This is a genomic window from Rahnella sp. CG8 (genome assembly GCF_023701875.1).
Taxonomy (GTDB): domain Bacteria; phylum Pseudomonadota; class Gammaproteobacteria; order Enterobacterales; family Enterobacteriaceae; genus Rahnella; species Rahnella aceris.
Genome location: NZ_JABAED010000009.1, coordinates 1 through 57,671 on the forward strand (window position 1 = coordinate 1; position 57,671 = coordinate 57,671).

General features: G+C 53.2%; 50 protein-coding genes (1 of these 50 running past the window's edge). 24 read left to right on the forward strand and 26 right to left on the reverse strand.

The features are described from left to right. From HGO41_RS10435 to HGO41_RS10445, 3 genes are all read left to right on the forward strand, one after another. Window positions 1-983: efflux RND transporter periplasmic adaptor subunit (locus tag HGO41_RS10435; protein ID WP_250981013.1), on the forward strand; the 983-nt coding region annotated here is incomplete at its 5' end. Next, window positions 983-4,048 carry an efflux RND transporter permease subunit gene (locus HGO41_RS10440; protein ID WP_119262075.1) on the forward strand — a complete coding sequence of 1,022 codons (3,066 nt, stop codon included), beginning with the start codon at window positions 983-985 and terminating at the stop codon, window positions 4,046-4,048. The genes HGO41_RS10435 and HGO41_RS10440, both read left to right, overlap by 1 nt. Continuing rightward, window positions 4,045-5,010 carry an acyltransferase gene (locus tag HGO41_RS10445; protein WP_013576891.1) on the forward strand — a complete coding sequence of 322 codons (966 nt, stop codon included), beginning with the start codon at window positions 4,045-4,047 and terminating at the stop codon, window positions 5,008-5,010. Before HGO41_RS10440 ends, HGO41_RS10445 begins: the two co-directional genes overlap by 4 nt. A 64-nt stretch (window positions 5,011-5,074) precedes the next feature. On the opposite strand, the gene HGO41_RS10450 is transcribed toward HGO41_RS10445, so the two are convergent. From HGO41_RS10450 to HGO41_RS10460, 3 genes are all read right to left on the reverse strand, one after another. Continuing rightward, the gene (locus HGO41_RS10450; protein WP_013576892.1) at window positions 5,075-5,329 is read right to left on the reverse strand and encodes a hypothetical protein; all 255 of its coding nucleotides are present in this window, start codon (window positions 5,327-5,329) and stop codon (window positions 5,075-5,077) included. Window positions 5,330-5,678: 349 nt separating this feature from the next. Further along, a complete protein-coding gene (locus HGO41_RS10455) occupies window positions 5,679-6,335 on the reverse strand; it encodes an Ssp6 family T6SS pore-forming effector (RefSeq protein WP_015690380.1) in 657 nt (218 codons plus the stop codon). A gap of 130 nt (window positions 6,336-6,465) precedes the next feature. After that, on the reverse strand, window positions 6,466-7,014 hold the full coding sequence (locus tag HGO41_RS10460; RefSeq protein ID WP_013576895.1) for a helix-turn-helix domain-containing protein: 549 nt from the start codon (window positions 7,012-7,014) through the stop codon (window positions 6,466-6,468). Window positions 7,015-7,112: 98 nt separating this feature from the next. Here HGO41_RS10460 and HGO41_RS10465 point away from each other — a divergent pair, with 98 nt between their 5' ends. Beyond that, on the forward strand, window positions 7,113-7,781 hold the full coding sequence (locus tag HGO41_RS10465; RefSeq protein WP_013576896.1) for an AzlC family ABC transporter permease: 669 nt from the start codon (window positions 7,113-7,115) through the stop codon (window positions 7,779-7,781). Further along, the gene (locus HGO41_RS10470) at window positions 7,778-8,101 is read left to right on the forward strand and encodes an AzlD domain-containing protein (protein ID WP_250981014.1); all 324 of its coding nucleotides are present in this window, start codon (window positions 7,778-7,780) and stop codon (window positions 8,099-8,101) included. The genes HGO41_RS10465 and HGO41_RS10470 overlap by 4 nt, the downstream gene beginning before the upstream one ends. Before the next feature lie 50 nt (window positions 8,102-8,151). On the opposite strand, the gene HGO41_RS10475 is transcribed toward HGO41_RS10470, so the two are convergent. Beyond that, entirely contained in the window at window positions 8,152-9,513 is a 1,362-nt protein-coding gene (locus tag HGO41_RS10475) for an APC family permease (protein WP_013576898.1), read from the reverse strand. Window positions 9,514-10,120: 607 nt separating this feature from the next. Here HGO41_RS10475 and HGO41_RS10480 point away from each other — a divergent pair. Beyond that, window positions 10,121-10,927 carry a helix-turn-helix transcriptional regulator gene (locus HGO41_RS10480; protein WP_013576899.1) on the forward strand — a complete coding sequence of 269 codons (807 nt, stop codon included), beginning with the start codon at window positions 10,121-10,123 and terminating at the stop codon, window positions 10,925-10,927. Here the strand turns inward: HGO41_RS10480 and HGO41_RS10485 are convergent. Continuing rightward, window positions 10,914-11,552 (reverse strand): LysE family translocator, encoded by a 639-nt coding sequence (locus tag HGO41_RS10485; RefSeq protein WP_013576900.1) that lies wholly within the window; start codon window positions 11,550-11,552, stop codon window positions 10,914-10,916. The two genes, HGO41_RS10480 and HGO41_RS10485, sit on opposite strands and share 14 nt — an antisense overlap. Next, entirely contained in the window at window positions 11,549-12,841 is a 1,293-nt protein-coding gene (locus HGO41_RS10490) for a DUF8614 domain-containing protein (protein WP_013576901.1), read from the reverse strand. Before HGO41_RS10490 ends, HGO41_RS10485 begins: the two co-directional genes overlap by 4 nt. Before the next feature lie 155 nt (window positions 12,842-12,996). Here HGO41_RS10490 and HGO41_RS10495 point away from each other — a divergent pair, with 155 nt between their 5' ends. The 4 genes from HGO41_RS10495 to HGO41_RS10510 all read left to right on the forward strand — a co-directional run bounded on the left by HGO41_RS10495 (window position 12,997) and on the right by HGO41_RS10510 (window position 16,640). After that, window positions 12,997-13,656 (forward strand): DUF1345 domain-containing protein, encoded by a 660-nt coding sequence (locus HGO41_RS10495; protein WP_013576902.1) that lies wholly within the window; start codon window positions 12,997-12,999, stop codon window positions 13,654-13,656. A gap of 154 nt (window positions 13,657-13,810) precedes the next feature. Continuing rightward, complete coding sequence (locus HGO41_RS10500) at window positions 13,811-14,629, forward strand: transporter substrate-binding domain-containing protein (protein WP_015690384.1); 819 nt, start codon at window positions 13,811-13,813, stop codon at window positions 14,627-14,629. Next, window positions 14,629-15,453: an amino acid ABC transporter permease gene (locus HGO41_RS10505; protein WP_037033345.1), complete on the forward strand. Its 825-nt coding sequence runs from the start codon at window positions 14,629-14,631 to the stop codon at window positions 15,451-15,453. The genes HGO41_RS10500 and HGO41_RS10505 overlap by 1 nt, the downstream gene beginning before the upstream one ends. A 44-nt stretch (window positions 15,454-15,497) precedes the next feature. Further along, the gene (locus HGO41_RS10510; RefSeq protein ID WP_250981015.1) at window positions 15,498-16,640 is read left to right on the forward strand and encodes an aminotransferase class I/II-fold pyridoxal phosphate-dependent enzyme; all 1,143 of its coding nucleotides are present in this window, start codon (window positions 15,498-15,500) and stop codon (window positions 16,638-16,640) included. 88 nt (window positions 16,641-16,728) lie between these two features. Here HGO41_RS10510 and HGO41_RS10515 read toward each other — a convergent pair whose 3' ends face one another. From HGO41_RS10515 to HGO41_RS10530, 5 genes are all read right to left on the reverse strand, one after another. Continuing rightward, complete coding sequence (locus HGO41_RS10515) at window positions 16,729-18,513, reverse strand: glycoside hydrolase family 19 protein (protein WP_250981016.1); 1,785 nt, start codon at window positions 18,511-18,513, stop codon at window positions 16,729-16,731. Window positions 18,514-18,803: 290 nt separating this feature from the next. Next, on the reverse strand, window positions 18,804-19,070 hold the full coding sequence (locus HGO41_RS25830; protein ID WP_013576907.1) for a phage holin family protein: 267 nt from the start codon (window positions 19,068-19,070) through the stop codon (window positions 18,804-18,806). Between the two features lie 263 nt (window positions 19,071-19,333). Beyond that, entirely contained in the window at window positions 19,334-20,275 is a 942-nt protein-coding gene (locus HGO41_RS10520) for a LysR family transcriptional regulator (RefSeq protein WP_013576908.1), read from the reverse strand. A 142-nt stretch (window positions 20,276-20,417) separates the two neighbouring features. Next, the gene (locus tag HGO41_RS10525; protein WP_015690389.1) at window positions 20,418-20,960 is read right to left on the reverse strand and encodes a glycoside hydrolase family 108 protein; all 543 of its coding nucleotides are present in this window, start codon (window positions 20,958-20,960) and stop codon (window positions 20,418-20,420) included. Between the two features lie 22 nt (window positions 20,961-20,982). Next, a complete protein-coding gene (locus tag HGO41_RS10530) occupies window positions 20,983-21,426 on the reverse strand; it encodes a winged helix-turn-helix domain-containing protein (RefSeq protein ID WP_228388988.1) in 444 nt (147 codons plus the stop codon). Between the two features lie 449 nt (window positions 21,427-21,875). On the opposite strand from HGO41_RS10530, the gene HGO41_RS10535 reads away from it, so the two are divergent. Continuing rightward, entirely contained in the window at window positions 21,876-23,957 is a 2,082-nt protein-coding gene (locus tag HGO41_RS10535; protein ID WP_013576911.1) for a glycoside hydrolase family 18 protein, read from the forward strand. Window positions 23,958-24,018: 61 nt separating this feature from the next. Here HGO41_RS10535 and HGO41_RS10540 read toward each other — a convergent pair whose 3' ends face one another. After that, complete coding sequence (locus HGO41_RS10540; RefSeq protein ID WP_015690392.1) at window positions 24,019-24,915, reverse strand: LysR substrate-binding domain-containing protein; 897 nt, start codon at window positions 24,913-24,915, stop codon at window positions 24,019-24,021. Window positions 24,916-25,032: 117 nt separating this feature from the next. Between HGO41_RS10540 and HGO41_RS10545 the strand changes: the two genes are divergently transcribed. The 7 genes from HGO41_RS10545 (at window position 25,033) to HGO41_RS10575 (ending at window position 32,872) form a co-directional block, all read left to right on the forward strand. After that, window positions 25,033-26,529 (forward strand): MFS transporter, encoded by a 1,497-nt coding sequence (locus HGO41_RS10545; protein WP_153375574.1) that lies wholly within the window; start codon window positions 25,033-25,035, stop codon window positions 26,527-26,529. A 414-nt stretch (window positions 26,530-26,943) separates the two neighbouring features. Continuing rightward, the gene (locus HGO41_RS10550; RefSeq protein ID WP_013576914.1) at window positions 26,944-27,489 is read left to right on the forward strand and encodes a Csu type fimbrial protein; all 546 of its coding nucleotides are present in this window, start codon (window positions 26,944-26,946) and stop codon (window positions 27,487-27,489) included. A 62-nt stretch (window positions 27,490-27,551) separates the two neighbouring features. Then, the gene (locus tag HGO41_RS10555; RefSeq protein ID WP_131638342.1) at window positions 27,552-28,070 is read left to right on the forward strand and encodes a Csu type fimbrial protein; all 519 of its coding nucleotides are present in this window, start codon (window positions 27,552-27,554) and stop codon (window positions 28,068-28,070) included. Between the two features lie 8 nt (window positions 28,071-28,078). Further along, complete coding sequence (locus tag HGO41_RS10560; RefSeq protein ID WP_241916931.1) at window positions 28,079-28,624, forward strand: Csu type fimbrial protein; 546 nt, start codon at window positions 28,079-28,081, stop codon at window positions 28,622-28,624. A gap of 19 nt (window positions 28,625-28,643) precedes the next feature. Next, window positions 28,644-29,441, forward strand: coding sequence for a fimbrial biogenesis chaperone (locus HGO41_RS10565; RefSeq protein WP_112150930.1), 798 nt, complete (start codon window positions 28,644-28,646; stop codon window positions 29,439-29,441). A gap of 18 nt (window positions 29,442-29,459) precedes the next feature. Continuing rightward, complete coding sequence (locus HGO41_RS10570) at window positions 29,460-31,907, forward strand: fimbria/pilus outer membrane usher protein (RefSeq protein WP_250981017.1); 2,448 nt, start codon at window positions 29,460-29,462, stop codon at window positions 31,905-31,907. After that, window positions 31,904-32,872, forward strand: coding sequence for a Csu type fimbrial protein (locus HGO41_RS10575; RefSeq protein ID WP_250981018.1), 969 nt, complete (start codon window positions 31,904-31,906; stop codon window positions 32,870-32,872). The genes HGO41_RS10570 and HGO41_RS10575 overlap by 4 nt, the downstream gene beginning before the upstream one ends. A 55-nt stretch (window positions 32,873-32,927) precedes the next feature. Here HGO41_RS10575 and HGO41_RS10580 read toward each other — a convergent pair whose 3' ends face one another. Continuing rightward, complete coding sequence (locus tag HGO41_RS10580; RefSeq protein WP_013576920.1) at window positions 32,928-33,407, reverse strand: cold-shock protein; 480 nt, start codon at window positions 33,405-33,407, stop codon at window positions 32,928-32,930. Window positions 33,408-33,516: 109 nt separating this feature from the next. After that, window positions 33,517-34,170: a DNA oxidative demethylase AlkB gene (gene alkB / locus HGO41_RS10585; RefSeq protein ID WP_250981019.1), complete on the reverse strand. Its 654-nt coding sequence runs from the start codon at window positions 34,168-34,170 to the stop codon at window positions 33,517-33,519. Window positions 34,171-34,307: 137 nt separating this feature from the next. Here alkB and HGO41_RS10590 point away from each other — a divergent pair, with 137 nt between their 5' ends. After that, entirely contained in the window at window positions 34,308-35,126 is an 819-nt protein-coding gene (locus HGO41_RS10590; protein ID WP_013576922.1) for a shikimate 5-dehydrogenase, read from the forward strand. 61 nt (window positions 35,127-35,187) lie between these two features. Here the strand turns inward: HGO41_RS10590 and gudD are convergent, their stop codons facing one another. The 6 genes from gudD to dgt form a co-directional block, all read right to left on the reverse strand. Further along, a complete protein-coding gene (gene gudD, locus HGO41_RS10595) occupies window positions 35,188-36,525 on the reverse strand; it encodes a glucarate dehydratase (RefSeq protein WP_217244611.1) in 1,338 nt (445 codons plus the stop codon). Window positions 36,526-36,553: 28 nt separating this feature from the next. Further along, window positions 36,554-37,897 (reverse strand): enolase C-terminal domain-like protein, encoded by a 1,344-nt coding sequence (locus HGO41_RS10600; protein ID WP_013576924.1) that lies wholly within the window; start codon window positions 37,895-37,897, stop codon window positions 36,554-36,556. Then, window positions 37,894-39,267: an MFS transporter gene (locus tag HGO41_RS10605; protein WP_013576925.1), complete on the reverse strand. Its 1,374-nt coding sequence runs from the start codon at window positions 39,265-39,267 to the stop codon at window positions 37,894-37,896. Before HGO41_RS10605 ends, HGO41_RS10600 begins: the two co-directional genes overlap by 4 nt. 226 nt (window positions 39,268-39,493) lie before the next feature. Next, the gene (locus HGO41_RS10610; protein WP_013576926.1) at window positions 39,494-40,654 is read right to left on the reverse strand and encodes a CdaR family transcriptional regulator; all 1,161 of its coding nucleotides are present in this window, start codon (window positions 40,652-40,654) and stop codon (window positions 39,494-39,496) included. 237 nt (window positions 40,655-40,891) lie between these two features. Continuing rightward, on the reverse strand, window positions 40,892-42,343 hold the full coding sequence (gene degP, locus HGO41_RS10615; RefSeq protein WP_013576927.1) for a serine endoprotease DegP: 1,452 nt from the start codon (window positions 42,341-42,343) through the stop codon (window positions 40,892-40,894). Between the two features lie 207 nt (window positions 42,344-42,550). Continuing rightward, window positions 42,551-44,065 carry a dGTPase gene (gene dgt, locus HGO41_RS10620; protein ID WP_013576928.1) on the reverse strand — a complete coding sequence of 505 codons (1,515 nt, stop codon included), beginning with the start codon at window positions 44,063-44,065 and terminating at the stop codon, window positions 42,551-42,553. A gap of 183 nt (window positions 44,066-44,248) precedes the next feature. Between dgt and mtnN the strand changes: the two genes are divergently transcribed. The 3 genes from mtnN (at window position 44,249) to HGO41_RS10635 (ending at window position 46,336) form a co-directional block, all read left to right on the forward strand. Further along, complete coding sequence (gene mtnN / locus HGO41_RS10625) at window positions 44,249-44,953, forward strand: 5'-methylthioadenosine/S-adenosylhomocysteine nucleosidase (protein ID WP_013576929.1); 705 nt, start codon at window positions 44,249-44,251, stop codon at window positions 44,951-44,953. After that, window positions 44,953-45,765, forward strand: a complete 813-nt coding sequence (gene btuF / locus HGO41_RS10630) for a vitamin B12 ABC transporter substrate-binding protein BtuF (protein ID WP_131638344.1) — start codon at window positions 44,953-44,955, stop codon at window positions 45,763-45,765. Before mtnN ends, btuF begins: the two co-directional genes overlap by 1 nt. A gap of 325 nt (window positions 45,766-46,090) precedes the next feature. Next, on the forward strand, window positions 46,091-46,336 hold the full coding sequence (locus tag HGO41_RS10635) for a hypothetical protein (protein ID WP_015690401.1): 246 nt from the start codon (window positions 46,091-46,093) through the stop codon (window positions 46,334-46,336). A gap of 107 nt (window positions 46,337-46,443) precedes the next feature. Here the strand turns inward: HGO41_RS10635 and erpA are convergent, their stop codons facing one another. Together erpA and clcA are read right to left on the reverse strand one after the other, a co-directional pair. Continuing rightward, window positions 46,444-46,803, reverse strand: a complete 360-nt coding sequence (gene erpA, locus HGO41_RS10640) for an iron-sulfur cluster insertion protein ErpA (RefSeq protein ID WP_013576932.1) — start codon at window positions 46,801-46,803, stop codon at window positions 46,444-46,446. An 88-nt stretch (window positions 46,804-46,891) separates the two neighbouring features. After that, window positions 46,892-48,355: a H(+)/Cl(-) exchange transporter ClcA gene (clcA, locus tag HGO41_RS10645; RefSeq protein ID WP_013576933.1), complete on the reverse strand. Its 1,464-nt coding sequence runs from the start codon at window positions 48,353-48,355 to the stop codon at window positions 46,892-46,894. A 186-nt stretch (window positions 48,356-48,541) separates the two neighbouring features. On the opposite strand from clcA, the gene hemL reads away from it, so the two are divergent. Both hemL and HGO41_RS10655 read left to right on the forward strand, forming a co-directional pair. Next, window positions 48,542-49,822: a glutamate-1-semialdehyde 2,1-aminomutase gene (hemL, locus tag HGO41_RS10650; RefSeq protein ID WP_112150934.1), complete on the forward strand. Its 1,281-nt coding sequence runs from the start codon at window positions 48,542-48,544 to the stop codon at window positions 49,820-49,822. Window positions 49,823-50,147: 325 nt separating this feature from the next. Then, window positions 50,148-52,763, forward strand: a complete 2,616-nt coding sequence (locus HGO41_RS10655) for an autotransporter family protein (RefSeq protein WP_250981020.1) — start codon at window positions 50,148-50,150, stop codon at window positions 52,761-52,763. A 47-nt stretch (window positions 52,764-52,810) separates the two neighbouring features. Here the strand turns inward: HGO41_RS10655 and fhuB are convergent, their stop codons facing one another. From fhuB to fhuA, 4 genes are all read right to left on the reverse strand, one after another. Next, window positions 52,811-54,799, reverse strand: coding sequence for a Fe(3+)-hydroxamate ABC transporter permease FhuB (gene fhuB / locus HGO41_RS10660; RefSeq protein WP_250981021.1), 1,989 nt, complete (start codon window positions 54,797-54,799; stop codon window positions 52,811-52,813). Then, window positions 54,796-55,698, reverse strand: coding sequence for a Fe(3+)-hydroxamate ABC transporter substrate-binding protein FhuD (gene fhuD, locus HGO41_RS10665; RefSeq protein ID WP_037033375.1), 903 nt, complete (start codon window positions 55,696-55,698; stop codon window positions 54,796-54,798). Before fhuD ends, fhuB begins: the two co-directional genes overlap by 4 nt. A gap of 1 nt (window position 55,699) precedes the next feature. Further along, window positions 55,700-56,512 (reverse strand): Fe3+-hydroxamate ABC transporter ATP-binding protein FhuC, encoded by an 813-nt coding sequence (gene fhuC / locus HGO41_RS10670; RefSeq protein WP_119262085.1) that lies wholly within the window; start codon window positions 56,510-56,512, stop codon window positions 55,700-55,702. Between the two features lie 95 nt (window positions 56,513-56,607). After that, window positions 56,608-57,671, reverse strand: partial view of a ferrichrome porin FhuA gene (gene fhuA, locus HGO41_RS10675; RefSeq protein ID WP_126125134.1) — the 3' end only. The gene runs 1,159 nt beyond the window's last position; only the last 1,064 of its 2,223 coding nucleotides appear in the window; the start codon falls outside the window, past its right edge; its stop codon occupies window positions 56,608-56,610.

Consider the following 57,671-nt stretch of genomic DNA (forward strand, 5'->3'; position numbering starts at 1 on the left):
CGACGGCAGAAGCCGCCAGCCCGCTCAGCACCCGCGTTTTTCCGGCGCGCATTTTAGCCGGTGATAACACCGACATTGCTTTCAAACGTGCAGGCCAGTTGCAAACGCTGGACGTCCGCGAAGGCGAAGCGGTAAAACAAGGACAAATTCTCGCCCGGCTGACCAACAACGATGCCCGTCAGCGCCTTAACGATCGTCAGAGCGCCGCCACGCTGGCGCAGCGCCAGTTTGAACGTTATCAGACGCTGGCACGGCGCAACGTGGTGTCGCAGGCCGAACTCGAGGTGCATAAAGCCAGCCGGGATTCCGCCGCTGCCGCACTGAAAATTGCGCAGGAAGAACTTAACGATCTGAACCTCACAGCACCGTTCAGCGGCGTCATTGCCCGGCTGTCTGTGCGCAATCATCAGGTTGTTGCCGCCGGTCAGCCGGTGGCAACCATAAGCCGTTCCGACGTGCTGGATGTGGTGTTCAGCGTGCCGGAAAATCTGTTTACCAGCCTGGATGTACGCAATGTCGATTACCGCCCGCGGGTGCGTATCAACAACCTTCCCGACCGGGAATTCACCGCAACCTATAAAGAACACACCGCCAGCAGCGAAGCCAATACGCTGACCTGGCAGGTGACGCTGGTCATGCCGCGTCCGGAAAACTTCCCGGCGGTGGCCGGATTAAGCGGCACCGTCACGGTGAATCCGGCCAATCTCGCCACGGCAACGCCGGTCAGTACGCTGGTTATCCCGGTCGAAGCCGTTTTTAATCCGGACAGCAGCCAGCGTAATGACGCGCACGTCTGGGTGGTGGCCGGTGAAGGCGATACCCTGCACGTCGAAGACCGTAAAGTCACTGTCGGTGAGCTGACGTCTCAGGGCATTGAAATCACCGCCGGACTGCAAAAAGGCGACAGAGTGGTGGCGGCGGGCGTCGGGGAATTACACGCTCAGCAGCCGGTTCGCATCTGGACCAGAGAGCGGGGTCTGTGATGGGAATTAACGAAAGCTTCATTAATAATCCGACGCGCATCTGGCTGGTGATCCTGCTGCTCGGCGTGGGCGGGCTGATTGCGTTGTTCAATATCGGGAGGCTGGAAGACCCGGCGTTTACCATTAAAACCGCGGTGGTTGCCGTGCAATATCCCGGCGCGTCATCCCAGCAGGTTGAGGAAGAAGTCACGCTGCCGCTGGAAAATGCCCTGCAACGCCTGCCTTACGTCGATAATATTTCCTCGATTTCTGCCGTCGGCTTATCGCAAATTACCGTCAATATCGATTCCCGTTATCACTCCTCCGAACTGCCGCAAATCTGGGATGAACTGCGCCGCCGCGTCAACGACGCCACGTTGCAGTTTCCGCCCGGTGTCAGCCCGCCGTTTGTGAACGATGATTTCGGTGATGTATACGGCTATTTTTTCTCGATTTATGGCGACAACTTTAGCAACCCGGAACTGCGTAAATATGCCGAACAACTGCGCCGTGAACTGGTGCTGGTGCCCGGCGTGGGTAAAGTCGCGATTGGCGGCATCCTTCCTGAACAGGTCAACATTGAGATTTCACGGGCAAAAATGGCTGCTTATGGCGTCACATTGCCGCGCCTTGCCGACGTGCTGAATCGCCAGAATATGGTGTCAGATGCGGGCAGCATGACGGTCGGCAGCGAGTCGATCCGTTTGCATCCGACCGGTGGCTTTGAAAATATTGACGAGCTGAATAATGTGCTGATCAGCCCCGCCGGTTCGACGCACAGCATTTATCTGCGGGATATCGCCACCATCTCGCAGGGGATCACCGATCATCCGGGCAATATTTATCACGCCAATGGCCGTAATGCGCTGACCATTGGTGTCTCTTATATTCCCGGCGTGAATGTCATGAACATTGGCCGGGCGATAGAAGCCAGAATGCATCAGCTTGAAGCCGATAAACCGGCCGGGATCCAGCTGAAAGTGTTTTACGATCAGGCCGCCGAAGTGAAGAAATCTGTCGATGGTTTCATCATTAACTTCCTGATGGCGCTGGCAATTGTGGTCGGCGTGTTGCTGATTTTCATGGGATTACGCAGCGGGATTATTATTGCCGTGTCGCTGGCGTTGAACGTGCTCGGCACGCTGCTGATCATGTATTTGTCCGGCATCGAACTGCAGCGCATTTCGCTCGGGGCGCTGATTATCGCGCTCAGTATGCTGGTGGATAACGCGATTGTGGTGGTGGAAGGCGTGCTGATTTCGCGCCAGCAGGGTAACCCGCTGATGAACGCCATCTCGCAAATCATTAAGCGTTCCGCGCTGCCACTGCTCGGCGCGACGGTGATTGCCATTCTGGCGTTTGCGCCCATCGGGCTGTCACAAGATTCGACCGGTGAATACTGTAAATCGCTGTTCCAGGTGCTGCTGATTTCGCTGATGCTCAGTTGGGTGACCGCGCTGACGCTGACGCCGGTCCTGGTGAAATGGGCCTTCGCCAATATGAAAGTGGCGGATAAAAAACCGGACGAACAGATTGACCCTTACGGTGGCAGGATATTTCGCGTCTACCGGCGGATGCTTTCCGCACTGCTTGCACACCAGGCCCTCACGCTCAGCGTGCTGGCTGCGCTGCTGGTGGCTTCGGTGTGGGGTTTCGGTTCCGTGCGGCAGAACTTTTTCCCTTCCTCTAATACACCGATTTTCTTCGTCGATTTGTGGCTGCCCTACGGCACGGACATTAATTACACCGCGCGCATCGCCGGTGAAATCGAAAAAGATATTAACAAGCAGGAAGGCGTGGAAAACACTGTCACCACCGTCGGTCAGGGCGGGATGCGTTTTATCCTCACCTACAACGGCCAGCGGCAATATTCCAACTATGCGCAAATTATGGTGCGCATGGATGACCAGCGGAAAATCGCCGCGCTGGCCCACAGCACCGAACAGAACATCCGCAATCATTATCCTGAAGTCAACGCCAGCCTGAAACGCATCATGTTCGGGCCGTCCGGTGACAGTGCGATTGAAGTGCGAATCAAAGGTTCCGATCCCGACCAGTTGCGTAATATCGCCAGTCAGGTGGATAAGATTATCCTCGATGACGGCGCGGCCGACGGGGTGCGTAACGACTGGCAGGATCGCAGCAAAATGGTTCGCCCGGTATTTTCGCCGTATCTGGGACGTGAACTCGGCGTGGACAAAGGCGAAACCGACAGCGCATTACAGATGAATTTCAGCGGCAGCACCGTGGGGATTTTCCGCGATGGCTCGACGCTGATGCCGATTGTTTTACGCCCGCCATCATCGGAACGACTGGATGTCGATCATATGGCCAATATCATGGTCTGGAGCCAGACGCGTCAGCAATTTATTCCGCTGAGTAACGTGGTCAGTGATTTTAAAGTTGAATGGGAAGATCCGCTGATCATGCGGCGCGACCGCTCGCGGGTGCTCACCGTACAGACCGATCCGGATCCGGCCCGCGGTGAAACCTCCGGCGATATGCTGGCGCGTATTAAACCGCAGGTTGAGGCGCTGAAATTACCGCACGGTTACAGCATCGAATGGGGTGGCGACGCGGAAAACTCCGCCGAGGCGCAGCAGGGGCTGTTTACCACCCTGCCGGTTGGTTTCCTGATGATGTTTATCATTACCGTCCTGATGTTCAGCTCGGTGAAAAACGCCATCGCCATCTGGCTGACCGTGCCGCTGGCCCTGATTGGCGTCACCTTTGGCTTCCTGCTGACCGGTATTCCGTTTGGCTTTATGGCGCTGATCGGCCTGCTCAGCCTGAGCGGGATGTTAATCCGTAACGGCATCGTGCTGGTGGAAGAAATTGGTCAGCAGAAAAAAGAGAAAAACCAGACCGACGCGATTATCTACGCGGCCACTTCGCGTCTGCGCCCGATCCTGCTGACGGCGTTTACCACCGTGCTCGGCCTCGCGCCGTTGTTGCTTGATGTCTTTTTCCAGAGCATGGCGGTTGTTATCATGTTCGGGCTGGGATTTGCCACCGTGCTGACGCTGCTGGCGCTGCCGGTGATTTACAACTGTTTCCATCGTGAAGGACAACGACGTACACAATGAACACCACGGGACTGAATATTATTAAAACGCTCGGCTGCCTGACCGCCGTGACCTTTTTCACCGTTTATAACACTTACGACAATTACAATTATAACTACGACACTATTCTGGCTTTCCTGACCTTTATTTCCACCATTGCCACACCGCTGTTTTTTGTGGTCACCGGTTATATGGATGCCGGTTCACAGCACACGGCAGAATGGCAACTGAAGAAAATACGCAGCATCTTAACCCTCTTCATTTTCTGGTTTTCGATTTATTATTTATGGGAGCCTTACCAGAAAGGTTATCTGATTCAGCCGTGGTTTATCTTTACGCTGGTGATTATTTACACCTTTCATCCGCTGGTGGAATGGCTGGCTAAAAGACGGGTCATTCTTGCGGCACTGGTCGCCAGCCTGCTGATTTTTTCCTTTGCGTATGATCTGCTGGCGATCTATTTCACTGACCATAAATCTTTTTCAACCCCCGCGCAGTTCCGCATCTGGACCTGGGTACTTTATTATCTGACCGGCCAGTTGTTATATGACCCGGTGGTTTCCGCCCTGTACGGTCGCCCGCGGGTGGCGAAAATCGCCGCCATCGCCATTCCTTTTGTCTATATTTTCACCTGGTATTATGAAAAACACTTCTTCTTTTCCATCTTCAACCTGGAGCGCAACAGCTTTATTCTGACCGGATCGCAGGTCTATATTCTGGTGGTATTGATCATTATCGCGGCCAATGGCGTGAAACAGGACGCCACGCGGTTGCCGGTCAGTGAAATGGTCAGTTCGCTGGGGAAAACCATGACCGGCGTTTATATTCTCCACTACACCTTTTTCAATTTATTAATCCAGTGGATCCCGATCAACTCCCTGACCGCCAAACTGTTCGTCATCCTGCTGACTTTCCTGCTTTCAGTGTTGTCTTCAATGCTGCTGCTGAAGAATAGCGTGACGAAGAAGCTGATTACGTTTTGAGAAGGCGGTCTGAGGCAGGGATCAAATATGAGCCCTGCAAATGGAGGGGCCTTATCAAGGATAATTAATTATCACGTTTATCTCTGCCAGTGATTTTATCAATCACCTTTGACAGAAAATAGAGGAACACCAGCCATACTCCGATACTGACAAACTTCATCGGCCAGGGTTCGACAAACATAATGCAAAGTATTGGGCCAAAAATAACTAACGGGGCAAATGCAAAGCCAAACGAATGATAGACTATAAAAGCCACCATGTTTTTTACTTTGATAATCAGAAAATTAATAAATTCCAATAAGCGGCTATTGGTTGACATTTATTTTACGCCTCATTGTTTCCCTGAATGCATGATCCCTACATATGACCTTGATAGATATAATGCCAATGGGAATAGGAACCGCCATATCATGTCCTTATCAAGTTAATTATCACGTTTATCTCTGCCAGTGATTTTATCAATCGCCTTAGACAGAAAATAGAGAAACACCAGCCATACTCCGATGCTGACAAACTTCACCGGCCAGGGTTCGATAAACATAATGCAAAGTATTGAGCCAATAACGATCAGTGGGCCAATAAGTGCTTCGAGACTATGACTTATTGTGAAGGTAATTATCTTATAAGCGATGTAGAGCAGGGACCGGATAAATTGTATAAATGGGTTATTATGCGGCATTGAGTTTCCTCCTCACCGTGTCCATTATCTTTCTGAATGCGGATTCCCCCTGTGTCACCCTGACATGTATCGCATCGACAAAGGGTTGTACTGAAGGCTTAAACAAAAAATATAGAAGGTCGTAATCCCTCGGTCTGAGGAGTTTATAGACTTCAGGATCCTCAGTTTCAAGAGCTTCTGATGTTCGTATTGAACGCTCTGTCATGCCTCCTATTAGCAAAACGCCGGTTAATGCAGATATCGGCTGATAGCGAAAACTGGCAGAGATGAAAGAGACTCGTTCTAATACTGAGGCAGTTATCAGCGCAATTATTATGTTGGTTCCCATTCGTCCAATGAATGAAGTAAAAACCGCCCTGTAAATTTTGTCTTGCTCAGTTTCTGAAACATATTTATTAAACTCGGTAAAAACCAGCTTAACGGCTTCAGAGATATGGTGATGATTCAGAATATCGTTTCTGATGGCATCCGCCATACGTATTCGCATCGTTTCATGTATGTAACGTGAACCGGTATCAAATATCCCATACACCATGTATCCAAAATCAACCGGAACGGTCAGTGCACCGTTTATCAGGCCATATACGGAATCAGGGGAAAGAATAATCCCGGCAATGCGCGTTGCAATATCATCAATGTCAGCCATGTCATCCCTTAGCCATTAATAATTCCCACGCAAATTGTAGGGCATTAATAACTCAGCAACCAGACTCTTTATTGTATATATCTGCCGCGCAGTACCTCCGGGATCACAGATTGCTCATCAACACAAAATCTTAACTCTGCTCCGATACCAGCACCGCCATGGTGTCCGGTTCCAGCGCGCGAAAGATATGTTCGACGTCGGCAGGATAGGAAATGTAATCTCCGGCATTCAGTTCCACCGGTGAGTCAACCAGCCCGACGAGGGCGCGTCCCTGGGTGATGATGATGTGCTCGACCGAGCCCTGCGGATGCGGGCTGGAGATACGGTCAGCGCCCGGTTGCGTGGTCAGCAGATAAATATCCCGGCGCGCAGCGGGCGGACAGGTCGCGAGTAATACCGCTTTATAATCCGCCAGTTCCGCCACTACCGCCGGACCTTCACCCCGGCGGATCACCTGCATTTTATTCACTTCCGGCTCCATCAGTCGCGCAAAAGGAATGTTCAGCGCCACACACAGCGCCCACAGGGTTTCCAGACTCGGATTCCCGTTGCCCGCTTCAAGCTGGGAAAGCGTCGATTTGGCGATACCGGCACGGCGGGCGACTTCCGCCAGTGACAGGCCAGCCCGCTGGCGTTCACGAACCAGTCCCTTCGAAATAACGCTAATAGGTTGTGACATAACCGCCTCATGATCAGTATAACGAACGATCGTTCGACTTGAAGAACGATGCAGATACGTTCATTATAATGGATACTTGTTCGTTATGGGATGAAATTATGTCTGCGCGTTTCTTTTCACCGTTGGGGAATGATGTGCTTAAAGCCATCTTTCTGGTGTGTCTGGCCGATGGTCTGGTCGGCATTTCTTATGGCTCGCTGGCGGTCGCAGGCGGTTTCCCGCTGTGGGTACCGCTGATGCTTTCGCTGCTGGTGCTGGCAGGGGCGTCGGAGTTTCTATTTATCGCCATCGTCGGCGGGGGTGGCAGCCCGTTTGCGGCGGCGGCGGCCGGATTGCTGGTCAATGCGCGCCATTTACCGTTCGGGATTGCGGTGAAGGATCTGGTCGGCAGCAAAGCCATGAGCTGGCTGGGTTGTCACATCATGAACGATGAAAGCGTGGTGTTTGGCATCTCGCAATCTACCCATGAAAAACGCAAAACCGCCTACTGGTTATGCGGTGCAGGTATCGCCTTATTCTGGCCGGTCAGTGTGATGGCCGGGGCGTACATCGGCCAGTTCATTCCGGATATCAAAGCCATCGGCCTTGATGCCGTGTTCCCGGCCATTTTGCTGGGGTTGATTTTCCCGGCGCTGCGCAGCCGCAGAACGCGCATACCCGCTACCTCCGGTGCGCTGATTTCGCTGGCTGCGGTGCCTTTCGTTCCGGCCGGTATGCCGGTGCTGTTTTCCCTGCTCGGATTGCTGGCGTGGAGGAACCGAAAATGACCTCACACAGCCTGATGATCGCGGGAATTGCGGTGCTCGCCGCCGGAACATTTCTGATGCGCGTGGCCGGTTACCGGCTGGGTTCACGCCTGAATTTCTCCCCTGCAACTCAGACAATGTTATCGGATGCGGCCACCACCTTATTGCTGGCGGTGGCCGCTACGTCGGCGCTGTTCGAAGGTCATCATTTCGCCGGATACGCGCGGGTCACCGGCGTCAGCGTGGCGTTGTTTTTAGCCTGGAGAAAAGCGCCGCTGATGGTGATTATTATTGCGGCAGCAGCAGTGACGGCGCTGCTGCGCGGGTTCGGCATTCAGTAGGCAGAAACAAGAATGGCTCCCGCAGGAGCCATTTTCACACCAGTGATGAGTTACGCTACGTCTTCGTATTGCGGTACCGGATTGCGGAAGCTTTTGGTCATGCAGGCCAGATAGATAAAGCCGATTGCGCCCCAGATCAGGCCGAGCACCATCGAGCCTTCTTCCAGATTCACCCACAACGCACCAACGGTCAGCGCACCGCACAGCGGCAACAGCAAATACTGAATATGATCCACAACGGTTTTGTTGCGCTGCTCGCGGATCCAGAATTGCGAAATCACCGACAGGTTCACAAACGTGAATGCCACCAGCGCACCAAAGTTAATCAGCGCCGTGGCGGTGACCAGATCGAAATTAATCGCCAGCAAGGCAATGGCGCCGACCAGCAGCACGTTGAAAGACGGGGTGCGCCATGTCGGATGGATATAGCCGAAGAAGCGTTTCGGGAACACGCCATCACGGCCCATCACATACATCAGGCGGGAAACGCCCGCGTGGGCTGCCATACCGGAGGCCAGCACGGTGATGCTGGAGAAAATCAGCGCGCCAAACTGGAACGCCCGGCCTGCCACCTGCAGCATGATTTCCGGCTGTGAGGCGTCCGGGTCTTTAAAGCTGGAGATATCCGGGAAATAGAGTTGCAGGAAATAGGTCGCCGCAATAAAGATCACGCCACCAATTAAAGCGGTCAGGAATATCGCCCGCGGGATCACCCGTTCTGCGTCTTTGGTTTCTTCCGACAAATTACTGATGCCGTCAAAACCGGTGAAGGAGAAACACAAAATGGTCGCGCCGGTAATCATCGGCACGGTATGCGCATTTTCACCCCAGAACGGTTGGGTGCTGGCGAGCGTGCCATAGCCGGTGCCGTGATTCACGCCATAAATCACCATGCCGGTGATCACCGTGATCAGCACAATCTGCAAGACAACAACCAGCGTATTAATGTTGGCGACCGTTTTGATACTGCGCAAATTCGACAGCGTCATAAAGCTGACCAGTACGACGACAAATATCCACGACGGCACTGACGGTACCAGCGCTTCAAAATAGATTTTTGCCAGCAGAATATTGATCATTGGCGCGAATAAGTAATCAAGCAGCGACGACCAGCCGACCATAAAACCGACCACAGGATGAATGGCTTTTTGCGCGTAGGTATACGCAGAACCGGCGGAAGGATAGCGGCGCACCAGCTTGCCGTAACTCAGCGCGGTGAACAGCACGGCGATCAGCGCAAAGGCATACGCCGTCGGCACATGGCCGTCCGTCAGGCCGGAGACAATACCGAACGTATCGAACAGTGTCATGGGTTGCATATAGGCCAGACCTATCATGACAACCGGAATCAGCGTAAGGCTTTTACGTAATTCCACGCGGGAAGGGGACCCTGTGACGAGGTTATCCGACATGATGTTGATTTCCCATGACGGAGAACGCTGCATATAAAGAGTGCTGCACCATTTATGATTCCTTGCGACAAGACTGTCGGTATCTGAAAGTAAATATCTATCCGGTACTTAGCCCGGCCTCTGGTATTTGAAGGTTTGCTTAATGAAAAATGCGTAGTTCAATGAACGAAAAATGAGTCATCCCCGTTTTGCGGGGCGCATATTTTGCCTTATTAAGTATTGAATTTACAAGCCGGATAAGAATAAACACGGTCAATAAATAAAACAGGCAGTCAAAACGAGCACGTATTGTCAAAGTCGTTTGCCGGTGGTTTTGCTAATTGTTTTTATCCTGTAAAACAAAAATGAATTCCCCGTTATTGCCGTTATCAAATATCGGCAGCGCGTGGGTGAAAATAACGACTGCGGCTATTAATCAACATTCATACAACATTCCGCCGGGTCCCGCTGCCCGGATTGGCGAATGGGCAAAATCTGAAAATTTGGCCTGTTGCGATGAGAGATGAATTTTCCTCGCTTTTGTGGTTAACAATTTGTGCTATAAATTTCATATAAGAAAAACCAATGTAGCCTCTTTTCCGCACAGCAAAGATTTTCGGAGTGCAACGTGTCTCTTTCTATTTCTGAATGGACGATGGCTAATGAGATTGAATGCTCGCACCTGACAGCGAGCAATTCTTCATTTCCGCGTCATACTCACGACGAATATGTCATCAGTGCCAATCTGACTGGTACGGAAGAAATCTGGCTGCACGGCAAAACCGAACTTGTGCGCGGCGGCGATATCACGATTTACAACCCGGCCACCGTTCAGTCGTCGCTGTTCGGTAACGACAAGGTCGAATTTCTCAGCGTGCATATTCCGCAGGCTTTACTGCGTCAGGTGTCGGTCGATCACAATCTGCGTTCCGATCACTGCGCGCCGGTGTTAACCGAAGGCGTGCTGAGTAATCCCGCGCTGTTTTCGGCACTGTGCCATTACAAACGCACGCTGAACGACGACGATCAGGAACAAAATTTGTTGTGGCTGCTGGGGGCATTGCTGGAAGAACCCGCCAGAGAGCAGGAACAGTCTTTGCGGCCGATTACGCTGGCGCTCGATTTTATGCGTGACCATCTGACCCGCAAAATCCATCTCGATACGCTGGCGCAAATCAGCGGACTGAGCAAGTTTCACTTTGTCCGCCTGTTCCGCCAGCACATCGGCATGCCGCCGCTGCAATACCATATGCAACTGCGTTTGCTCGAGGCCAGAAATCAGCTGCGTAAAAATAATAATGCGCTGGATGTGGCGATAGGGCTGGGCTTTTATGATCAAAGCCATTTCATCAATACGTTCCGTAAGATGATGGGGATCACTCCCCATCTTTATTCGCAGTCACTTCACGCGTCGCAGGTACTTATACCAAGATGAACTCCCGATAACCGCTGATCACCACATACAGCGCAAAGTAAGAGAAGATCGCCGCTGAGGCTACATACGAATATTTCAGCATTTTGGTGCCCAGCATTTTTCCGCCAAGGCTGCCGACGGAACAGATCACCATCGTCCAGAACACACCTGCAATAAAGAAGCCGCCCAGGAACCACGAGGCATTCGCCGTGCTTCCCTGCCCCATGCGGGAGATCAGTGCCCCGCCGACGGCGGCAAACCACAAAATAGCGGTGGGTGAAGACATCGCCAGTACGATGCCGCGACCAAAATTCCGAATAACAGAACGTGGCTGCGCGCTGTCACCGGCGCTCAGATCCTCAGCAGGCGCGAGCGCGGCGCGGATCATTTTGTAGGTAAACCACATCAGCATCAGTGAACCGCCGACCCACAGCACCCAGCGCACACTCTGGTATTGCAGCAAAATGGTCATCCCGGCCAGCGCCAGCACCGCGTAAATTAAGTCGCCGATGCAGGTGCCGATGCCCAGCCAGAATCCATGAAAATACCCCCGCTGCATCGCCAGTGTCATCATGGCGATATTAGCAATCCCAATGTCCAGACACAGCGACAGGCTGAGTAAAAATCCATTTGAAAACGGCATCATAACGGGACTCTCTTAATTAACTGGTTGTATTCAATCATGTCATTGGTTGTACCGAGGCGTGCCATCAGGATTTCGACATCTTCCGGATTAGTGTGCGGACAATGTTGCAGCATGAACGCCTGCGCACGCTCCGCATCGCCCCCCAGCAGCGCTTCGCTCATCAGGCGGGTCAGATCGGCCATTTGCGGGTAAAACAGCGCCGGATGGAAATCAAGCGTCTCCGCCGACAGCTCAATGCAACCGTGTTCGCGCAGATAGTTGAACTGGATCCAGGCCGCACCAGCATCCGGATAACTTGACGGGCCGCGGCGCAGATAGCGCAACATTTCGAGGAAATAGATCCGCGCCAGCACGGTCCGGTCGAGCTGCAAACCGGTGGCCACCTGCGGCGTGAGGCACATCAGCAAACCAAACTGATCGGCCAGCGCTTCCTGCACTATCATTGATCCCCACCGATCAATTTTGCTGAGTTTCGGAAAGACGTTCTCGTTACGCACCAGAGAATGCCCGAGGTCGTGCCCGCGGAACCAGGCAATCAGATAACGCTGGCACACATCACTGTCTGGCAGCATGTCTTCGGCCCAGCCCATTTTGGCGGCTTCGGTACGTGAAAACAGCTCGAACAATTGCTGATACGTATTGGCAAACACCACCGTGCGTTTGACCGGCGAATACTTCAGCCCCTCGTCTTCCGGGAAGAAATAGGCAAAATGTTTCGGATAGGTATTGGCTTCACCGGCAATGCCAAAGAGGTTGATAATTTTGTATGCGCAGCCCGGCATCGCCAGTAAATCGGCGGCGATTTCCTTTTGCAGATACAGTAAGCTTTCCGGAAACAGGCTGTCCATCACGTCGGAAACTTCCTGCAAAACCGGGGCAGGTTCACCAAACCACGACGAATAAAAACTCTGTTTGGATTTTCCCACCCAGGTGGACGTGTTACCGATGCCCAGCACCAGTTGCTGTTCCTTCAGGCCAGCAATTTGCGGTAATACCGTTTTTCCGCAACTGTCATCTGCCAGCATTTCCGCCCGTAAAAACAGTCCGCGCCGGGTATCGGGATCATCAAACAGCGGCGCTAAACGGAAACACTGAATCGACATCTCTTCACGCAGGGCATCCAGCAAACGGCTTTCACAGGCCGCTTCCAGCTGGTTGATGGCTTCGGTCAGACGCAGGCAATAATGAATCGTTTGCAAAGCTTTAGGACTTAAATTTTCCGGGGCATCCAGATCCATCATGGATACCTGATATGCCGGGGCGGCTGGCCAAAATGATGTCGTAAACATAGTTTCAAACCCTTGAGCGCAATGGAGAGAAACTACTTAAACACTCCCCTGCGGCGGGGTATTGGAAGAAATTGCGCATAAGTCTGCACGCCGGATATTGCCCCCGGCGACTACAGTTAATCTATCCCCGTCTCTTTTACCAGGTGCCTGACATCATGAGTTTCTCTCTGCGCCATTATCTGCACGTTCGTGGCCGTTTACTGATTTCTATTGTTGCTGGTCTGATTTGCTTCTTCGCGCTTCCCCCGCATCTGGGAATTTTGCAGCGGCTGATGATTGGCTGGAATGTGCTGGCATGGATGTATCTGTTTTTTCTGTGGTTTCGCATGCTGCGCACTGAAGCGAAGGATATCCCGCACATCGCTAAAACGCAGGATGAAAGCGCCAGTCTGGTGCTGACGCTGGTCACGCTCACCTGCCTGGTGAGCATTCTGGCGATCCTGATGGAACTCGGCTCGCTTAAAGCGCTGACGGGAAGCGCAAAAACCCTGCATATCTTGCTGACCGCGACTACGCTGATTGCCTCGTGGGCGCTGCTGCCGACCTCTTTCGCCATGCATTACGCGCATCATCACTATCTGCGGCAGACAAAAGACATCACGCCGATGATCTTCCCGGAAAAGCCTGAGCAGCCCGGCTACTGGGATTTTCTCTATTTCTCCTTCACCATCGCCGTCGCCTCACAAACCGCCGACGTCGCGACCGGCACCACCGATATGCGCCAGATTGCCCTGTTGCAGTCGGTCATTTCCTTTGTCTTTAATCTGGCGATTTTAGGGTTGTCCATTAACGTCGGGGCGGGATTACTGAGTTAACACCGGGTTGAAGTAATGCGCTGTCATTGGGAGGATTTCCCGCAGAGTTCACTGTAAGTCAGAAAAGGTTTAATTTAGACTTCTATACGTCTAAAAGTTAGTGTAGGTTTTCACAATAAATTCCCATTCTGGTTACGTTTAAGGAACTCCATTTATGCGCACTCCGTTTGTAGCTGTGACTCTCCTTGCCGCCACACTGTTTTCTGCTGCCTCATTTGCCGGTGCGACGCTGGATCGCGTGACCCAAACCGGTGTGCTGCGCAATGCGATCGTTAACGATTACCCGCCATTTGGTTTTATTGATGATAATAACCAGTTGGCCGGTTTTGACGTGGATGTGGCGAAAGCGGTGGCGCAGCGCATGGGCGTAAAACTTGAAATCATCGCACCGGGCTGGGAAACGATTGTCGGCGGCAAATGGCAGGGTCGCTGGGATACCTGTATCTGCTCGATGACGCCAAACACCGAGCGCGCCAAAGTACTGGATTTTCCGACGCCGTATTACAACTCTCCGGCGGTCTTAGTGGTCAATAAGAAAGACGACCGCATTAAATCGGCGGCCGATCTGAGCAATAAAAAGATTGGCGTCGGCATTGGTTCAACCTACGAAACCTATCTGCAAAAAACGCTGGTGATCCCGGGCAGCAAGCCCATCACATTCCCGTTCGATAACGTACACGTGATCCCAAGTGACGAAGAAGTGGCGTTCCAGAATCTGGCGCTCGGGCCGGGTGTGCGCCTCGACGGCGTGGTGTCAGATTTAGCCACCGCGAATGCCCGCATCAAACGTGCGCCGGTGTTTAAAATTGTCACCGAGCTTTATGCTGAACCGAACTGGGTAGCCACCGACAAAGGTGACGCCGAATGGGACAAGAAAGTGGCCGATACCATCAAATCGCTGCGCGACGATGGCACGCTGGCGAAAATCTCTCAGCACTGGCTGGGTGAAGATATTACCCACGAGGTACCGTAATGCCACAAATCCCGGACAGCCAGCCGAAAGTGGAAACGCCGGAACGCTGGCACCACGCACATGCGTTTAAATTTAAAACCGGGCTGACGTGGCTGATTTTGCTCAGCCTGCTGCTCGGCGCGTTCAGCAAAATGGGGCTGGACTGGAGCCTGATTGGGCAGAAATTGCCGTTCCTGCTTGGCCTGCGCCTGTCGCCGGACGGCTTTATTCAGGGTGCGGCGCTGACCATTATGATCACCGCCTGCTCGATGTTTTTCTGTCTGCTGATTGGCCTGATAACCGCGCTCGGCCGGATGTCTGAAAATGCGCTGGCGTTTGGTTGCGCGACGTTTTACGCCTCGCTGTTTCGCGGCACGCCGCTGCTGGTGCAGGTGCTGATTATCTATCTGGCGCTGCCGCAGGTGGGAATTGTGCTCGGGGCGCTCAGCTCGGGCATTATCGCTCTGTCTATGAACTACGGCGCGTATCTGGCGGAAACTATCCGCAGCGGCGTGCTCTCGGTGCCGCGCGGTCAGCAGGAAGCCGCGCTGGCGCTCGGCGTGTCACGCTGGACGGTGGCCGTTCACGTCACCGCGCCGCAGGCATTGCGCATCATTATCCCGCCCGCCGGGTCGATGTTTATTTCGATGCTGAAAGATTCGTCTCTGGTGTCACTGATGGGTCTGTGGGAGCTGAATTTTCTGGCGCAATCCTACGGGCGCAGCACCTACCGTTATATGGAAATGCTGGCGACCGCTGCTGCGATCTACTGGATTATGTCGATCGTGCTGGAACTGCTGCAAAGCCGCCTTGAGCGCCGTTTTGCACAAGGCCACCGCCGCTAAACTTTTTATTTTCAAATGCTCTGACTTCTTATCGCAGGTATATCATGGCTTTTCCTGAAGATTTCCGTTTAATCAGCTATCTCTCGCGCCTCGAACACGCTGTACGTTTTCCGCTGTCCTCTTCCTATCCTGAATCGATGAGCCTGGATACGTTATTTGAACTGGCAGGGAAAGAACACCGCGCGCCGTTCATGCAGACCATGCTGGATTATCCGCCACTGCGCGGAACGCCGGAACTGCTCGACGCCATCGCCTCGACCTATAAAAATGTCACCGCGCAGGACGTCATCAGTTTTGCCGGTGCCGACGAAGCGATTTACGCCAGTTTTCAGATGTTGCTCAAATCCGGCGATCACGCCCTGGTGATCACCCCAAATTATCAGTCGCTGGAAAGCGTGCCGTTATCGCTGTGTGACGTCACCGGCGTGGCGCTTGATGAAAATAACGACTGGGCGCTGGATACTAATCAAGTCCGTGACGCATTGCGCGCCAATACCAAAGTGCTGGTGATTAACTTTCCGCACAATCCGACCGGCGCGCTGATTAGCCGTCAGCAACTCGACGAACTGATCGGGTTATGCCGCGATCGCGGGATCTGGATTTTCTCGGACGAAGTGTACCGGCTGACAGAGTTTGATCCGGCAGACCGGCTGCCGCAACTGGCGGATATTTACGAACGTGGCATTTCGCTGAACGTGACCTCCAAAGCTTACGGATTACCGGGGCTGCGCATCGGCTGGGTGGCCTGTCAGGATAAAGCGTGGATGCGGGAACTCGAGCGCATGAAGCAGTATCTGTCGATCTGTAATTCCATGCCCGGCGAGTTTCTCACCACGGTGGCACTCAATGCCCGCGCACCGATCCTTGAACGGGTGATGGAACGCTCGCGCCGCCAGCTCGTAACACTGACTCAATTTCTGGCGCAATACCCGCACCTGTTCAGGCTCAGCGTGCCGAAAGCCGGTGTGCTGGCGTTCCCACGTTTTACCGGTGAGCAAGGCGCAGAAGCCTTTGCCACACAACTGGTGGAAGAAGCCGGTGTGATGGTGATCCCTTCTGTCGCCTACGCATCAGAACTGAACAGGGTGTCGGAAGATTTCCTGCGTATCGGTTTTGGTCGCGAAAATCTTGATGAAGCACTGGGTGAAACGGGGAGATGGCTGGACAAACGCGGCCAGCAGGGATGAAAAAAATGGGCGCGGAAATCGCACCCATTTTAGTTTTCCCCGATGAACGGAAACCGGACTTGCCATTGATTTGTTAATGACTTACACGTTACTTACAGGCTTTGATCTCTTTCCACTGTGACCATTCGCCAGTGAACGACGGGTTACCTGGCTCATTGTTCTGAGTCCAGTAATTCGCGAGATACTCCTTACCTTTCCAGTTAACACTTTCTCCGCCGTTATACACTTTACCGGCATCCCAGTTGTCAGCGCAGCCGGTGCTGGTGCCTTCATCAGGGATCGGCAATACCTTCGGTGTGACCGTCAGCACGTAGGTGGCCACACTGCTTTTCTTCCCGTCGGACACGGTGAGGGTAAAGTTGAAGCTTTGCTTAGCGGTGACCACGGGTGCGACAAAACTCAGCGATTCACGATCGTTACCGGCGAGGGTGGACCCGTTCGGCAGCAACCAGCTGTAGGTCAGTTTATCGCCGTCAGCGTCGGTAGATTCTGCTGCATTGAGCGTCACATTCGCCTGGCTTTCCACATCACCAATCGGACCGGAGAGTTTTGCCACCGGCGCTGAATTGCCGTCAGCCGGGGCTGGTGTCGGTTCCGGTGTTGGTGTTGGCGTCGGTTCAGGAGCAGGTGTCACCGCTTCTTCTTTACCGGCATCATCGACCACTTTCACGTTAAAGAAGTGCTGGACGCAGCGTTTGTAATCGCCCTCTTTGAACGCGGAGAACGGTGTCTGATAACCGACCAACTGACAGGAATACGTCAGGCCAGTTGGCGTTTCTGATGACCATCCCCAGTCCTGTTCCCAGTACTGCGGCAGCGCACCGGCTCCACCTTCATCAAACTGTTTCATGTTTTTACAGCCCAGCACTTCATTAGCCGGAACCGGCACTTTCAGGTATTCCGCTTCGCTTTTGTAGTAGGAGATGCGGTTCAGGCCCTGCGCGATTTCCTGCGAGCCACCGCACTCAACACCGCCATTGATGATCTGAATAGTCACGCCGAATCCCGGCACCAGACCGTTGGCTTTGTCACGATCGTTCGGCTGCCAGGTGCCGTCGATCACATGCAGCATGCTCGGCTTCGGTGCCTGCGGCGTGACGTAGAAGAATACCGCACTGGCAAGGTTCAGCCAGGTATCAGCCACCAGCTCCGGTTTATCCAGCAGGGTTCTGACCGTGCCGAACATCGCATCGGAGAACGGGCCGTAGTTATAGTTATAAGAAAGTTGTTTGGCACCGCGACCGAAGTAACTGACAAAATCGCCATCGGCATCTTTGCCGCAAGGCCAGGTTTGTCCCTGCCAGACATTCGGATTACATTCGCCGTTATAGCCGCCTTTCTGCCCTTCTTTCCAGCCCATTTCTCGCAGATAGACCAGCCCCTGACGCCATTCGGCTTCCGGGCGCCAGCTTTCGTGGCCGCCGGTTTCCTGTGCGAAGTGTGCAAACATGGTGGCAAGGCCTTTACGGCAAATGGCATCCGAATCACGTCCGTCGGTATACGTTCCGCACACGGCCGGGAACTTGCCGATGGCCTGCAGGAATTTGGTGTAGGTATAGCTCGGGTCACGCAGCGGGAAAATGTGTTCCCACTTATCACTGCCCAGAATGCTGTCCACCCGCTTCACGTTAGCCGGGTTATCGCTGCGGCCGGGGGCGATTTTATCGACGGAAGCATTATCCAGTGTGCGGATAGACGCCTTAACCTCCTGCATCAGCGGGTTTTGAGTCAGGCTATTTTCTTTTTTAATCAGATCACTTTCTTTGATGACATAGGGGTCCGACGTATCGGCTGCCATTGCCGGAGCAACACAGGCCATCAGACAGGAAAGTGTAATAAGATTCAAAAGGTATTTATCTTTAGTTCTGCGCATAAGGACAACCTTATATAAATAGTCGAAGTTAAATGCTGAAAGTTATTTTCTGCATAACATTAACCGGTCAGAGTTTCTGTACTGCCCCCTGCCCTGTCAGTCAAAAGGCTAATCGCATAAGCGCATACAGGCTAATAAAAACAAAGCCATAAACATCATAAAAAACGGATGATATTTATTAAAAACCACTTATAAATTTATTCGAAGAACAATAAAAAATGCGGACTGATCACCCGGAATCAGTCCACATACTTATGAACAAACTTTGAATACTTAGTGAATAAAGTTGTTTACCGTTGGGCCAGTGTAAAAGTTCCCGCCAATTTCTTCACCCGGTCCCCTGCCAGAATTAATAGTGGCCCGCCTAACACACCGCCTATACCGGAGGTCATCAGGATCATGTTAAAACCCATATCCCTTTCGATGAAAACGATGCTTAGCAGGAAACCTGTGAAACACGACACAACGATTTGCGTAAAACATTTATAAACATCCTCCACAGTGGGCTTACTTTTGCAGCGCATGATAAATCGCACCAGGCCACCCCAGGATGACATAACTAATATAGAAACTAATAACTCAAATTATATAAACACAACTTCGTTAGCATGAAGACTGATCATGACGAAAAACCTCATAGATTAACTAATAAAGATTGAGATAACTGCGACAATGATAATCCGGCCATCATCAAAGCAATAATCACTTCAGCTCAATAATTAATTTTAACAATCCGGCGCTGATTTTTTATTAAAAAAATCATTAAAAAATAAACAAACACTCTCTTAAATCACGTTAACTGCATTTCTTGCCACATCCTTCATATTGATTCCGCGCTTTTCAGCTGTGACATCACCAGATGAACATAGCGTCGCTTACTGCTGTTTGAAAGGTAATTCATGTAGACCGGAGAGTCCTTTATTGAAATTTCTTTAGGTAGATCAAAGCACTTTAACTTGCAATGCCGCTCCCTGATAAAGTAATCCGCCAGCACCCTGGGTAACACAGTGAGCATATCACTGCGTTCGAGCGCGCTGATGATACCGTTGATGGAAGAAGAGCGGTAAATGACTTTAACCAGACCCGCGTAAGGTGCATTAATCGTCAACGTCGTGCCGAGAAGACCGGTAAAATCATTATAAATACCGTCGTTATAGACAGCGTGAGGTAATGCGTAGTAATGCATTAACGCCAGTTCTCTCTGGTTGGACAATAAACTGCTGGCACCGCACAGGATAACAAACTCATCCATGGCATCAATTTTTATTGAGGTGATTTTCTCATGATTCAGAGCATGATGCGAAATAACAACATCGATATTTGCCTGTAACAAACTCCTTACCATTTCATCACTCTTAATATTCGTTGAATTAGAAAATTCGACCTTTACTGACTTTCCACTTTCGTTCTTATACATCCGGTTAAAATAATAGTCCTCCAGAACATCCGGACACATTACCCGCAATATGGCACCCGATGGCCCTTCGGTTCTTGAGGACTGTAAAACATCTTCAATAATCGTAATGGCGTTTACAAAAGAATCATGGATATCCAGCGCAGTGGCGGTGGGTTTCAGACCCGTGGCCGTGCGGTAAAACAGTTCTTCACCCAGATGTCGTCTGAGCTTATTTATCGATAAGCTTACTGCGGAAGGTGTAAGATTCAAATTTTCTGCTGCTTTTGAAATATTCCCAGAAACAATCACTTCATTCATTATCTTGATAAGATTGTAATCAAAGTTAATTGTACTTGACTCGTTCATTATTTACTCTCCAGATAAAGGGGGCGTTTGCTTCGAAATAAATAATACAGCTCTTTATGCATTCAGTTTTCATAAAAATCCACCTTTAATATTGTGAAGCGTTTTGAGTTGCGTACGTATTAATCACATATCCCGAGCATATTTAAAGCGTTATCCGCCCCTTCATCCAGCCGTAAACAAACGACTCATTCGCACTACGCCCTTCTGCCAACTCCAGGTAACGTTGCCCCTGACTGCAATTAATAGAAGTGATTAACACGCCCGCTCCCTCGGTGCCACGCTTCTCAATGAACTGTGTTAACGCCTTTAGCGTACCGGGGCCGATTTTGCCGTCCACGACGATATCACCATAATATGCTTCACCGTGATTAAATACATTCAGCCAGCGCTGCAACCATCGGATACCCACTGCCGGTCCCATGTTGGTGCCGGTGTCGCACAGTTCCAGCGCCAGACCTGGCGCAATGGCATACACTTTGTCGAATCCCGGCTGATACCAGTAATTCTTTTCAAGGATCAGATAAGCATCTTCTTTCGTGAAATCGGTCATTTTTCCGGTATAGCCATAACTGCGGGCCGTTTTTTCGGTGATACCCCAATGCGTCGGGCCACCGGTATCATTCGGGTGGTCTACATAGCCACCTTCGTTTTTCAGTACGGAATTAATCACAGGGTTAGTAAACATAAGGTCTTCCTCCGGACAACAGTTAAAGTTGAAACGTCAGAAACAACGCGGTACCGATTAACAGTACCGACACCAAAAAACCAAACATCAGTATCCACGGTCTGAGGTTCTTAACCGGTGATACCTTCTCTTCCATGACTTCCACAGTGGCCGAGGTACTGACACGAATGCCTGATTTCGGCACAGTAATGAAGAATTCATCCAGCCCGGCAAATTTAAGATCGCGGCGGATTAAATAAAGGGTCTGGGTCAAACTGGCATCGCTGGTGAATTTACTGCGGCTTCCCCATAACGCGACAGAGATGGCCTCTTTTTCGATCACTTCATCTTTTGCATGTTCAATAATATAACTCAGGCAACGTGATCTCATTGAAGTCAGTTTAATATTCACATCACTGTGAAGTTTTTTAAACTCCTTGGTTTTTTCATTAAAGACATATTCGCCATTTATAAGATATACAGCCATCATCCTCTCTCCTCCATTATTTCAGCCATTTGTACCTGCCCTTAATCTTTGCTGATGATTAAGCGTATCTGTTTTTATTATTTTCACCACAGGCAATAGGATTAATATTAAGTATTTTAGTTAAGATGTGACTGAATCAAAAAAAACGGGGGGATATTAAGTAAAACTCAAAAACCACTTAATTCTCACTCAACATGCAGAAAGCATTCAACAAGCTGAAAATCAATGCTTTTTATGATTAATTTGTGATATGTCTTTTTATCATCAACGTGATTATTGATGACGATAAAACCCGCTAAATTTCGCCGTTCAAAAAACAACCATAAATTTTATATTAGTCAATTTTATTTATATCTCAATATGATTTGTCGGTTTTTATTTCCGGATCGAATATATCCACCAGCAGCAACCGGCTGTTTATGTACTCATTCAAAATTTAGGAAAACACTATGTCTACCAGCAAAATCATTAAGACCGATGAGTTAACCCAATCCTCTTATACTCTGGACGGTTTTAATCCAGCCACAGAAACTGAAAATTACAGCTATACGTCGGCACGTGTGACGAAACCGGTTTATAACAAATACAATACGGCGAATAAGCCAAAAGTATTTGGCTATTACACCGACTGGTCACAATATGATGGCCGTCTGCAGAATTCGCAGGCAGGCAAAGAAGCCCGCGGCCGTGGTTTTGACCTCGCAAACATTCCACCGACTGCTTACGACAAAATCATCTTTGGTTTCGTTGGGATTGTTGGCGACCAGGGTGAAAAAGCCAATACCGTGGCCAATGCCGCACAACAACTGGGTAAAACCACCCATCAGGCGACGTTCCTGGATCCGTGGGGTGACTTTGGCTCCTCCGTCAATAACAACCTGGACAATCCGGGCTGGGTGGAACTTTCTCCGGCCACCGCGACGCAAGCCAATGTAAAAGGTCTGGTCGGTGGCTTACGTGACCTGCAAAAACGCGCCAAAGCAGTGGGTCATGATCTGGTGCTTTCGATGAGTATTGGTGGCTGGACGTTAAGTAACGGCTTCCACAATATGGCAAAAACCGCAGAAGGTCGTACCATCTTCGCGAAAAGTATTGCCAGTCTGTTCACCCGTTTCCCGATGTTCAGCGAAGTGGATATCGACTGGGAATACCCGGGCAACACCGGGAATAACAACCCGTATGATGATAATGATGGCGCGAACTATGCGCTGCTGATTGCTGAAATCACCAAACAGATGGCCGCCATCAAACGTTCTGATGTAAAAATCAGTATTGCCAGCTCCGCCGTGGTCACTATTTTGGAAAAATCCAACGTTCCGGCCCTGCTTGAAGCCGGTCTGTACGGCGTTAACCTGATGACCTATGACTTTTTCGGTACGCCGTGGGCAGAAAAATTGTCGCATCACACCAATTTACATGCATTGGTTGAAGGCGGCTGGGGCATTGACACCATCATTAACTATCTGCTGTCGAAAGGGTTCCCGGCTGACCGCATGAATGTCGGCTATGCGGCCTATTCCCGTAACGCGCAAAATGCGGTACTGGAAAGCTATTCTCCTTTAGAAGGTACCTATACTCCTGTTGAAGGTAAAACCACCGTCGGTACATTCGAAAGCGGTACCACCGAATGGTACGACATGGTGAATAACTACCTGGATCTGGAAAATCAGTCAGGACGCAATGGCTTCCAGGTGTATACCGATCAGGTCGCTGATGCTGATTATCTTTATAACAAAGACACCGGCATTTTCATGTCCATTGATACCCCACGTACCGTGCGTGAAAAAGGCCGTTATGTGGTTGAAAAAGGACTGGGCGCACTGTTCACCTGGACTATCGATCAGGACAACGGTCTGCTGGTCAATGCGGCACGCGAAGGTCTGGGTTGTACTATCCAGAATCAGGTTATCGATATGGCGCCTTTCTACTTTGAAGGTGTCAATATCGACGGTCAGGTTCCGGAAGATGAAGTCCCTTCAGAAACCAATACTGCGCCTACCGGTGATATTGCCCTGCAGGTGTTCAGCGGTGCCAAAGTGCGTCTGAGCGCGGCAGGTTCTGCCGATAAAGACAACGATAAACTCACCTACAAATGGACTGCACCAGCCGCCATCGCACTGTCCTCGTACGATGCGGTCTCCGCAGACTTCACCGCACCAGAGCTGGTCAGTAAATCTGACTTCAACTTCACACTGGTAGTCACCGATGAACACGGTGAAAAATCGGTATCGAAAAGCATCGTGGTAACAGTGCTGGGTAACGCAGCCGTTGAGCCAGAGCCAACACCGGAACCGACACCGGAGCCGACCCCTGAGCCAACGCCTGTGCCAACGCCTGTGCCAACGCCAGAACCTACACCAACGCCTTCTCCGGCAGGCAAATATGCCACCTGGGATGCCAGCAAAGTGTACAACACCGGCGACAAAGTCAGCCTGAACGGTAAAGACTACCAGGCCAACTACTGGACGCAGGGCAATCAGCCGGGCAAAGCCGAATTTACCGGCGAATGGTCACAGTGGAAGCAAATCTGATCTCTTGGTGACATGTTCTGATACGCGTTAAAACATCTCACGGGGCCTTGTGCCCCGTTTTTTATGCGGTTGTGATATCTCCCAGGACCTGTTTTTCGGTCAGAAAATCAATAAACACCCGCACTTTTGGCAGCATATGGCGGCTGCTCGGCCAGACCACCGAAAACTTCCCGCCTTCTTTAAGATACGCAGGCAGTACCGAAATAAGCTCACCGGATTCAAGATATGGCCGCACGATGAATTCCGGCACATACGCCAGCCCCAGTCCCTGTATCGTCGCCTGTAAAATCGACTCCAGATTATTACTGCTCAGTGCCAGCGGCAGTTCCGGCGGCGTCACGCTGGTCATCTCCCATTCCTGCCATTGTCCGTTGCCCGGAAAGCGGTAGCGCAGACAAGCGTGCTGATAAAGGTCGTCAGGCGTAAGCGGCGCAGGATGCCTGGCGAAATAATGTGGCGCGCCGACAATCGCAAAACGAAACGGCCCGAGGCGGCGCGACATCATCTGCGAACTGTTCAGTTCGCCGCTGCGGATGGCGATATCAAATCCTTCATCAATGACATCCACCATGCGATCACTGAAATCCAGATCCAGCTCAACATCGGGATAACGCTGACGGAATTCCGGCAAATGCGGCAGCAGTATGCGATAGCCGATAGCCGGCGCGGTGATGCGTAATTTGCCGCGCGGCACAGCGGAGATCCGTACCAGTTCCTGTTCTGCCTCTTCCAGTTGCGAAACAATATGCTGGCAGCGTTCAAAAAATAGCTGGCCCTCATCGGTCAGGCTGATACGCCGCGTACTGCGGTTGAAGAGTCGCACACTGAGTTTTTCCTCAAGGCGCGCCACGCTTTTCCCCACCGCCGAGGCCGAAATGCCCATGCGCTCCGCTGCTGCGGCAAAACTCTGACTTTGGGCAGCGCGAACAAAGGCCAGCAGGCCGTTGAGATTTTCCATTTTCACTCCTGTTTATTCGAGCGATTTAGTCCGCAATCCTCGGACTTACAGCCTGTTTCCGCCATATTCAAGACAATTTATCATCACTGTTATACCCCAATATCAGGAAAGCGAACAATGACCTCATCTTCATCAGGCAGCCTGCAGGTGCTATTTACCGTGTGTCTGGCGGCGGTAATTTTGCCGCTCAATTTTGTCAGCGGTGCGGTGGCAACACCCGCCATTGCCCGTGAACTCGGCGGCAGCGCGCAGGCACTGAGCTGGATCACCAATTCGTTCATGCTCACATTCGGCTGTTTTCTGATGGCGGCCGGGGCGCTGGCCGATGAACTGGGGCGCAAAAAAGTGTTCGTCAGCGGCGTGTCTCTGTTTGCGCTGTTGTCGTTACTCCAGGCTTTCAGCAGCAGTTTGCTGTGGATTGATTTACTGCGCGCCGCGCAGGGTATTGCTGCTGCCGGTGCGCTGGCCGGTGGTGCGGCTGCTTTGGCGCAGGAATTCGATGGCGCAGCGCGTACCCGGGCTTTCAGCCTGATGGGCAGCAGTTTTGGCGTCGGACTGGCCTTCGGCCCCTTTCTCGCAGGCGTGCTTATCGCAAACTTCGGCTGGCGTTCGGTGTTTTTCTCCGCGACGGTGATTGCCGTTCTTTCCCTGATAGCGGGCGCCGGAAAAATGCGTGAAACGCGGAATCCGCAGGCATCCGGCATCGACTGGCCGGGGACGCTGTCCTTTACCGCCATGCTGGCATTGCTGACCTGGGCGCTGATGGAAATTCCACAGTCTGGTCTGCACAGTACACGGGTACTTTCCCTGCTGGGAGGCGCGGCGCTGTTGCTGGCGGTATTTGTGGTTGTTGAGCTGCGGGTGAAAAACCCGATGCTGGATTTATCCCTGTTCCGTTATATCCGTTTTATCGGTGTGCAGGCACTTCCGCTGGCGACGGGTTTCTGTTTCGTGGTGCTGCTGGTGGTGTTGCCGATGCTGTTTATCGGGGTCTCCGGACTGAGCGAAGAACGCGCCGGGCTGATGATGATGGCACTTTCTGTCCCGATGCTGATTGTGCCACTGCTGGCCGCGTGGCTGACGCGCTGGATTTCGGCAGGCGTGTTGTGCACATCAGGTTTGGTGATTGCCGCCGCCGGTTTGGGCTGGCTCAGTCAGGCGGTGCTGGCGCAGGATGTCACAGGCATGATTGCGCCGATGGTGGTTGTCGGCATCGGTACCGGTTTGCCATGGGGGCTGATGGATGGACTGTCGGTGAGCGTCGTGCCGAAAGAACGGGCGGGCATGGCAACCGGCATTTTCAGCACCACACGCGTGGCCGGAGAAGGCATCTCGCTGGCGATTGTCGGCGCTATTCTGTCGATGTTAACGCACAACGCACTGGCGGCCCGCTTTACCGGCGATGCGATCAGTCCGGAGGCCATCAGCCAGGCGGCGCAACGGCTGGCGACCGGTAATCTTACCGTGGCACAGCAGCTTATTACACAAGCCAGTACGGCACAGCTTCAGCAGCTTTATGCCGTCTCATTGCATCCCTTACTGTTGTGTCTGATGGCGATTACGCTGTTCTCTGCGCTGCTGGTGTTGCTGGCGCTGCGCGGTAAACATCAGTAGCACTGTTAACCAATCGCGGGAAGAAACCCATGTCCATACAAAAGTAAATGTTAAACACCTTCATCTTTTTGTTTAGGTAACACAATAATTAACCAATAAAAATCAATATAAACAGGATTAAAATTTTATAATTTGTAATTTATAGAATTTTTATCCTTATTGACAAAAATAATGAAAAGAGTCCCTTAAGGTAAATTTATTAACTTATATTTAACCATGACTGCGTTTTTCATCATGCACATAAGGTCAGGGCTCCGCTCCGTTGTGAAGGGAAAACATAATACCCGGCCTGCACGCTGTTTATTACCGGCTTTTCTTGCCGTTTTTTTGCGTTAACTATTAACCACCAGAGGATTTCCACATGCAACGCCGTTGCATGAATACACATCCGTGTAAGTTATTTTGGGAGTCATCATGGGCGAAAAAAAATCATTATTACTGGCCGTGCTTTCTGCGGCGACGCTGACTTTAGTCGCAGGTGCACAGGCCGCCGGTACCTTAACAGGCCAGGTAGGCGTTCAGCTCACCATCAGCACAGGTTGTACTGTCGGTAACGGCACATCAACGGGGGGAACCAACCAGTGGGGTACGCTGAATTTTGGTAACTACGCGGATCTGACCAGCGTTATTAACGGGACCGTATTCGGCGCTGACGGAACCGGTGCCGTCACCATCGCCTGTAGCACAGGACTGACCCCGACGCTGTCACTGAACGGCGGACTGGCGGCAACCGGCGGGCTGCGTTCCATGACATCCAGCGGCAACAGTATTCCTTACCGCCTCTATTCCGATACCGCACGTACCACCGAAATCGCGATTAATACGCCAATTACGCTCACCACAGGGACCACGGCGCAAAATATCCCGATTTACGGTCGTGTGCTGCCTGCTGACCAGACCAGCACCACGCCGGCTGCAGGAACCTATAACGATACCGTTGTTGCCACTCTTTCCTGGTAAGCGTTTTTCCCTCAGCGCCGGGTCCGGCTCTGACTGGCTTTCGGTTCAAGGAAGGAAAAATCATGGACATCAAGGTACTGCGGCTACTGCCTGCCACCCTGCTGGTGTCGGTGCAGTTGCACATTCCGCTGAGTCAGGCGGCAACGATAGGCATCAGTGCCACGTTGCTGCCCGCCTGTGAAGCGGGAACCACGACGTCCGGCAGCACCCGTTTCGGTACGCTGAATTTTGGCAATTATGCGTCGCTCACCAGCGCGGTGAATGCTACCAGCACACCACTGGCGGGTTCGATCCGCGTAAAATGCGTGAGCGGGCTGACCTACAAAATTGTCATGGATGGCGGCAGCAGCGGTGTGGTTACCGCCCGCAGAATGGTCAATACCACCAACAGCGCCGCGACGCTGCAGTACAACCTTTACACCTCGGCGGCACGCACCACCGTGTGGGACAACATCACCGGCGTCAGCGGCACCGGTAACGGCGCGGATCAGTGGAGCACGGTCTATGGCCGCGTTCCGGCACAGACCACGCCTGCCGCCGGTGTTTATCAGGATACGGTGAATGTCACCGTATCCTGGTAGAGGTGACGATGCCTGCCAGCCTGCGTTTTCCGCCCGTGTTATTACCGATGATGTTATTGCTGCTGATATTGTGCAGTTCAGCGCGTGCCGCCACGGCAACCACGACGTTTACCGTTTCGGCGACCCTCACCAATGGCTGCGTATTTGGCAGCTCGCTTGCCAGCCCGATCTCCAGTCTCGGCACCCTCAACTTCGGTTCCCTGTCGGACATCATCAGCAACGTCGATATTGTCAGCAGCGCGGGCGCAGGTTCCGTGGTCGTCACCTGCACGCCGGGTACCTCCGTCAGTATTGCCATGGATTACGGTACTCACGGCGGCACCGCCACACGCCGCTATATGCAAAACACCACCAATACCGATCTGCTGGGCTACCAGCTTTTCCGCGATGCCGCCCGCAGTCTGGTCTGGGGCAATGGCGCGCTGGTGATGTCCATCCCCAGTTTTCCGGATACCTCGCAAACCTACCCGGTTTATGCACGTTTATACGCTGTGACCCCTCTGCCTTCCGCCGGGACGTATACCGATACCGTCACTGTCACGTTAACTTATTGAATCATCAGGATATAAAAATATGAAGACACTGTTTCTACGCCTTTTCACTACCGCCGCATTGCTCGGTGCCTTTCTGTCTTGCGTGAACGCACAGGCTGCCAGTTCGGTGCTGGTCTGGCCGGTCTATCAGATTATTGAATCTGATCAGAACGGATCTGCCCTGTGGCTGGAAAACCGTGGCGCAGAACCGGTGTCCTTGCAGGTGCGCGTACTGGCCTGGAAGCAGGAGAATTTTAACGAGAAGTATGCCGATCAGACCAACGTGGTCGCCAGCCCGCCATTTGCTACCGTGCCACCGGGGCAGCGTCAGTTGATCAGGCTTATCCGCAACACGCCGGTGCCGGCCAATACCGAGCAGGCGTACCGCATTATCATTGATGAAATCCCGTCGCCGCTGAACAGCGCCGGTGAGGGCAAAGACAAAGCGGTCGTCGGTCTGCAATTGCAGATGCGTTATTTACTGCCGCTGTTTATGGATGGCGGCAATTTGTGGACCAACGATCGCGCGGATATCAAACGCGACCCTTCCACGGCGACGCGTCCGATCCTCAACTGGCGTACGGTGTCCGAGGGTGGGAAAACCTATTTGCAGGTGGGTAATACCGGCCTCGTCCATGCGCGCCTGAGTAACGTTTTCTGGTCGGCGACGGGTAACCAGAAACAAGGCGTAAAAACCATGGTGGGCGGCTTTATGGGTTATGTATTGCCGGGACAACAAATGCGCTGGCCGGTGCCCGCAGGGGTGACGCCAGGGGCGCAACTCAATGCGCAGATTGCCGATAACACCCAACCGATTGTCATTCCACGCGGCCAGTAACAGCAGGAGCCGCAACGAATGACAATCAGACGTTTTCTCCGGGAAGGTCATCAGCGACCGCTTTATTTCCGGGGAAGCCTGTGCCTGATATGCCTGAGTACGCTCAGTGCACAGGCGCAGGAATATTCTTCACTGCCTGATGCCCCGCGTGCGGCACCGGTGGTCAAGGACGCCATGTTTTATCTGTCGGTTGTGGTCAACGGTCAGACGGATAATCAGGTCGTGCCGGTGACGTATCGCAATAACGCCTACTTCGTCGAAGCCGGTGTTCTGGCGAAGAATCACATCCACATTAATGGCCGGCAGGGGCTGATCAATGTCGGCGAATTGCCGGACGTAAAAGCCAGATACGATTCGGCCACCCAGCAACTGGTGTTAACGGTGCCAGATGCCTGGCTGCCGAACCAGAATGTCAGCGGCGATCCGCTGATGAATTACACGCCGTCGCAAAGCAGCACCGGCCTGTTGTTTAACTATGATTCGTACTACACCGATCCGCCCGGCGGTGCGAAGTCTGTCGCCACCTGGATGGAGCAACGGTTATTCAGCAGCCTCGGACTGGTCACCAATACCGGCACTTACCGCTACAACATTGATAACGCCGACAACAGCAACGGCGGCCAGACCACGCAGGACGGTTATCTGCGTTACGACACCTTCTGGCGTTTCACCGACGAGAAAAATCTGATCAGCTACCAGGTCGGGGATTTCGTCAGCGATTCCCTGACGTGGAGTAACTCGGCGCGCATGGGCGGCCTGCGTATCAGCCGTAACTTTGGCGTGCGTCCGGATCTGGTGACCTACCCGTTGCTGCAATACAGCGGCACGGCGGCGGTACCGACCACGGTTGATTTGTTTCTGAACGGCTACAAGGCCAGCAGTAATAACCTCAATTCCGGGCCTTTTACCCTGACCAACGTGCCGTATATCAATGGCGCCGGTGAAGCGACGATCGTGACCACCGATGCGGTCGGACGTCAGGTCTCGACCAGCGTGCCCTTTTACGTTTCCAACACGTTGCTGCGCAAAAGCCTCAGCGATTTCGATTTCTCGCTCGGGGCTGTACGTAACAATTATGGCGTCACCAACGGCGACTACTCAGATACCGCATTCAGCGGGATTTACCGATACGGGCTGAGCGATTACCTGACGCTGTCCGGCCATTCCGAAACCGTACAGGGTCTGGCGCTGGGCGGATTGGGCACCGATATCGCGGTCAGCACCTGGGGCACACTGAGTGTTTCAGGCAGCCAGAGTAAAGCCGACCGTGCGCGGGGCGAGAACGTGACCGATAAAAAAGACGGCAGCCAATACACGCTGGGCTATTCCTACTATTCGACGGTATTCAGCCTGTCTGCTCTGCGCTCAAAACGCACGGCGGGTTATCAGGACATCACGTCTTACACCAGCGACACGCGGTTAAGCCGTCAGGCAGATCAGGTGACGTTCAGCACGTCGCCGTTCGGGAACGCTAACGGCACGATGGGCATCGGGTATTACGATGTCGAAGCCTATGACAATTCGCATACGCGGCTGGTGAATTTTTCTTACAGCCGCTCGCTGTGGGGACAAAGCAGCATGTTTTTATCCCTCAATAAAACGCTGGGCGATACCGGCTACAGCGCGCAGTTGCAGTTCATCATTCCGATTGGCACCAACATCAATATGAATGCGGGCGTACAGCGCGACAGTGCGGGTAATTATCAGGAGCAAACCGGCGCCAGCAAGGCGACGCCCACCGACGGCGGTCTGGGCTGGAATCTGGCTTACAGCGGCGGCAACAATCCGTATCAGCAGGCCGACGCCACCTGGAAATCCCGCTACGCGACCCTGCAGGGTGGGTTCTACGGCAATCGGGGCGATTACACCCACTGGGCAGATCTGAGCGGATCCGTGGTGTTTATGGCGAACGACTGGTTCCTGTCGGATAAGATCAATGATGCCTTTATCGTGGTGGATACCGATCATTACGCGGATGTTCCCGTGCTGTTCGAGAATCAGAAAATGGGCAAAACCGATAAAAACGGCCACCTGCTGATCCCGACCGTCAGTTCGTATTATCCGGCCAAAGTGGAAATCGACACCCTGCCGCTCCCCGCCGACGTGGTCACCAGTAACGTCAATGACCGCATCGCGGTGAAACAAGGCAGCGGCGTGGTGGTGAAATTCAGCGTCGAGAAAGTGCTGTCCGCCAATATCACCCTGCATGACGCCGCCGGACAGCCGCTGAAACCCGGCACGCTGGTCACGGAACAAAACACAGAACAGACCACCGTCACCGGTTACGACGGGCTGGTGTACTTCTCGCACTTACAGGAAAACAACGTGCTGAATATCCAGACGGAAGATCATTCGCTTTGCCGGGTCAGTTTCACCCTGAACCCTGCCCGTCACAGCATTGAGCAGGTCGGCCCGCTGACATGCCCCGGCGGCACAGCGAAAACAACGGCAGGAGATAAATCATGAGGATTCTCAGGCAGCAGATGCATCGCGGATTATTGCTGATGCTGTTGCTGGGTACAACGTGGTGGGCAAAAGCGGGATGCACGACGGCGCCCGGGAGCATTACGCTGGGCACACAAAACTCGTTTGCAGTCAGTTCATCGCCGCTGATCACCTCAGGGGGCAGCGGATTAAGTTGTACTGGCGGGCTGCTTAACATCGCAGGCACCAATACCATCACCGCGTTTATCGGCGTGACTCAGCATCCCAGCAATTCGCAGCCCAGACTTTACAGCGGGACAACGGGGCAGTATTTACCCTACAGCCTGTGCAAGGATGCCAGCTGCAGTGCCGTTTATAATCAGGGCGATACCATCAGCTGGAGCAGCACCACGGCGCTGGGATTACTCGGCTTGTTTTCCGGCCCCAACAGCACCTTACCTCTCTACGTCCGGCCGGTCGCCATTTCCAATCTGGCCGCAGGCACTTATACCGATGTCATTCCCATCTCATGGACATGGAATATGTGTTCAGTGGCTATCGGCACCTTACTGTGTCTCGCAGACTCCGGTAACGTGTCGGGCAATGTCGCCCTGACGCTCAATGTCACCAATTTCTGTTATATCGACAGCGCGCCCAATGTGGGTTTCGGCAGTGCTGCACTGCCTTCCGGCCTGACCACAGTGGTGGCAAATACTATCAGCGTACGCTGCACCCTGAACGCCAGCTATTCCGTCAACCTGACCAGCAGCGTGCCGGTGTCCGGACAATACCGGCAGATGGCCTCCACCGTCGGCGGCACCACCCGTTATCTGCAATATCAGATATTTAAAGGTGACAGCACGGTATGGACGGCTTCCACCGACAGCAGCGCGACCGGCACCGGCACTTCACAATCGTTTCCGTATACCGCATCCGTAAATCTTGCGCAAAGCAATCAGCCCGCAGGTAACTACAGCGATATGGTGACGGTCACGGTGACGTATTAAGAAAGAAGGGAAAGCAGAACCGGTGCCACGATGTGCACCGGTTTGAGAAGGGATATTACAGCGCTTTCAGCGTCTTGACGGTGGCATCCACGTCAATTTCATCTTCAGTGAACACATAGGTGCTGTTCTGGAAGGTGGTGATCAGCAACTTTTTCATGGTGCGCATCTCCGCTTTTTTCTCTTCTTCCTGCGGACGTATACGGTTCATCAACAATCCGACGGAAAGCACAGCGTTTTCTTTGTCGATTTTGGTTTCAGCAGGAACCTCTTCGTTAAACGCCAGGAAGGATTTGATGCTGGTGATTTTGATACGCTCACCGGCAATAAAGATGTATTTGCTCTCCGGCTCGACTTTCACCGCAAAGGCGGAAAGGCCTTTGTTGTTGGTGGTCGGTTCAAAGGTGACTGCCGCATCTTTTTTAATCAGCTCAGGGTTTGCAACTTTAATCACGTGGAAATAACGGTTATCGCCGTTTTCATCTTTGATAAAACCGAAACCTTTATCTTCAAACCAGGTTGTGATTACGCCGTTCATCGCTTACCGCCTAAGTAATTATTTATTCAACATGTCATTTTTTGCAGGGCGGCAGTGTAAAGCAGAATGCGGACAAAGTCCTGTGCTTTACGGCCTGATGCCCACGGAATTACGTCGCTTTACGGAACGTAAGATTAAACCGGTACGATCCGGTCAGCGGATGCTCGCCCGCTTTCAGTGGCAATACGCCGTGATAACGCAGCCGCGACGGGCCGCCCCACACCACAATATCGCCATGCATCAGCGGCACACGCTGGGTTTTATCACTGCGCTCCATGCCGCCAAACTGGAAAACAGCCGGTAAGCCCAGTGAGACAGAGACGATCGGCTGGCCGAAATCGTGCTTGTCTTTGTCCTGATGCAGGCTCATTTTCGCCCCCGGCTGATAGCGGTTGATCAGACAGGCATCCGGCTCGAAGCCTGCAAAACCCGCCTGGTCCGCCGCGCTCACGGCAAGCGAACGAAACAATTCCGGCATCGGCGGCCATTGCTGATGACTTTCCGGCGAGGTGGCCTGGTAGCGATAACCTGCCCTGTCCGTCACCCAGCCGACATCACCGCAATTGGTCATTGCCACCGACATCGCATAACCGCCCGGCGTGGCGCGATACTGAAAAGGCACCAGCTCGGCGATCCGGTCGATTTCCGCCAGCAATGCGACATCCTCTGCCAGCGCCGCACCGCGCAATACCACCGCGCCCGGGCACAGTTCTTCGCGCCAGTTGGGGTGAAAATCGGGGTGATCAAACAAGTCCAAATTCATATCAGCCTCCGTGTTCACGCATCTGTTAAGTATAACAGCCGATTTGAGACAGAGGCAGATTGTCGGGGCGGATCGTTTCAGCTAAGGTTCATTAAGAGGCCGTAAGGTCATAAAGAACATCTTAAAAGGAGAATGAAATGAGTCGGGAAATTAACAAAGACACGCAGTTGTGTATGTCCCTTTCCGGTCGTCCGGGCAATTTCGGTACCCGTTTTCATAACAGCCTTTATCAGGCATTAGACCTGAACTTCGTCTACAAAGCATTTTCCACCCAAGACATCGAAGCCGCGGTGAAAGGCGTACGCGCACTGGGTATTCGCGGCTGCGCGGTCTCGATGCCGTTCAAGGAAGCCTGCATTCCTTTCCTCGATGAGTTGGATCCTTCCGCGACAGCCATTCAGTCGGTGAATACCATCGTCAATGACGACGGCTTCCTGCGCGCCTACAACACGGATTACATCGCGGTCGCCAAACTGCTCGACAGCCATCAGGTGCCGCGTGATGCCGTTTTCGCCCTGCGCGGCAGCGGCGGCATGGGCAAAGCCGTGGTCGCGGCCATTCGTGATGCCGGTTTCAAAAAGGGCTACATCATTGCCCGCAACGAAGCTAACGGCCGTGCGCTGGCGGAAGAATACGGTTATGAATGGAAAGCAGAAGTCGGCGATGTTGCCGTGGATATGGTGGTGAATGTCACGCCAATCGGCATGGCGGGCGGGCCGGAAGTGGATTCACTGGCCTTTGAACCGGCGGTGATTGACCGCGCCAGCATCGTCTTTGACGTCGTCGCGCTGCCGGTAGAAACACCGCTGATCCGCTACGGCCGCGAACACGGCAAGAAAGTGATTACCGGTGCGGAAGTCGCCACACTTCAGGCCGTCGAGCAGTTCGTGCTGTATACCGGTGTACGCCCTTCGGATGAACAGATAGAAAAGGCCGCGGCACACGCACGGGGCTGAGTTTCCTGTCAGAACGTAAAAAGCCTCTCACCGGAGAGGCTTTTTTATAGTTGCATATCACTTACCGCACCAGACACGGTTTTTTCGGATCAAACTTCCAGTCCGGTACCAGGAACTGCATGCCCTGCGCATCGTCACGGGCACCCAGCCCCATGCCTTTGTACAGCTCGTGCGCCTTCATCACCTGATCCATATCCAGCTCAACGCCCAGACCCGGTTGTTCCGGCACGCGCACCTTACCGCCTTTGATCTGCAACGGTTCTTTGGTCAGGCGCTGATTGCCTTCCTGCCAGATCCAGTGCGTATCGATGGCAGTGATTTTACCCGGCGCAGCGGCGGCCACCTGGGTAAACATCGCCAGTGAAATATCAAAGTGATTGTTAGAGTGCGAACCCCAGGTCAGCCCCCATTCGTGGCACATCTGCGCGACGCGAACTGACCCCTGCATCGTCCAGAAGTGCGGATCCGCCAGCGGAATATCCACGGATTTCAGCTGGATGGTATGCCCCATCTGACGCCAGTCGGTGGCGATCATATTAGTGGCCGTCGGCAGGCCGGTTGCCTGACGGAATTCGGCCATCACTTCGCGCCCGGAGAAGCCCTGCTCGGCACCGCATGGATCTTCCGCATACGCCAGCACACCGCGCAGTTGTTTGCCGAGCGCAATCGCTTCATTCAGCGACCAGGCACCGTTAGGATCAAGTGTGATCCGCGCCTGCGGGAAGCGTTGCGCCAGCGCCGTCACGGCTTCGGCCTCTTCGCTGCCAGCCAGTACGCCGCCTTTCAGTTTGAAATCATTAAAGCCGTATTTTTCATATGCTGCTTCCGCCAGAAGCACTACCGCCGCCGGTGTCAGCGCCTCTTCATGGCGCAGGCGATACCAGTCGCAACTGTCGCCCGGCTGGCTCTGATAGCCCAGTGAGGTTTTGTTGCGGTCGCCGACGTAGAACAGATAGCCGAGCATTTCGACTTCATCACGTTGCTGCCCGTCGCCCAGCAATGATGCCACGGTGACGCCCAGATGTTTGCCGAGCAAGTCCAGCATCGCGGCTTCGATCGCCGTCACGACGTGGATAGTGGTACGCAAATCAAAAGTCTGCAAACCGCGGCCAGAGGCATCACGGTCGGCGAATTTTTCCCGCACGGCGGTCATCACATTTTTGTATTCACCCAGCGTTTTGCCAATCACCAGCAACGCGGAATCATCCAGCGTCTGACGAATTTTCTCGCCGCCCGGCACTTCACCGACGCCGGTGTTACCGCTGCTATCCTTGAGGATCAGGATGTTGCGGGTGAAGAAAGGGGCATGTGCGCCGCTGAGATTAAGCAACATGCTGTCGTGCCCGGCCACCGGGATCACCTGCATGGAGACAATTTTAGGTGTAGATGAAGAGGTCATGCTTACTCCTTAGTGAATTCAGATTCCGTTAACCACGCCCCAGTGCCGGGCGCTTGCGATCGAATGTCCAGCCGGGGATCAGATACTGCATCGCGGCGGCATCGTTGCGCGCACCGGTCGGCAGTTTCCGGTGCAGCTCGTGGGCGCGATGGATTTGATCCATGTCGATCTCCACGCCCAGCCCCGGTTTTTCAGGCACTTTGATTTTCCCGTTCACAATTTGCAGCGGCTCTTTGGTCAGGCGCTGGTTGCCTTCCTGCCAGATCCAGTGCGTATCTATCGCTGTCGGTTTACCCGGTACGGCTGCACCGACGTGGGTAAACATCGCCAGCGAAATGTCGAAATGGTTATTCGAATGGCAGCCCCACGTCAGGCCCCACTCATCACAAAGTTGTGCGACCCGCACCGCGCCATGCATGGTCCAGAAATGCGGATCCGCCAGCGGAATATCCACCGACTGCAACATCACCGCGTGCTGCATCTCGCGCCAGTTAGTGGCAATCATGTTTGTGGCGACCGGCAAACCGGTGGCACGGCGGAATTCCGCCATCACTTCGCGGCCGGAAAAACCCTGCTCCGCACCGCACGGATCTTCGGCATAGCTGAGGATACCGTGCAGGTCTTTGCACAGGTCGATTGCTTCATCCAGCAGCCACGCGCCGTTCGGATCAACCGTGATCCGCGCATCCGGGAAGCGTTTTGCCAGTGCTTTAACCGCCTCTATCTCCTGCTCGCCCGGCAGCACGCCGCCTTTGAGTTTGAAATCTTTGAAGCCATAGCGATCCTGCGCCGCTTCGGCCAGCCGCACCACCGCCTCACTGTTCATCGCTTCCTGATGACGCAGGTGATACCAGTCGTGATGGCTGCGTTCCCCTTCCTGATACGGCAAATCGGTTTTCTGCCGGTCACCGATATAAAACAGATAACCGAGCACCGTGACTTCGTCGCGCTGTTTGCCCGGCCCGAGCAGTTCACACACCGGCACGCCGAGGAATTTGCCCATCAGATCCAGCAGCGCGGCTTCCAGTGCGGCGACGGCGTTAACGCGCAGTTCGAACGTCCATGCACCTTTACCGAAAGAGTCAAAATCCGATGACTGATTGCCGACGTGGATCTGATGCACCAGCCGGTTCATGCGCGCCACTTCCTGGCCTTTCACCTGAGCAATGGCCTCCACCAGCGTGTTGTAAATCACCTCCCCGCCCGGCGCTTCGCCGACACCGGTGTTCCCGGCACTGTCCTTGAGGATAACGATATTGCGGGTGAAGTAAGCACCGTGCGCGCCACCAATATTCATCAGCATGCTGTCATGCCCTGCCACAGGAATGACCTGCATATCCGTGATAACCGGTGAGGATTGCGTACTCATCATCTTTCCCCTTTTACTGTGCCTGTACCGTGGTACGGGCGAAGCTGAATACGTTCGATTTTTCCGACAATAAACACGTAACTGACAACGGCGAGCAGAGCGTGGATGCCGACATAAATCAGCGCGCCGTTGAAGGAACCGGTGGTCCCGATAATGTAGCCGATAGCGATCGGCGTGATGATGCCGGAGACGTTACCGAACATGTTGAACAATCCGCCGCTCAGCCCGCTGATTTCTTTCGGTGCGGTATCGGCCATTACCGCCCAGCCCAGCGCACCCAGACCTTTACCGAAGAAGGCGAATGCCATAATGCCAACCACCATCCATTCGGTATCAACGTAGTTGCAGAAAATCATCGACATCGACAACAGCATACCGATCACAATCGGAGCCTTGCGCGACAGTGTCAGGTTGCTGGTTCTGCGCATCAGCCAGTCGGAGATAATTCCACCCAGTACGCCGCCGAGGAATCCGCAAATCGCCGGTACTGAGGCCACCATGCCCGCTTTAAGTATCGACATACCGCGCGCCTGAACCAGATACACCGGGAACCAGGTGATGAAGAAATAGGTCAGCGCGTTGATGCAGTACTGGCCGATGTAAATGCCAATCATCATGCGGGATTTCAGTAACTGTTTCATCTGGAAGGTTTTTTCGCCTTTTACGACGGCTTTTTTGGTGATTTTCTGATCCATATTGATCAGCGCACCACCGGCTTCCATGTAATCAAGTTCGGCCTGATTTACGCCCGGATGATCTTTCGGATCGTGGATCACTTTCAGCCAGATGAAACTCAGCACGATCCCCAGACCGCCCATGAAGAAGAAGACGTGTGACCAGCCCACTTCGTGCGTCAGCCAGCCCATGATCGGGGCGAAAATAACCGTGGCGAAGTACTGCGCTGAGTTAAAAATAGAGACTGCGGTGCCACGTTCCTGAGCCGGGAACCAGGCTGCGACGATACGGCTGTTGCCGGGGAAGGACGGCGCTTCGGCCAGGCCAACCAGAAAACGTAAAGCAAACAGCGATACCACAATGCCGAAGCCGCTGAAGACATCGACAAAGCCTTGCAGCAGGGTGAATAACGACCAGATGAAAATGCTGTAGAAATAAACTTTTTTCGAACCGAATTTATCGAGCAGCCAGCCACCGGGTATTTGCCCGATGACATATGCCCAGGAAAATGCCGAGAAGATATAACCCATCCCGACGGAATCCAGCCCGATATCTTTGGCCATCGCCGAACCGGCAATGGATAACGTGGCACGATCGCCGTAATTAAATGAGGTGACAATAAATAACATCACCACTATCCAGTAGCGCGCATTAGTTCTTTTTTTGACGGCACTGGCTGCTGAAACGGTAGTTTCCATGGTGTTCTCCGGAATTAATGACAACGCCTCTAAACAGAGATAAAAGTCATTCCATTCACAGAACTGTAGGGTTCAGAGAGGAAGGAACGCAGCCAGTATATGAACAACATTCCCTTTACTCATTGGGCAATCAACCAAGCATAAATAGCCCTTTGCATTTATCCTGAGGCAAATGCCCAGCGACGTGCGAGTTGTTTCACAAAAAATGAAACGGCTGTGATGGCGGTCACAGATGGTTGTTATCTAATTGCAGGGCCACGTACAGCAATAAACGATCGTCGAAGTTCCCCAGATCCAGGCCGGTTAATTCCGAGATACGGTTGAGGCGATATTCCAGCGTATTACGATGAATATACAGTGCCTTAGACGTAGCGGTCGGCTGAACATTATGGTGGAACCACGACGTCAGTGTGCGGCGCAGTAATCCGTTGCCATCCGTCGCTTTCAGACGCGCCAGCGGACGCACCAGTTCATCGGCCTGCCAGCCGCCACGCAGGCTGTCGAGCAGCACGGGTAAGATCAGATCCTGATAGAAGTAACACCGCTGTTCCGGCATCCGCTGTTTGCCCACACTCATGGTGGTACGTGCGGTGCGATAAGAACGGGCGATGCTGCCAGGGCCGGTAAAAAAGTTGCCAAGGGAAATGCGCACGCGCAGACGACCAGTTTCGGTCATGCGCGACAGCAGATGATCAATGCGCTGGCGGTGGCCCTCCGGATCCCAGCGATCGTAGCTGTTCAGGGCCGGTTTCAGCACCACCATTTCGGTGAGGGAAACGATAGCGATCAGATTGTCACGCTCCGGCGTGGTCAGTAAAGTTTGCAGTTGTTGCAGTTCTGCCATGGCAGAGTCCACACCGAGCTGTCCGCTGTCGACTTCCACCACCGCCGCGACACGTGGCCGGTTGAGGTCGATGCCCAGACGCTGCGCCCACTCCATCAGTGCCGGAGAGAGTTCATCCACACGAATCAGGTTAAGCACCAGTTCTTCCCGCAGACGGCTGTCCTGCGCCAGCATGTGCAGCAGACGCGCCTGTTCGAGCATCATTTCGGCGGTCATACACACCAGCTCGCCATACTGACGCAACTGGGACGGATTGCCCGTCAGGCCGATAACGCCCACGATCTGACCGTCGATACGCAACGGCAGGTTGATGCCCGGACGTACACCGTGCAAATGCCGTGCAACGCCCTCGTCGATGTCGACAATGCGCTCCTGCGAAATCGCCAGCAGTGCGCCTTCGTGCAATTCACCAAGACGCTGATCATCGCCGCTGCCGATAATCCGTCCGCGACCATCCATGACATTCACATTACTATCAATAATTTGCATTGTGCGGGCAACAATTTGTTGCGCCAGCTTTGCATCGAGATGATATGCCGACATGGAACCCCTGCCTTGCTGTTTTATCGTTGTTAAAACAGCATACTCAGGCCGCGATGCCCATACATTATGCAAATGCCCAAAGAGCGAAAGCACCTATTGAAGTTGCGGGGAATATCACATTTTTAAGCAAATGCCCAACCGGCCCGGCAAAATCCACATGATTGATGAGAGTCACTGAAAGACAGGCAAAAAAAAGCACGCCCGAGCGTGCTTTGTGTGAGGTATAGCAGGCGGAAATTACTGCGCCAGCAGGTAAATTGAGGTATCACCACGCTGAATATCCAGCGCCAGAACGTTTGGTTTGGTGTCGAGAATTTTACGCAGCTCGCCCAGATTGGTCACTTTCTGCTGGTTCACACCCAAAATGACGTCGCCTTTTTTCAGGCCGATGCGCGCGGCCGTTGAACCCGGCTTCACTTCATCGACTTTCACACCTTTCTGATCACCTGCCGCACCGTTACTCAGTTCAGCCCCTTCGATGCCGGTATAAATGTTGCCGGATTCGATTTTCGATGTCTGAGTGCTTTGCTCAATGGTCACGTCAACGTTCATCGGTTTGCCTTCACGCAGCAGGCCGAGCGTCACTTTGGTGCCGATTGGCAGGGTGCCGATATCAGCACGGAACGAGGCGAAGCTGCTGATCGGTTTACCGTTCATGCTCAGGATCACGTCACCGGCTTTAATGCCCGCTTTCTCTGCGGCAGATTTCGGCATGACCTGACTGATGAATGCACCGCGCTGTGCGTCAACTTTCATGGCTTTCGCCAGTTCGGAGTTCAGCTCGGTCCCCATGATGCCCAGCTCGCCGCGTTTCACCTGACCGAATTCGATCATTTGTTTGGACAGGTTTTTCACCATGTTACTTGGGATCGCAAAACCGATACCGATGTTGCCGCCGTCCGGTGCCAGGATCGCCGTGTTAAGGCCAATCAGTTCACCATTCAGGTTCACCAGCGCACCACCGGAGTTACCGCGGTTGATCGCGGCATCCGTCTGGATGAAGTTTTCGTAGTTCTCAATATTCAGGCCGGAACGACCCAGTGCAGAAACGATACCGGAAGTCACGGTTTCGCCCAGACCATACGGGTTACCGATAGCCACGGTGTAATCGCCCACACGCAGTTGTTCGGAATCCGCCATCTTAATGGCCGTCAGGTTTTTCGCATTCTGTAACTGAATCACCGCGATATCAGAACGCGGGTCCTTGCCGATGACTTTGGCGTCGAACTTACGGCCATCGTTCAGCTGTACGCTGATTTTGGTTGCGTTATCAACGACGTGGTTGTTGGTGACCACATAACCTTTGTCGGCATCAATGATGACGCCGGAACCCAGCGCGCGGAAATCTTCTTTCTGTTCAGGCGCAGGCTGACCGTCAGGCCCCTGACCGCCGCCCTGACACACCGGAGAACCCTGGAACGGCGAACCGTCCTGGCACAGCGGCGAATTCTGACCAAAGAATTGCTGGAACTGCTGACCCATGCGTGGTGTTTTTACCGGCGCACTGCCTTCAACGTTGACGCTCACCACCGATGGCATCACTTTTTCAAGCATAGGTGCCAGGCTAGGAAGCTGAGTGGTGCTGGTGCTGGAAGACGCAGTTTCAGCAGCCAGTGCAGAAGAAACCGGGGCCATTGCCATACCGATGCTTAACGCTAATGCGCTGAGGAATAAACTCGATTTTTTCATTTTTCAGGATCTCTTAAAATTATTGTGGCAACCAAAATAGTCGCATTGCTTGGTAGTCGTGATACTGAGATGGTATTAATAGCGTGAAGTTCATCAGGGTCGAAATGACAATGGTAAAAAATTATTGTCAGCATTTACAAATGGCGTTTTTTCAAACAGTTCCGTAAAGAAAATTAAAGAGAGTTCAATTTGTCTTTTTAAAACAAATTACTCAGCCGCCATGAGTCTTCTGTATTCATCGTATGCATAAAGGTCAGTCATTCCGCTGATATAATCCTGAATCATTCGCGCACGGTAATAAAACTCCTGCGCGGCATGTTCCGCGACCGGTAATCCTTCCAGCGCCGCCACGGCATTGTTGTAAGCCAGACGATGTTTGGCTGAAATCTTATGCAGCAGACGGGTTTCAATCGGATATTTCCTGTGCGTATCCTCCTGAACTAGCTGGTTAAAATCGGTCAATGGCATATCCAGCAACGGGCTATAAATATCAAGTAATCCGCTGATCACCCGATATCCTTGTAATTCCAGCTCCTCCACTTCGTGATGATTGAATACCTGTTTGAAGGCCACCGCTTTATAAATCTCTAACAACCGGTTGGCCTGGCTGTCATCTTCCAGCAACGCATGATTAAAGGTACCCTGATAAATATCTTCTATATTATCAATGAACCGGCGGGCAGCATGCGGCACCAGTTGTTTCACCGTCTGAACGCGCAGTTCCATAAAGAAGTAATCCACCGGATTACGGAACGTTTTCGCTTTATCCATTTTCTCGTAAGCAGTGCGAACCACTTTATCGAAGAAGTCATTTTTCTCTATCGCGCCCCACTCACGGCACAGATAATTATAAAGCTGTTCCACGCTGAAAATACTTTTCTCAACCGCATCTTCCAGATCGGCAATGCAGTAAGAAATATCATCGGCCGCTTCCATAATGTAGGTAAGCGGAAAGCGGTTAAATTCACCCAGCCCGAGTTCACTGCGCAGTTTTTTGATGAACGGCTCTTCCGCCAGATAAAAACCCGGTTTTTTCATCAGGTAATCATGTGAAGGAAGTTTAGTCATTGAATACGCAGGGCGGGTATATTTCAGAATGCAGGCGGTCTGGCTGTAAGTCAGATTGAGTTTCAGCAAGGTGAAGACCAGCCGGATGGCCTGCGCATTGCCTTCAAAATTAGACAGGTCGTAGCGGATTTTACTGCGCAGCTGGTTCAGTTCAGCATCGTCTGGCGTCAGGCGCAAACACGTCACCAGACAGGCATCCGTTTCCTGTGGTGTTTCGCCGCAACCGGCGGTGTCCATCCGCTTAGCAAACCAGTTGTTAATGGCGGATTCACCAAAATGGCCAAATGGCGGATTACCGATGTCGTGCATCAGGCACGCCATTTCTACCACGCTTTCAAAGGGATCGGTCACCTCGTCCAGCCCGTAAGCCTCAAGCTTGTTCTGCCTGCGCAAACGGTGGAGGATCTCTTTGGCGATGTGACGGCCAACCTGCTGAACTTCAAGGGAATGGGTCAGACGACTGCGGACGGCAGCATTTTTCTCCAGCGGAAAAACCTGAGTCTTTTGTTGCAGACGGCGGATGGCAGCCGAGTTGATAATGCGCCCGCGATCGCTTTCGAACTGACGGACGACATCATAGTCATCGCGTGCCTCGATCGGGGCGCTGAAAGGACGCTGAAAATTGAATTTCGTTTTAAAATCGATCCCGGACATGATTTCCCACCTTTTCAGCCACTCACACATCAAACCGACGCGCTTTTTGCAGTAGCAACCTGCACCCCAAACGGATTATTTCTTACCTTTAGCCATGATAGACTATCGCACATTGTTTTCGTGATTAAACCGTCAATTCCGCACACGCTGCGGCTCATTCCAACCACATCTGCGAGTATTCATATGAAAGTAGGCATTATCGGTGCAATGGAGCAGGAAGTGACCCTGCTGCGCGACAAGATTATCAACCGTCAGACTATCGAACGCGCAGGCTGCGAAATCTATACTGGCCAGTTAAACGGTGTGGACGTGGCGCTGCTTAAATCCGGCATTGGTAAAGTGTCTGCCGCCATGGGCACCACATTGCTGCTGGAACATTGCCGTCCTGACGTGGTGATCAATACCGGTTCCGCAGGCGGGCTGGCGAAAACCCTGAAAGTCGGTGATATCGTCGTGTCTGATGAAGTGCGTTATCACGATGCTGACGTCACCGCGTTTGGCTATGAACCGGGCCAGATGGCCGGTTGCCCGCCTGCGTTCACTGCTGATCCGGCGCTGATTGAACTGGCAGAAAACTGTATCCGTGAACTCAACCTGAACGCCGTACGCGGTCTGGTTTGCAGTGGCGATGCGTTCATCAATGGCGCAGCGCCTCTGGCACGTATCCGCGCAACCTTCCCGAATGTTGCTGCTGTCGAAATGGAAGCCGCGGCTATCGGTCACGTTTGCCACCTGTTCGGTACCCCGTTCGTGGTCGTTCGCGCAATTTCTGATGTTGCTGATGGTGAATCCCACCTGAGCTTTGAAGAATTCCTGGTGGTTGCCGCACAGCAATCCACCCTGATGGTAGATGCGATGCTGACAGCGCTGGCGGCTGGCGAAGAATAATGATGCGCCGGTTCGGCCTCATACTGAGTTGCCTGCTGCTGCCTGTGGCAGCAACTGCGGCGCCGGCCCAACGGGTGATCAGTCTGGCACCCAATCTGACAGAACTGGCATTTGCCGCCGGTCTGGGCGATCAGGTAATCGGAGTTAGTGCTTACTCCGATTACCCGCCACAGGCCAGCAAGCTTGAGCAGGTGGCGAACTGGCAGGGAATCAACGTCGAACGTATTGTGACGCTGAAACCTGATGTAGTTCTCGCCTGGCGTGGCGGTAACCCGCAACGTCCGCTGGATCAGCTGATTTCGCTGGGTATCCACGTTATCTATCTTGATCCGCAAAATGCGGAACAGGTGGCACAAGCGCTGGAACAACTTGCGGCGTACAGCCCTTCTCCGGAAAGCGCAAAACGCGCCGCTGCTGATTTTCGCCAGCAATGGCAGGCGCTGAAGCTGAAATATCATCGCCAAAAGCCGGTTTCTGCCTTTATTCAGTTCGGCACCCAGCCGCTGTTTACTGCCGCCGCGACCACAATGCAAAGTGAAGTGCTTAACGTCTGTGGTGCAAAAAATATTTTCGCCGACAGTCGTGTGCCCTGGCCTCAGGTCAGCCGGGAACAGGTTTTAAGCCGTCATCCTCAGGTTATTGTTATATCGGGCGGAAAATCACAAAAACAGGTGATCGAGGATTACTGGCGTTCCATGCTCAGCGCGCAGGTTATCGCACTGGATCCTGACTGGTTCAGCCGCGCAGGGCCGCGTATTCTTCTTGCCGCACAACAACTTTGCCCGCAGCTTGCAGCCTTGCCTCAGGGGTGAATGCTTACTAACTATTTAGCCATGCCCCCGCGAAATACCGGCATGGCGCTTTTCCGAATTGTTGCTTTATTAACCGAAATCAATAATTCTGCCCTGTCATCTGGTAACATGTCCGGCGTAAAATCCTACGTACGTTGCCAGCCCTCGATTTAACATTATCTCTTTGTATTACAGACGAAATAATAAGAATAACGGCGCGATACACGATAAAAACGTGACTTATTTCCCGATCATAAGAAATCTGGATTAAAGGCCGTAAAATTTAGACCGATAACCTTTTCAGCCAGGCTGATTTTGTTGAACTACACCAGCAGGAATAACAATAATGAAAGCTCTTTTACTCAGTGCGCTGCTCGCACTGATCCCGCTGTCGGCTGTTGCGGGCATGGCGGGCGGTCAGATTGGCGTCAGCCTGACCATCCTGCCGGGTTGCAAGATTGATGCTGCGCGCACAGGCACTTCCGTCATCTGCGCCAGCCACACGATGATGCAACCGCATATCAGCGAAATCATGCTTAATGCCGTGCCGGGAATTAGCATCGGTTCGAAGCTGGTGACTGTCGAATGGTAACCCCCTTGTGAATGCTCACTTACCTGAGCACCCTGTTCACACCGACGGTTTCAACATAAAAAAAGCCCGTCTGCATAGCAAACGGGCTTTTTCTTTAAGACGGATATTTAGATACTAAAGGAAGAACCGCAACCGCATGTCGTTTTTGCATTCGGGTTGGTCACCACAAAACGTGAACCTTCCAGACCTTCGGTATAATCCACCGAACCGCCAACCAGATATTGCAGGCTCATCGGGTCAACCACCAGCGCCACACCGGCTTTTTCGATGGTCATGTCGCCGTCATTAATTTTGTCGTCAAAGGTGAAACCGTACTGGAAACCGCTGCAACCCCCACCGGTGATGTACACGCGCAGTTTCAGGTTCGGGTTTTCTTCGTCGGAAATCAGGTTTTTCACCTTACGCGCCGCGGCCTCAGTAAACTGTAACGGCAACGCGGTTGTTTCATTCAACAATGCTTCACTCATAATTTCTCACTCCCAATCCGCATTTGTTCAGGCCGCCGGATTGACTGTCTGAATAATATACTCATTATCTTATACCTGAGTTAATGCTTCAAGTATGGGCATTTTTGGCTGCGCTGTCCTGCTTATTGATGCCTTCAGCGGCGATCTCACCCTGCGCTTTTTCCGCGTTCTCACGTTCCTGCCTCTGTAAGGTGCGGGTCAATATGGCGGAATACAAGGGCTTACCCCCCAGAAATTGCGCCAGCAGGGTCGCGCCCAGACAGGTAATGATCATCGGTAAAATCAGCTGATAATTATCGGTCATCTCCAGTACCAGCACGATACCCGTCAGCGGTGCACGCACGCTGGCGGCAAATAACGCGCCCATCCCGGCGATGGCAAAGGTGGCAGGCTGAATACCATATTGCGGAAACCACGCCAGTGCGGCGGTACCGAATGCGGTGCCGAGCAAAGTGCCCAGCGCCAGCATCGGAGCGAAAATCCCGCCCGGTGCGCCGGAGGCAAAGCACAGCAGCGTAGTCACCACCCGGACAACAAAGATCACCAGCAACATCATCAGGCTGTATTTTCCTGCCGCCGCCAGCGGGATCAACGCAAATCCGCCACCGGTGACTTCCTGATGCACCAGCCCGAGCAGGCCGCAGAATCCGCCCAACATGCCGCCGATGATCAGGATTTTTCGCAGATTTCCGCCATGTACACGGGCAAACATATCCTGTGTGCGGAAAATCAGCGCATTGAAACTGACGCCGACCACACCAAAGACCATGCCCAGCACCAGATACAACCACAGCGTATTGAGCGGCGCACTCGCCAGCCTGCCGACTTCAATCACCGCGCCGTCGCCGTTAAAAATACGGAAAACGATACTCGACATGATCACGCCGATAAACACCGCTTTTATCGAGATCAGGCTGTAACGGAACTGCAGGCGCATCTCTTCGAGAATGAACAGGATACCGGCGAGCGGTGCGTTAAATGCCGCAGAAAGCCCGGCCGCCGCGCCGGTAGCCAGCAACGAATGCCGCGCCTCCGCGCTGCGCAGCCGGAAAATATCGACCATCATTTTCCCGACATTCGCGCCCATCTGCACGGTTGGCCCTTCCCTTCCCAGCACCATACCCGCACCCAGCGTGCCCATGCCGCCAAAGAATTTCACCGGGATCACCCGCCACCAGCGCACCGGCCGTAATTCCTCCAGTGCGCCTTCGATTTCAGGGATCCCCGAACCGCCCGCTTCAGGCGCATAACACCGGACCAGATAATAGCCGACCATCGCCAGCGCGGCAGAAAACACAAATGTCAGCGGCCACAGCAGGATCCAGTAATCATTGAAGACGCCCAGCCCGGCAAGCCGGACCGCCATCACCCAGTTCACTGCTTTCTCAAAAGCCACGCCGAGTAAGCCGGCAACCGTACCGACCACTGCGGCGACCAGCAAAATGGTGACCGGCGTTTTATCACGACGCAGTAAAAGGCGCAGGATTTCGCTGCGTTTGCGCGGGCCGCGCACGGGCGCATCCGCTAAAATTTCAGTGTCTGATTCATTCATCTCAGAAAGGGAAATATAAAAAATGTTATGGAAGATGGATGGATTTAATCATACAAATTGGCGTCCTGACAGGATCTGCAACAAAATGCCGCACGGTTAGCGGTTTGATAACGCCGCTCAGTTCACTAGAATGGGCGCATTAATCTTTCCGTGACATATTGAACCCAGCAATTCAGGAGCCGAATAATGAGTAAGTCAGAAAGTCTGTTCACGCAGGCGCAAGCGCTAATCCCGGGCGGTGTTAACTCGCCGGTACGTGCCTTCTCCGGCGTTGGCGGCGTCCCCTTATTCATCGCGCGCGCTGACGGCGCTTTCCTGTTTGATGCCGATGGTAAAGCCTACATTGACTACGTGGGTTCATGGGGACCGATGGTGCTTGGCCATAACAACGCCGAAATCCGCAATGCGGTGATTGAGGCGGCTGAGCGCGGCCTGAGCTTTGGTGCACCGACCGAGATGGAAGTGAAAATGGCCGAACTGGTGACCGGCCTGGTGCCTAGCATGGACATGGTGCGTATGGTGAACTCCGGCACCGAAGCGACGATGAGCGCGATCCGTCTGGCGCGTGGTTTCACCCATCGCGATAAAATCGTTAAATTCGAAGGCTGCTATCACGGCCACGCCGACTGCCTGCTGGTGAAAGCCGGTTCCGGCGCGCTGACCCTCGGCCAGCCGAACTCGCCGGGTGTCCCGGCTGATTTCGCCAAACATACGCTGACCTGTACCTATAACGATCTCGATTCCGTCCGTGCTGCATTCGAGCAATTCCCTGACGACATCGCCTGCATCATCGTGGAGCCGGTCGCAGGCAACATGAACTGCGTGCCGCCATTACCGGAATTCCTGCCGGGTCTGCGCGCAATTTGTGATGAATTTGGCGCACTGTTGATCATCGACGAAGTGATGACCGGTTTCCGCGTCGCACTGGGTGGTGCTCAGGAGTATTACGATGTGATGCCTGACCTGACCTGTCTGGGTAAAATCATCGGCGGCGGCATGCCGGTGGGCGCATTTGGCGGACGCCGCGACGTGATGGAAGCGCTGGCACCGACCGGTCCGGTTTATCAGGCAGGCACGCTTTCCGGTAACCCGATTGCCATGGCGGCCGGTATTGCCTGCCTGACGCAGGTCGCGCAACCGGGCGTACATCAGACCCTGACCGAACGCACCACCCAACTGGCCGAAGGCTTGCTGGACGCGGCACAAAAAGAAAATATTCCGTTCGTGGTGAACCACGTCGGCGGCATGTTCGGGCTGTTCTTCACCGATACAGAAACCGTGACCTGCTATCAGGACGTGATGAAATGCGACGTTGAGCGCTTTAAGAAGTTCTTCCATCTGATGCTGGAAGAAGGCGTTTACCTGGCCCCTTCCGCCTTCGAAGCAGGCTTTATGTCTCTCGCGCATACGCCGGAAGATATTCAGCGCACGATTGATGCCGCTCGTCGTTGTTTCGCTAAGCTGTAACTTTAAGTTTTAAAAATAACCAGGGGGAGATCTCCCCTGGTTAATATATTATTAAGTTCATTTAAAAAATTTTAAAAAATATAATTCCAGCCATTCATAATATTCATTCGTAAAATGAATACCATAAAGGAATTATATTTATATGGACTATAAAAAATATTTAATTTCTCCAACAACGGTTAATTTACCTGTTAACTCCAGGCTTTGCTTACTCAGCATCGCACTGTATACCGCACTTCTAATTTTCTTAACACAAAGTCTTTCTTCAGCGATGGCATCCTCACCGTCCGTACAATCGCCCCCCGCAGGAACAGGCCTGACAACGATGTCATACAATGGTACTAACGAATACTTCAGGCCTACCGAAAGCTATACCGACCTCACGGGTGCTGCGATAGTTGTTAACGGTGATGGGAATACGTTAGACATGCGCCCCTATGAAGAGGGCGTATTTCTCTACTCTACTGACGTAACAGGAAAGAGCGGGATTGTATTTAATGGAAACGATTCAACCCTGATTAATAATGTCGATATTACAGCGACCGGAACCGAACTCGGCGGTGTCGATGCGGCTGTAAATATGAAAGGCACCGGGGTAGTCAATAACTCGGGCAATATTGATTCTCAATCCGACGCTATTTATCTCGCGAAATTCTCAACCGTCAACAACCACGGCACAATAACCGCATCGAACCCTGACAGTACACGCACGGCTGTCTATTTTAATAGCGGAGGAGACTTTAACAACAGTGAAGTTGGTCAGGTAGAAAGCACAGGCTATGGCGTGGTTTTCAACGCCAAAACAGCCGGAGATCCGCAAAGCCAGCTGCTGAATTCAGGAATTATCACCGGCAGGGTAAATGGCGTTGTCGGCAGGGGAAATGCCGAAGGGGCAATTATCAATCAGGCCGGGGGAATAATAAGCTCTGAGCAGGGTTCAGGCATTGCAATTTCGGATACCGCAAGTTTCGACATTACTAATTACGGAACTATCACCGGACAAGAAGCCGCTATTCGTTTCTCAGGCACAGGCAGCAACTCACTGACACTGAGTACCGGATCCATGCTCAATGGCGACGTTATCAGCAGCACCGCCGACACTAACACCCTGATGCTTTATGAAACGGGTACTGAAGATGCCAACTTTACCGGCTCTTCTGCCAGCACGGGGTTCAAAACACTGACGATGGATGGCAATGCCTGGACGCTGTCCGGTGATATCAATCTCACCGGCAGCGATGAATCCACATTGCTTGTTAACAGCGGCGTGCTGACCCTGAGCGGCAATGTCACCTCGGCAGGTAAGACCCTGATTAATAGCGGTGGAGGAATGTTGGTTGATACAACGGGTTCCCTGACGACACCAGAAATTAATATCGCGGAAAGTGCCTGGTTTGCTTCAACGGGTACGGTCACGGGCGACATTCATAACAGCGGTACCGTTATGGCCTATAACGCCCTGGCCGGCAATGAATCGGCAGCAGCAGGTACGACAACGTTACAAGGGAATATGAATAACGCCGGCACATTGTTGCTGGGCGGGGGGCAGACCGGAAATACCTATATCATTGCTGGCGACTATACAGGTGATAACGGCGCTGTTGTTATCAACAGTGAGCTTGGCGGCGATGAATCTCTTACCGATAAACTGGTGATTCAGGGTAATAGCTACGGGCAATCCTCCCTGACCGTCAATAATATCGGCGGAATGGGGTCGGAAACCCTGCAAGGTATGGAAGTGATCAGTGTCGGTGGCACTTCTGCCGGGCAGTTCTCGCTGGGAAATCGTGCGGTTGCCGGGGCTTATGAATACAATTTATTTCAAAATGAAAACGATGGGAGTTGGTATCTGATGTCAGCAGCAACGCCGGATCCGACACCCGCCCCAGACCCAACGCCTGAACCGGATCCTGTCCCTGATCCTGCTCCCGAACCGACTCCTGACCCAATTCCCGATCCGGTTCCGACCCCTGACCCAATTCCCGATCCGGTTCCGGTTCCTGAACCATCGCTTTATCGTCCTGAAACCGGCGCTTATCTCGGTAACCAGCTGGCGGCACAGCGTATGTTCACTTTGCAGTTGCATGACCGGGGCACCGCACAAAAGAGCAGCGATGAACGTGCATGGCTACTGATTCATAATGACGCCACCAGTCTCAATGCTGCGGACGGTGATTTGTCACTGGATACCAACATTACAACCCTGCAATTGGGAACCAGCCTCCTGACTGAGGATACAATACAGGGTGGCCAGTACCAGTTAGGTATTATGGCGGGTATAGGGGACAGCAGAACCAAATCTAATGCTGACGGTAGTCATTACAGAGCAACCGGTAAGGTCAACGGTTACAGCCTCGGCGCCTACGCCACCTGGTATCAGGATGCGAAATATCAGAAAGGCTGGTATGTCGACAGTTGGGCGCAATATGCCTGGTATGACAATAGCGTACAAGGCAACGGTCTGGACCCGGAAAACTACAGCAGCCAGGGTGTACAGGCTTCAGTGGAAACAGGATATCTGTTGGCTTTCGGCCAGTCCTCATCCCGTGAATGGACGGTTGAGCCTCAGGTGCAGGTCATCTATAACCGCTATGACAGTGAAAATCATACCGAAACCAATGGCAGCCGAATCGCTGGTGGCACTGACGATTCATTGCTAAGCCGGACTGGGGTTCGCTTATCAAACCGGAGTATCACGGATAACAATGCCCTGATCCCTTACGTTGAAGCGAATTGGGAAAACGGTCAGTACGTTGACTCCCTGAACTTTAACGGTGATGCCGTGAGTAATGATATGCCGGAAAATCGCTACGGGTTACGTGTCGGCCTGACCGGAAAAGCCGCTGAAAATATGCAGATTTGGGGACAGGCTGGCTCTTATATTGGCGAGAACGATTACACCAATTATCAGGCAGCCGTAGGCGTGAAAGTTAACTTTTAAGTCCACACTGACGATATTAAGGGCGCTCACCGGAGCGCCCTTTTTTGTTAATTCGCCTGCTTTCTCAGCAGATAAATAAAGTACGGCGCACCGATAAAGGTGGCGAGCAGACCAGCCGGGATCTGATCCGGGAAAATGATCATCCGTCCGCACCAGTCCGCAAAGACCATCAACAACCCGCCGAGAATACTGGCGACCATCCACTGCGGAACCGCCCGGCGAAAGCCCATCATGCGCGCCATATGGGGTGCCATCAGCCCGACAAAACTCAGCGGCCCGACAGTCAGCGTTGCCGCCGCAGTCATCACCGCCGCCAGCAGTAAAATCGCCAGGCGGGTAGGCGTCAGCGCCAGTCCGACTGATTTCGCGGTCACGCTCCCCAGCGGTAAAATATTTATCCAGCGGCGGCAGAATGGCACAAGAACCATCAGCACCCCGGCCAGAATCAGCGTTCGCCAGGCGGCTTCAGCGGATACGGAATAGGTTGAACCTGAAAGCCAGGTCAGCAGGCCACCCATTCGCGGATCGCCGCTCGCCAGCAGCAACGTCATCAGCGTGGTGAAAGCGGTACTGAGCGCGATACCGGTCAGTAACATACGTTCGGCCGAAAAACTTCGCAGCCCCGAGGCCACCATAATCACCAGCAACGTCAGCGCCGCACCCGCACTGCCCGCAGGCAGCAGCCAGACAAAGGCATCGTCCGGGACGATAAACATCATCACCACCACGCCGGTCGCCGCACCGGAACTGATCCCCAGCACTTCCGGGCTTGCCATCGCATTACCGGTCAGTTTTTGGATCAGCACACCGGATGACGCCAGCATAATACCCGCAGCCAGCGCCGCCATCACGCGCGGCAAACGCCACGGCAGCAGCGCCTGTAAATCTGCACCGGTGGACCAGCTCCAGCCAGTGGCATTGCGTCCGGCCATCAGTGCAACCATCAGCCCGAGTAACAGCACGGCGAGCGCCAGTGACACCCAGCGCACCAGATGCTGACGTTCAACCGGTACGTGATCGCCCTGATCCATTGGCGGCGGTGTCATGTTATTGCGTAAACGCGGCAGCAGCCATAACAGCAGCGGCGCGCCCACCAGCGCTGTCGCGGCACCGGTAGGAATCTCCATCCAAAAGGTGGTGAGGGTTTGCATCACCTGATCGGTAAGCCAAAGCAGCAGCGCACCGATAACCGGCGCAATGATCAGCCGTGCAGCCAGACGACGTGCACCGAGCATTTTCGCCAGAAGCGGGGCAAACAGGCCGATAAAACCGATGATCCCGACCGCATTGACCAGTTGCGCACTCATTAAAATCGCCAGCGTCAGCACAGCAAGACGCGCCGCTGACAGGCCGAGGCCAAGATTTTTGGCGACGCCATCATCCAGCCCCAGGAGCGTCATCGGACGCTGCAACAGAAACGCCAGCAGCCAGACGATAATCACCCGCGGCAGCAGGAAGTTCGCGATATCCCAGTCCTGCTGGTTCAGCGCCCCGCTGCTCCACATGTACAGACTTTGCAGGTTCTGGTAGTTGAAGATGCCAATCAGGCCATTCACCGCTCCGCAATACAAGCCCAGCACCAGACCGGCGAGGATCAGCGTGACCGGTGACATGCGTTTGCCCCAGGCGATGCCGAACACCAGTGCACCAATCACCACCGCGCCAGCCATGGCGGCAAACTGCTGGGTGATCATCCCGCCCGGCAGTGCCCACAACGTGGCGACCGTCAGGCCGAGCTGCGCGCCTGCCGAAACACCCAGCGTCGCGGGCTCTGCCAGCGGATTACGTAATACCTGCTGGAACAGCAAACCAACCAGCCCCAGCCCGGCACCGGCCAGCAAGGCCACAGCGACGCGCGGCAGCAGGCTGTAATGGAAAAGCATCTGCTGGACATTATCGATATCAGGCTGCCACAACGCCCCGCGCCACTGTGCATAAGGCAGTTGCTGATTCAGGTTGTAGAGACTGAGCACACCGGCGGCCAGCGCCAGAAGTATAAGGAGAGTCAGCGAAACGCTGAGTGAACGGCGGTTCATACCGGTTTCCCCAGAGTGCTGGTGAGAATTTTACAGAAATTCATCGCGCTGAAGGTTGCTCCGTAATACCAGACGGCGGGCACGATGCTGAACTGGTTCGCGCGCACAAACGGCATGGATTTCCACAGCGGCGTTTTTGCTACTGCCTCCATCATGTCGGCGTTGTCGTGTTCGAAACACAATACGCGGGCGTTTTTAATACTGGTCAGGCGCTCGACGCCGACCGATACGCTGCCCCAGAAACTGCCTTCCCCGGCCCAGGCGTTGGTCAGCCCGAGCTCACCCATCACTTCATGGAACATGCTGCCCATGCCAAACACCAGAACGTGGCGCGTATCAATAAAGGTGATTAACAGCAGCGGCTGCTGCGCGACCGGCTTCAGCTGTTCGCGGGTTTGCAGCAGCGTGTCACGGTACAGCTGCAAATGCGTTTCGGCGCGATCCTGTAAACCGAGACGATCCGCCAGTTTATGCAGGGAACTGATGGCCAGATTGAGCGGTTTTGCCGAACCGTCATTGGCTTTGACACCCAGAACCGGCGCGATGGATTCGAGCTGACTGGTCGTCGGACCATAACCGGCGGTGATCAGCAGCAGCGAAGGTTTTAGCTGCTGGATAAGTTCCATATTGGGTTCGGTACGCTGACCGACATCAATCACGCCCGGTGCCAGCGGTGGTTCAACCACCCAGGTGTTGTAATTACGGATATCGGCAATCGCCAGCGGCATCACGCCGAGTGCGATCAGCAGTTCAGCCGGTAACCATTCGAGAGCAATAATGCGGCTGAGATCGGGACGCGATGCCGACAGCGCAGGCACCGAGGTCAGCAACGGAGAAAGCGCCATCATCTGCAACAGACGACGACGGGTGATTCCGGAAAAATTTGAAATATCAGACATATCAGTATACGAAGCTCACCGGCGCGCCACCCGCAGGATGCGGCAGAATACCCATCGGAATGCCATAAATCTGTTCCAGTACATCGCCGCGCATCATCTCTTCCGGCGCGCCCTGGGCAATCATTTCACCACCGCGCAGCGCCATCAGTTGATCGCAATAGCGGGCAGCCATGTTCAGATCATGCAGCACGGCGATCACGGTTAAGCCCTTCTCACGGCTCAGACGCTGGATCAAGGCCAGCACATCTTTCTGATGGGCGATATCCAGCGCAGAGGTCGGTTCATCGAGCAGCAGGCAACGGCTGTCCTGCGCCACCATCATCGCCAGCCAGGCACGCTGACGTTCGCCGCCGGAGAGGCTGTCCACCAGACGCCGGGCGAACGGTTTGAGGCCGACCAGCGCAATGGCTTCTTCGACCTTTTCTTTATCCTGATGTTTGAAACGACCCAGTGCGCCGTGCCACGGATAGCGGCCAATCGCCACCAGTTCCTGCACTGTCATGCCTTCTGCGGCGGGGAGCTGCTGCGGCAAATAGGCAACCTGACGCGCAAAGGCTTTGCTGTCCCACTGCGCCAGCGGCGTGTCATTGAGGTAAATCGTTCCAGATGTCGCAGACTGATGCCGCCCGAGCATTTTTAATAACGTCGACTTTCCTGACCCGTTGTGACCAATCAGGCCACACACTTTCCCCTGCGCAAAGGTCAGGGATAATGGCGCGAGAAGCGTGCGTCCCGGGACGCTGAAACTCACGTCCTGCAGGCGGAAGACGCTGTCTGGCAGCGGGGAAGACGGATGTACGTTGTTATCAGGCATAAGATTTTCTACGTCGACATCGGGTTGAGAACAGGAAACGGGCACGACCTGCGTGCCCGGATTTTAGTGCTTACATACTGACTATTCGAAGACTCTTAAAAACGGAAGGTTGCGGTGGCAACCACCTGACGCTCCGCGCCCCAGTAACAGGCGTAATCGCGGTAGCAGCTTGCCACATACTCACGATCCAGCAGGTTATTGACGTTCACGCCAACGGAAGAACCCGGCAGACCAAAGCGTGCGAGATCGTATTTGATCGTCGCATCAACCAGTGTGTAACCGGCAACATTAAAGGCTTCGTTAGTCTTATCGCCCGTCGTGTAGAAGCTGGAGGTTGAACCGAAGTAACGAACGCCGGAACCCACAGTCAGGCCGCTCAGTGCAGTTTCGTGGAAGGTGTAATCCGCCCACAGTGATGCCATGTTCGCAGGCACTTCAGCAGGACGCTTGCCTTCATAAGCAAGGTCGTGCGTGTACTTCGCATCGGTATAGGTGTAAGACGCCGTCATGTTGATGTTGGCGTTGAGTGCGGCTTTCGCTTCCAGTTCCAGACCACGGGAACGAATCTCACCTGACTGAACGCTGAAGGTATTCGTCTGATCGGTAGGATCGTTGGTCAGGTTTTTGGTTTTCGTCAGCTGATATACGGCCGCCGTCAGACTGATCGGACGATCGTTAGGAATGTATTTCACACCCGCTTCGTACTGTTTACCGATTGATGGATCAAACGGCTTCCCATCCTTGTTAGAACCCGCTGTCGGTTCAAAGGATTCGCTGTAGCTGAAGTACGGGGAGATACCGTTATCAAACAGGTAATTCAGACCGCCGCGCCAGGTAAACTGTTGGTCATTAATTTGCGTAGCGCTGTTGCTTGAACGGGTAAACGTCGAGCTTTTTGCGAAATCGTAACGACCGCCGACGGTCAGGATCCACTTGTTCCATTCCGCCTGATCCTGTGCGTACAGACCGGTTTGCTCCTGACGGTTGAGAACTTCATACGGGAAGTACAAGGACACATTACTGTTGCCGTACTGCGGGTTGCTCATGTTCAGATTACTGGCGGAACCATAATCGGCATCAATGTCGTTACGCATACGCATGTAATCCACACCCATCAGCAAGGTGTGATCGACATCTGCGGTGGCAAATTTAGCCTGCG

Coding starts and splice junctions, on each gene's coding strand:
- erpA (WP_013576932.1), bottom strand. CDS start 46,803: ATGAGTGAAGCATTGTTGAATGAAACAACCGCGTTGCCGTTACAGTTT.
- HGO41_RS10530 (WP_228388988.1), bottom strand. CDS start 21,426: ATGGCTGTATATCTTATAAATGGCGAATATGTCTTTAATGAAAAAACC.
- HGO41_RS10500 (WP_015690384.1), top strand. CDS start 13,811: ATGCGCACTCCGTTTGTAGCTGTGACTCTCCTTGCCGCCACACTGTTT.
- HGO41_RS10505 (WP_037033345.1), top strand. CDS start 14,629: ATGCCACAAATCCCGGACAGCCAGCCGAAAGTGGAAACGCCGGAACGC.
- HGO41_RS10465 (WP_013576896.1), top strand. CDS start 7,113: ATGTCTGCGCGTTTCTTTTCACCGTTGGGGAATGATGTGCTTAAAGCC.
- HGO41_RS10495 (WP_013576902.1), top strand. CDS start 12,997: ATGAGTTTCTCTCTGCGCCATTATCTGCACGTTCGTGGCCGTTTACTG.
- mtnN (WP_013576929.1), top strand. CDS start 44,249: ATGAAAGTAGGCATTATCGGTGCAATGGAGCAGGAAGTGACCCTGCTG.
- HGO41_RS10605 (WP_013576925.1), bottom strand. CDS start 39,267: ATGGAAACTACCGTTTCAGCAGCCAGTGCCGTCAAAAAAAGAACTAAT.
- HGO41_RS10565 (WP_112150930.1), top strand. CDS start 28,644: ATGAAGACACTGTTTCTACGCCTTTTCACTACCGCCGCATTGCTCGGT.
- HGO41_RS10455 (WP_015690380.1), bottom strand. CDS start 6,335: ATGGCTGACATTGATGATATTGCAACGCGCATTGCCGGGATTATTCTT.
- clcA (WP_013576933.1), bottom strand. CDS start 48,355: ATGAATGAATCAGACACTGAAATTTTAGCGGATGCGCCCGTGCGCGGC.
- HGO41_RS10635 (WP_015690401.1), top strand. CDS start 46,091: ATGAAAGCTCTTTTACTCAGTGCGCTGCTCGCACTGATCCCGCTGTCG.
- HGO41_RS10520 (WP_013576908.1), bottom strand. CDS start 20,275: ATGAACGAGTCAAGTACAATTAACTTTGATTACAATCTTATCAAGATA.
- HGO41_RS10550 (WP_013576914.1), top strand. CDS start 26,944: ATGGGCGAAAAAAAATCATTATTACTGGCCGTGCTTTCTGCGGCGACG.
- HGO41_RS10475 (WP_013576898.1), bottom strand. CDS start 9,513: ATGTCGGATAACCTCGTCACAGGGTCCCCTTCCCGCGTGGAATTACGT.
- dgt (WP_013576928.1), bottom strand. CDS start 44,065: ATGTCCGGGATCGATTTTAAAACGAAATTCAATTTTCAGCGTCCTTTC.
- hemL (WP_112150934.1), top strand. CDS start 48,542: ATGAGTAAGTCAGAAAGTCTGTTCACGCAGGCGCAAGCGCTAATCCCG.
- HGO41_RS10450 (WP_013576892.1), bottom strand. CDS start 5,329: ATGTCAACCAATAGCCGCTTATTGGAATTTATTAATTTTCTGATTATC.
- HGO41_RS10600 (WP_013576924.1), bottom strand. CDS start 37,897: ATGATGAGTACGCAATCCTCACCGGTTATCACGGATATGCAGGTCATT.
- alkB (WP_250981019.1), bottom strand. CDS start 34,170: ATGAATTTGGACTTGTTTGATCACCCCGATTTTCACCCCAACTGGCGC.
- HGO41_RS10655 (WP_250981020.1), top strand. CDS start 50,148: ATGTCATACAATGGTACTAACGAATACTTCAGGCCTACCGAAAGCTAT.
- HGO41_RS10535 (WP_013576911.1), top strand. CDS start 21,876: ATGTCTACCAGCAAAATCATTAAGACCGATGAGTTAACCCAATCCTCT.
- HGO41_RS10445 (WP_013576891.1), top strand. CDS start 4,045: ATGAACACCACGGGACTGAATATTATTAAAACGCTCGGCTGCCTGACC.
- HGO41_RS25830 (WP_013576907.1), bottom strand. CDS start 19,070: ATGTCATCCTGGGGTGGCCTGGTGCGATTTATCATGCGCTGCAAAAGT.
- fhuB (WP_250981021.1), bottom strand. CDS start 54,799: ATGAACCGCCGTTCACTCAGCGTTTCGCTGACTCTCCTTATACTTCTG.
- HGO41_RS10580 (WP_013576920.1), bottom strand. CDS start 33,407: ATGAACGGCGTAATCACAACCTGGTTTGAAGATAAAGGTTTCGGTTTT.
- HGO41_RS10440 (WP_119262075.1), top strand. CDS start 983: ATGGGAATTAACGAAAGCTTCATTAATAATCCGACGCGCATCTGGCTG.
- fhuD (WP_037033375.1), bottom strand. CDS start 55,698: ATGTCTGATATTTCAAATTTTTCCGGAATCACCCGTCGTCGTCTGTTG.
- HGO41_RS10490 (WP_013576901.1), bottom strand. CDS start 12,841: ATGTTTACGACATCATTTTGGCCAGCCGCCCCGGCATATCAGGTATCC.
- HGO41_RS10570 (WP_250981017.1), top strand. CDS start 29,460: ATGACAATCAGACGTTTTCTCCGGGAAGGTCATCAGCGACCGCTTTAT.
- HGO41_RS10515 (WP_250981016.1), bottom strand. CDS start 18,513: ATGCGCAGAACTAAAGATAAATACCTTTTGAATCTTATTACACTTTCC.
- HGO41_RS10545 (WP_153375574.1), top strand. CDS start 25,033: ATGACCTCATCTTCATCAGGCAGCCTGCAGGTGCTATTTACCGTGTGT.
- fhuC (WP_119262085.1), bottom strand. CDS start 56,512: ATGCCTGATAACAACGTACATCCGTCTTCCCCGCTGCCAGACAGCGTC.
- HGO41_RS10525 (WP_015690389.1), bottom strand. CDS start 20,960: ATGTTTACTAACCCTGTGATTAATTCCGTACTGAAAAACGAAGGTGGC.
- HGO41_RS10485 (WP_013576900.1), bottom strand. CDS start 11,552: ATGATGCCGTTTTCAAATGGATTTTTACTCAGCCTGTCGCTGTGTCTG.
- HGO41_RS10575 (WP_250981018.1), top strand. CDS start 31,904: ATGAGGATTCTCAGGCAGCAGATGCATCGCGGATTATTGCTGATGCTG.
- HGO41_RS10510 (WP_250981015.1), top strand. CDS start 15,498: ATGGCTTTTCCTGAAGATTTCCGTTTAATCAGCTATCTCTCGCGCCTC.
- btuF (WP_131638344.1), top strand. CDS start 44,953: ATGATGCGCCGGTTCGGCCTCATACTGAGTTGCCTGCTGCTGCCTGTG.
- HGO41_RS10470 (WP_250981014.1), top strand. CDS start 7,778: ATGACCTCACACAGCCTGATGATCGCGGGAATTGCGGTGCTCGCCGCC.
- gudD (WP_217244611.1), bottom strand. CDS start 36,525: ATGACCTCTTCATCTACACCTAAAATTGTCTCCATGCAGGTGATCCCG.
- HGO41_RS10590 (WP_013576922.1), top strand. CDS start 34,308: ATGAGTCGGGAAATTAACAAAGACACGCAGTTGTGTATGTCCCTTTCC.
- degP (WP_013576927.1), bottom strand. CDS start 42,343: ATGAAAAAATCGAGTTTATTCCTCAGCGCATTAGCGTTAAGCATCGGT.
- HGO41_RS10555 (WP_131638342.1), top strand. CDS start 27,552: ATGGACATCAAGGTACTGCGGCTACTGCCTGCCACCCTGCTGGTGTCG.
- HGO41_RS10560 (WP_241916931.1), top strand. CDS start 28,079: ATGCCTGCCAGCCTGCGTTTTCCGCCCGTGTTATTACCGATGATGTTA.
- HGO41_RS10610 (WP_013576926.1), bottom strand. CDS start 40,654: ATGTCGGCATATCATCTCGATGCAAAGCTGGCGCAACAAATTGTTGCC.
- HGO41_RS10540 (WP_015690392.1), bottom strand. CDS start 24,915: ATGGAAAATCTCAACGGCCTGCTGGCCTTTGTTCGCGCTGCCCAAAGT.
- HGO41_RS10460 (WP_013576895.1), bottom strand. CDS start 7,014: ATGTCACAACCTATTAGCGTTATTTCGAAGGGACTGGTTCGTGAACGC.